The sequence below is a fragment of the Natronorubrum texcoconense genome, from assembly GCF_900100335.1.
In the GTDB taxonomy this organism is placed as follows: Archaea; Halobacteriota; Halobacteria; order Halobacteriales; family Natrialbaceae; genus Natronorubrum; species Natronorubrum texcoconense.
The window spans coordinates 279,772-335,246 of the sequence record NZ_FNFE01000002.1; the positions used below are offsets into that span (position 1 = coordinate 279,772).

Genomic DNA, 55,475 nt, shown 5'->3' on the forward strand with positions numbered 1-55,475 from the left:
CCGCGATGGGGGCTGACGTCGACTACTTCGTCCACGAGAGCGCGATCGGCGTGGGCAGTTCGAAGACGGGAATGGCGCTCCCCGCGAGACTTCTGCTTCGGGGCTCGCTCCGTGCCAAGCGAGACGCCGAGGCGGCGCTGCGTCGGTCGGGGCTGGGACACACGATTATTCGCCCCGGCAAACTCACCAACGCGCCGCCCACTGACGACCCCGTCGTCGGCGAGGGTGGCGACTCGGTGTCGGGATCGATCCCGCGGGCCGACGTCGCCCGCCTGATGGCCGCGGCACCGTTTACGCCCGACGCACGGAATCGCACGCTCGAGGTCGTCTGTCGCCGCGGCCTGAACGAACCGCCCCGGAACCTCGTCGACATCGACTGGGCGTTCGACCAACTCGAGGAGGAACGGGAGCGAACGGAACGGGATCGCCCACAACGCTGACGGGCACAAAAGGCCATTTTCGCGTCGCCGACGGCTATCGTCCCCTCGTCGAGCCGAACGGTGTACACCTCGAGCACGAACGAGATTTCGATATCGATCGATTCCTCGCTGGACCGTGGCTCACAGTTCTTCGGCCGTTTACAGCACCAGCGTGGTGAGCAGGCCGACGATCCCCGCGAGCGTAAACCCAACGCCCGGGACGGCGATCAGCCCGCCGAAGATGAGATACAGCGACCCGGACCGACGGTTATCCGAGAGCACCGTCTGCTGTCCGCCGGCCGAGATTTCGAACCAGTCGCCGCCGGTAACGGTCACCGAACGGTCTGACGCCCGCTCGGTACGACTCGAGTCGACGACGGTCCCGCCGAAGACGTGGACGTCGTCCCCCGCCTCGAGGCGCAGTTCGCGGTACTGGCGGCGAGCGGAACCGCGCTCGTCGGTCTCGTCGTCGACACCGGACAAGCCGACGGCGCGCAGACGATCTAGCGCGTCGCGCTCGAGCCCCGAACCGTCTGTCCACGCGGTCTCGGTCGCCCAGTCCTCCAGCGAGAGGACGGCGTTCGTGGGGTCGACCGCGATACGATCGGTGCCGTCTTCGACCGCGAAGGGAACGCTGGCCGACGCACCGCCGTCGAACGACCAGCGATCGTCATCGGTGTCGGTGCCGGCGGTTTCGGCCGTTTCGACCGCCCCGGCGTCGACGTCGGGAGTCGTGCCAGCCCCGGTGTTCGTGTCGGTAGCCGCGCCAGTCCCGCCGCCCACCGCGTCGCTATCGCTCCGGCCAGTCTCGTCCGCCCGAGACCGAGCCTGTACCGTGTACGCCAGACACGGCGTGCCGGTGACGGGGGCCTCGAGGGTCCCGTCGTCGTCCTCGCGTACGGTCCCTTCGAACGCGACGAGTCCGGGTTCCCCGGCAACATCGCACAGCGCCGTCGGACCGGTCTCGCGGAGCGCTCGAGCGGTCCGGATCCGGCCCGCACCGATCGAAGCGATGTAGAGTCCGACGCCGAGGATCGCGAGTCCGACCAGCGCGACGGCCCCGACGACGAACACGTCCGTCGACAACATACCGGTCGATTGCGGTCCGGGAAGGATAACTCCCGCGACACCGACCGGAGACGCCGCGGTTGCCACGCTCGCATCGCTCGGCGAACGGTTCGGGAACGGGCGCCGTCTCGCGGCGCTCACACCGCGTTCTCGTCGAACCGCGAGATCACCTGGACGACCACCAGCAGCGTCACCAGAAAGACGCCGATCGTCACGCCGCCGTAGAGTCCGAACGTCACCGGCGAGACGGGAACGGTCATTTCGAGGACGGTGAACTCCTCGAGCCCGGTCCACGCGGGGAGCACGAAGCCCAGTAGGGCGCCGAAGGCGGCGGTGACGGCGGTCAGCGCGGCGACGAGACCGACGACGACGCGCCGGCCGCCGAGTTCTCGATCGTCAGTCACGCGTGACCGTTCATCGGGCGGGACCGAGGCTGTTGCGTTTTCGTCGCGAGTCCGAACGCGGACACTCGAGCGGCCGCGCGGTCGTGTTTCCCAGCTGAAATACCAAATTCGTTTGGAGCCACTGGTATTTCCGGTGTCCGTATACGTAGGGACACGGCAGTTCGCGGGCACGGACCGTGTCCCACCCCTGCCGTCGCACTCCCACTCCACCCCCACCCCCATCCGCCGGGTACTGCCCGGTTCGTGTCTGTGGGAGTGTCGACCGACGGCGCTCGGGCCCGATATCTGTGGCGTTCGAGTGACCGTCACACCGTTTTTTGATCGTCGCCCCCGTAGCTTCGCGGAGAGCATTCGTGGATTCCGATCCAACCGACTCAGACGACTCGAGGAGCCGACGAGGACTCGCCGAGAAGGAGCTGTTCCTCTTGCTCCTCGTCGGAATCGCCCTCCTGATGGGACTGACCGGCTTCGTCCTCATCGTCAACTGACGCGGAATCGAGTGCATCGCGGTCGCGGATCGCGTTCGGTTCGCACGCCGATTCGCCATCTGCTATCGACGCGACTGCGCTGCCGTCACTCGCGCCTCGTCTGTTCGTCGCCCTCGATCGCGCGCGCTGCGATGAGGGTGACGAGCGCGAGCAGTCCCGCCGTGAGCAGCAGGATAGCGAACTGGAGCGTCGACTGCAACAGCGAGAACCCCCACGGGTTGAACGCCGCGAAGAGGACGACGAAAAAGAGGATGATCAGGAACGGGATCAGGTTCACTGCCAGGTCGAGGGCGACTTCCGCGTCGAATGCGCGTCGGCTCATGAGTGGGAGTGGGCTGTGTCGATCAGTGGATTCGGCTTCGAGAGCGGAGGATCGCGCTTCCGACGACGATCACGACGCCGGCGACGGCGATGGCGAGACCGCGACTCGCGAGTCCGACGAGTCCGTCGGCCACGGGGACGGCGACCGCGCCGGTTCCCAGCGCGTAGAGCGCCGATCCTGCGGCGACGAACAGCACGCCGAACCCGATCACGAGCGGCCACGGGCTCGAGACGTGGCTCGATTCGGCCAGTATGCCGGCGACGCTCGCGGCGAACAGCACGAGCCCGCCGACGGCGATCGGGAAGAGATCGACGACGATGCCGACCTCCGAGAGGACGAGTCCGACCGCGATAAGGACGGGCCACGGGCTCGCCGTGGTCCGCTCTCGGTCGTTCGCACTCGAGTGATCGGCCGTCACTGGCGACGGCTACCACGTCCGACAAGTAGTAGCTAGGGCTCGGCGTCAGGTCCCGTGACTGTGATCGACCCGTGACGGTTCGTCGATGCAGCAGCGGTTCGTCGCCGCCGGAAGTGTCGTCGCTGCTGGACGGTTCGTCGCCACCGGACGATCCGTTGCTGGCCGCCGTCAGTCCTCGCGGTCGACGACGAACTCGGTGAACTCGCGGAGCTTTCGGGTCGTCTCCTCGTCGAACTCGAGACCGTCGATCCGCTCGCGGGCCTGCGCCGCGAGCCCGAGGGCGTGCTCGCGGGCGTACTCGAGGCTGCCGGCGTCCTCGATGATCGCGAGGGCTTCGGTGATCTCCTCGTCGGTGTTCTCGTCGGCGCTGAGAATGTCCTGGAGTCGTTGGGCCTGTTCGGGGTCGCTCTCCTGGATCGCGTGGATGACCAGCAGCGTCTGCTTGCCCTCGCGGATGTCGTTGCCGAACTCCTTGCCGAAGTCGCCGGCCCGGCCCAGCGAGTGTTCGACGTCCAAGATGTCGTCGCCGATCTGGAAGGCGACGGCGGTCAGTTCGGCGTACGCCGCGACGGCTTCTTCGACCTCGTCGGGCTGGTCGGTGACGATCGCCGCGAGTCGGGCGACGATCCGGGCGAGACAGCCGGTCTTGCACGCGCACATCTCGAGGTACTGCTCGGGCGTGATCCGAACGTCGCGTTCGTTGTGCCAGCAGATGTCCATCCCCTGGCCGAGGTGGGTCCGGTTGAGTTCGCACATCAGCATCTCGTAGGCCGCGAGGCGTTGCTCCGCCGAGAGGTCGGCGGGGTTCTCGGTCAACACCTTCAGCGGCAGGAAGTACAGCGCGTTACCGGCGTTGAGTGCGATATCCTGCCCGTAGAGGTGGTGCAACGCGCGTTCGCCCCGCCGGATCGTGGCTCCATCCTCGACGTCGTCGACGATGATCGTCCCGTTGTGGAGGATCTCCGGGATGCAGGCGTAGTGGACGTACTCCGCCGGATCCTCGCCGAAGCCCTCGACGAAGACGAGAAAGAGCACCGCGCGCCAGCGTTTCCCGCCCCGATCGAGCAGCTCCCACAGCGGCGTCGAGAGGGCCCGCTGAATGCCGGTCGGATCGTACTCGTAGGTGGGGGCGCCGAAGAACGACTCGAGGTAGTCGGCGTCGATTTCGCGTGGGACCAGGTCGGCGATCGCCTCGTCGATGGCCGGCCGCCAGTCGGCAAGCGTCTCCCGCATACTCGACTCGAGAGGGAGGGGACTCAAAAAGATTCCCAGTTCCACCTGTCAGTATCGAAAGCATGTCAACACGGAACGTTCTCCCGATAGAACAGTTCCGCGAACGGTACAGTTACCCACGCGTACGTTCACCGCTCGAGTATGAGCAACTGGATCGGCGACGTCTTCACGAGCGACGTCGGCTGGGACCACCTCGAGCGACTGGTCGATATCGGCAACCGAATGGCTGGCAGCGACGGCGAGCGCGAGGCCGCCGAACTGACGCGCGACGCGTTAGTCGAGGCCGGGGCGCGAAACGTCCGCCTCGAGTCGTTCGACGTTCAGGGGTGGACGCGTGGTGAGAGTTCGATCACCGCCCGCGAGACGACCCAGGAGTGTATCGCGCTGCCGCGCAGTCCGGCCGACCGCGTCACCGCACCGCTGGTCGACCTCGGCTACGGCCTGCCCGAGGATTTCGAGGACCGCGACCTCGAGGGGAGCGTCGTCATGGTCCGCAGCGACATTCCGGACCACTACGATCGGTACCTCCACCGCCGGGAGAAGTACTACCACGCCGTCGAGAACGGAGCCGTCGGCTTCGTCTACCGCAACCACGTCGCGGGCTGTCTGCCACCGACCGGGAGCGTCGGAACGGACGACGAACCGATCGGCGAGATTCCGGCCGTCGGCGTCTCGAGCGAGGTCGGCGCGCGACTGGCTCGGCGCTTCGACGGCGACGAGATCGAACTCACGGTCGAGGCGGAGATCCACCCGGCGGAGAGCCAGAACGTCCACGCCGAGCTCGGACCCGACACCGACGAGCGCGTGCTCGTGACGAGCCACGTCGACGCCCACGACATCGCGGAGGGCGCACTCGACAACGGCGCCGGCACCGCGATGGTCGTGGAACTCGCGAACGCGCTCGCAAACCGGGAGGCCGAGCTCGAGACGCGCGTCGAGTTCGTCGCCTACGGCGCGGAGGAGGTCGGCCTGGTCGGCTCCTCGTACCACGCCGAGACGACTGACCACGAGACGATCGCAGCGATCGTCAACAGCGACGGCGTGGTCCGCGATCGAACGCTCTCCGTGACGACCCACGGCTTCGACGAACTCGAGGCAGCGGCGACCGAGATCGCCGAGCGCTACGGTCACCCGATCGAGACGGTGCCGAAGATGGGGCCCCACAGCGACCACTGGCCGTTCGTCCGGTGGGGCGTCCCCGGCTACCACGTCAAGTCGACCTCCGACGACGTCGGCCGCGGCTGGGGCCACACCTTCGCCGACACGTTCGAGAAACTCGAGCAGCGGACGTTCCGGGAGCAAGCCATCCTGCTGACTGACCTCGTCGTCCACCTCGCGCGCGAGAACGTGACCGTCGAGCACCGGGCACCCGAGGAGATCGCGGCAGCCCTCGAGGACCAGGGGCTTGCAGAGGGGATCCGAATTACGGGCGACTGGCCCTACGACGAGTAGGGGGCGGTCGAGGAGGAGGGCAACACGGACGGCTAACCCCACGCTTTTCTCCGATCCGCGCCAACGCCACGGCATGGACGCCGCGTGGTCGGGAGCCGAGCAGCCGGTCGTCGGTATCGTCGACTCGAGGACAGCGACGCCGTCGGACGTCGAACCGGCCGCGAGCGACCGCGGCGCGACGACCGTCCGCGGCGACCTCGAGACCGTCCTCGCCGCCGAGCCGTCCCTGTTGGTGACCGCGGGCGAAACCGACCTCTCGGCCGTCGCTCGCGCCCACCCCGGCGTTCCCGTCTTACCGATCGGCGACGTGGACGGGATCGACACCGTCTCCGCGGTCCGGGCTCCGGCCGCGCTCGAGGCCGTCCTCGAGGGGGATGCTACCGTTCGTCGCCACTCGGTGCTGGGGATCGAGATCGAAGACGACGAGAGCGCAGACGACACCCGGAGCGCGGACGACGACGGGAGTAACTGCACCCGCGAGCGCGCGCTGTTCGACGTGACGCTCGTCACCGACGAACCGGCGCGGATCTCCGAGTACGGCGTCGAGAGTCGCGGCGAATCCGTCTCGACGTTTCGTGCCGACGGCGTCGTCGTCGCGACGCCGGCGGGCAGTTACGGCTACAGCAGCGCGCTCGAGGCCCCGCACCTCGCCTCGAGTATCGACGCGGTCGTCGTCTCGCCGATCGCCCCCTTTGCGACGCGGACGCGACGGTGGGTGCTCCCCGACGACGAGGTCGCGCTCACGGTCGAGCGCGACGAGGGGGACGTGACCTTGGTCGTCGACGATCGATCCGTCCGGACGGTCGGCGTCGGCTCGCGGGTTCGCCTCGGCGTCGACGGTGCGCTTTCGACGTTCGTTGTCTCGGATGACGGTGTGAGCACGAACGGGGAGTAGCGCTCGAGTGCGCACACGAGTTCCGAAAAGACCTATCCGGGTTCGCCCCGAAGCCGCGGCTATGTCACTCGAGGGACGGCTCGAAGCGGACGTCTCGGGACCGGACGGCGAATCTGAACTGGTAACGTTCGCGTTTACCGTTATCAACAGGGGGCCGGAGTCGGTCGATCTGCAGTTCTCGGACGCCTGCAAGGCGGAGTTCGTCGTGGAAGAGGACGGCCGCGAGGTCTGGCGGTTCAGCGAGGGCCGGATGTTCGCACAGATGCTCAGCACGGATCGACTCGAGGCGGGAGCGGCGGAGACCTACGAGGCCGAGTGGACGGCTCCGCAGCCGGGCGGCTACATCGTTCGCGCCGAATTACAGGCCCGGGAGCAGGTGTGTGCGGCGCGAACCGACTTCGCCGTGTCAGCGTAGGCACGCGAAACGACGAGTCCCAGAGCACGCGAGGAGACGATCCGAGGAGGCGGCGACGAGGGCCGACAGCGAAGTTGCTAAACCGTCCCCATCCTAACGGGCGACCATGCAAGCGCTGGTTATCGCGGCGCACGGCTCGCACCTGAATCCGGACGCCTCCAACCCTACCTACGCCCACGCGGATACCGTCCGCGAGACGGGCGCGTTCGACGAGGTTCGCGAGGCGTTCTGGAAGGAAGAACCGCACTTTCGCGAGGTGATTCGAACCCTCGAGTCCGACGAGGTGTTCGTCGTTCCACTGTTCATCAGCGAGGGCTACTTCACCGAGCAGGTGATCCCCCGCGAGCTCCGACTCGAGGAGTGGGATCCGGACCGCTGGGACTCCGACGGAACGGACGCCTCGCAGGCGACGCTCGAGGCCGACGACGTCGGGAAAACGATCCACTACTGCGGCCCGGCCGGCACGCACGACGCGATGACGGACGTCATCGTCCAGCGCGCCGAGTCCGTCACCGAGGATCCGAACGTCGGCGAGGGCGTCGGGCTGGCGGTCGTCGGCCACGGCACCGAGCGCAACGAGAACTCGGCGAAGGCCGTCGAGTACCACACCGACCGGATCCGCGAGATGGATCGGTTCGACGAGGTCGAGGCGCTGTTCATGGACGAAGAGCCCGAGGTTGACGACGTCACGGACTTTTTCGAAAGCGAGGATATCGTCGTCGTCCCGCTGTTCATCGCCGACGGCTACCACACCCAGGAGGACATCCCCGAGGATATGGGACTGACCGAGGATTACCGCCTCGGCTGGGACGTCCCCGCGGACGTCGACGGCCACCGCATCTGGTACGCCGGCGCGGTCGGCACCGAGGGGCTGATGGCCGACGTCCTCTTAGAGCGCGCGGCGGACGCCGGAGCCGACATCGGCGGCGCACTCGAGGCCGTTCGCGACGAGGTAACGCTCTCGAGCGAGACGGATCGCGACGCCGGATCGGAGCCGGGCGCAGAGGCGGGGGACTGACGCGTGTCGGTGACGGCAGCCGAATTTCAGTCGCTGCTCGACGCCGTCGACACCGAGTCGGGGATCGACTGCGACGGGCTTCGAATCAGCCGCGAGGACGGTGCCTACATCCTCGCGACGCCGGACGGCGTCCGAACGGGGCTCGACGAGGACGACCTCGAGCAGGCGATCGAGCCGATCGCGGAGTACGTCACGAACTGGCACTACTGGCAGCAGTCGGTCGGCGGCGAGGGCACCGCTCGACGCGCGTTCCTCCGGTGGTGTGAACGCGCGCCGCTCGAGGACGGTGGGACCGATGCCGACGACCACGTGGGCGGCGAGGACACGGACGCGAGAGTCACGTCAGCCGACGACGAGTCGCTCGCCGTTCCGCTGCGGTACGACGCCCTGCGCGATGGGGTCGACCGCGAGTGGGGACAGCTCTGCATCACGGCCCGGCTGGTCGACGACGTCGACGAGCCCGCGGGCGACCGAGTCTACGACTGCTGGCACGTCGACGACGCCGACACCGATCTCACCGACCTCGAGGTCTACGACGACCCCCTCGACGCCCGCGAGATCGCGACCTACGACGAGGACGGTCGCTACCGGCCGCTGAAGACCGCACCCACGCTCGTCTCGGGCTGGGCCTTTACCGGGCTCTCTGGTTCGGAACTCGTCGAGACTGTCGAGTTCTTCTACCCCGCAACGGTCGCCAACTGGCACCGGGAGCAGCGGGGTGCACTGGACATCGACCACTGGCTCGAGACCGCCGAGCGTCAGACCGGCATCTACGACGTGATCGACGAACTCCCCCGCGAGGCCGTCGACTGGATGGCCGAAGCGTGTTGCGTCGACTCGCAGTGTCTTCGCCGTCGCGAGTGGCAGTACGAGGAGGGCGACGACCTCGACGTCGACGGCGGCGACGGGACCTTCCCCTGCCGGGAGCCCTGCTCGCTCGTCGTCGCCGCCGCCCGCAAGTGGACCATCCTCGAGTCCGAACAGGAGCACAGCTACGAACTCGAGTTGACCACCAGCGAGTTCAACCAGCTCGCGGAGCTGATCGACGCCGTCGCGGAAGGCCGAACCGACGAGATCCGCGAAGCGGACGTCAACGACGGTGCGAACCGCTTTCGCGCGCGATACCTCCGAGCGAAGCGATTCGACGAAGAAGGGAGCCTCGAGGCTCGAGAACGACGGGACGACTAACCGACTCGAGCCGCGTTACAGAACCAGCAAGGCGACCGCGACGCAGAACCCGATCGCGACGATTCCGACGCCGACCATGGCGAGCGGCCCGCCGATCGCGGCTGCCGTCGTCGTCGCGATTGCGACGGCGACGATGCCGAGCGCGACGACGACGAGCGTCGCCGGCTCGAGACCGGTCGCGGTGACCGCGCGCTCGAGGGCGCTCGGCTCCGGCTCCCGCTGGGCGGGCTCGGCGAGCGAGTCGTCGACGTCGACTTCGCCCGGCGCCGGTTTCGCGACGACGGGGATCGACAGCGACTCCGAGCCGTAGCCGGTCAGCACTTCGAGGGTGCCTTCGACCGGGCGATCGATCGCCTCGGACGCGACGTGGACGGGAACGTACGTTTCACCCTCCGATTCGACGTAGTAGTTCGATGTCTCGAGCGACGCGATCCGCTCGAGGTCGCCGCCGAGCCGACAGTGGACGTGTGCGGGCGGGCCGTGGCTCTCGAGAAGCAGACCGAACGACTCTCGCGTCTCGAGGGTACCGACGGCTGTCTCGAGCGAATCTGCGGACCCGCGATTGACGTGGACGGTGACCTCTCGAGACATCGTGAATCGGGCCGCTCAGGCCGGGGTCTCCTCGCGCATATCCGGCGGCAGCAGGTTCGGGATCCCGTCCTCGATCGGGTACCGTTCGCCACACTCGCTACAGACGAGGACGCCGGCGACGATTTCGTCGGTCTCGTCGCCGTCGTCGTCGGTCGCGTATTCGGCGTCCTCGAGTTCCAGATCGTGTTTGTCGAGCGGACAGCAGAGGATCTCCAGCAGCGACTCCTTCATAGTACGTAGGCTGGCCGCATGCAGCAAAAGGTTTCGGGAACGCGTCGGAGTGCGAGTGGCGGTCCCGACTCCGGGGCGTTAGGCCGATTCGTACGGATTCTCGACGATGACGGTCTCCTCGCGGCCGGGACCGACGCCGATCGCGTAGATCGGCGTGTCGAGTTCGTCGCTGACGTACTCGAGGTAGGTTCGAGCGTTCTCGGGGACGGCGTCGTACCCCTCCGCGGCGACTTCGGCCCAGTCGACCTCCGGCCAGCCGTCGAACGTTCGGAACGTCGCCTCACAGCGGCCCCACTGCTCGGTTGTCGGGGGCATCGTGAAGATCTCCTCTCCGTCGAACTCGTAGGAGTGGCCGACTTTCACCTCGTCCAGTCCGGCCAGCACGTCGATGTGATTGATTGCGAGCCCCGTAAAGCCGTTCGCGCGGGCCGCGTGACGGAGCATCGGCATGTCGAGCCACCCGACGCGGCGCGGTCGGCCGGTGACGGTGCCGTACTCGCCGCCCTCGTCGCGAATGTACGTCGCGAGTTCCTCTTCTGCGTCGTCCGCTCCCTCCGCACCGTCGTAGTTCGGCGTCTGATCCTCGACGCCGCCGAGTTCGGTCGGGAGCGGGCCGGTGCCCACCCGCGAGAGGTAGGCCTTGACGATGCCGACGACTTCTCCCTTTCCGACGACGGTCGGTCCGAGGCCGGTGCCGACGGTCGCACCGCCCGACGTCGGGTTCGAGGAGGTGACGTAGGGGTAGACCCCGTGGTCGATGTCGAGCGACGTTCCCTGCGCACCCTCGAGCATGACGTTGTCGCCGTCGTCGATGTGCTCCTGGAGGAAGGTCCCGCAGTCCACGGTCATGTTCTCCTCGGCGAGTCGTTCGCCGTACTCGCGGTAGGTCTCGTAGAGGTGGTCGATGTCGAACTCCTCGCCGGTCTCCTTGCCGAAGACGTCCTCGGCGAGGGCCTTCTTCTGGGGCACGACGTACTCGAGGCGCTCGCGCAGGACCTCGGGGTCGAGCAGGTCGCCGATCCGGACGCCGCGGCGGCCGGCCTTGTCCTCGTAGGTCGGACCGATACCGCGTTTGGTCGTTCCGGCCGCGAGATCTTCCTTCTTTTCTTCCTCGATGCCGTCGAGGGCCCGGTGGTAGGGGAGGATGACGTGTGCGCGTTCGGCCACGCGCACATCGGGTTCGAGTCCCCGGTCGCGGAGCGTGTCGATCTCGTCGAACAGCGTCTCGGGGTTGACGACGCAGCCGTTCCCGAGGACGCCGACCTTCCCCCGGACGGCGCCCGACGGCACGAGCGATAGTTTGTACTTCTCACCGTCGTCCACGACGGTATGTCCAGCGTTGTCGCCGCCCTGATAGCGGGCGACGACGTCGGCGGCGTCGCCGTAGAGGTCGACGACTCCACCCTTGCCTTCGTCGCCGAGTTGCGACCCGACGATTGTGACGGTCATAACAGCGACGGGTTCTTGCCCGGCCGATAAACAGATTACGGTATGGCCGGGTCTAACGCGTCGAGATATACACGGTCGTGGATACGTTCGCCCCTCGAGACCGACGATACCCTCGTCTCGATGTCGACCGATTCGGTGACCACTTTCCCCGAACGACCCGAAACGATCGGCGGAAATGCGGCCGCGCTCGAGCGAACTCCGAGCCTCCCCATCCCTCAAGCAATTCGTCGCCGAACATCATCGGTCCCGACGACGGGTGGCGATTCGACCGCGAATCGTGCGGCCAGTCTCTCCGTGAACGGAAGCGTTAACTACTGACAGGAACGAACATCGAGTTGACAGTGGGCCGCCGAATCGGCAGGAGTAACTTTTAAAAGGCCCAACGACAAGTTAACAAATGCCATGATAGACCGACTTGAGAAAGAAGTCGATATGTTGGAACGACATCTGCAGGTCCTGAAGATGGTTATCGAAAACGAACCGATCGGGATCGTCAAGATGTCGAACGAGACTGGCTACCCCCACCACAAGGTCCGCTACTCGCTGCGCGTCCTCGAGGAGGAGAACCTCATCGAGCCCTCCAGCCAGGGTGCGATCAAGACCGAGCGAACGGCGGAGTTCGTCGACGAGCTCGACGGCAAGCTCGACGACATTATGGACAAACTCGACGGCATGAAGATCGAAGACGTCGCCGAGATCGAAGGCTAACCTCCCCCACTCGTCTGACTCGAGACCGACAGCGGCTCTCGAGCCGTCCTGGGGTACGGGGGACCAGTCCCCGCCGAATCGAATCGCAGACTATCGCCGCTGCCGCCCGTCCTCGTTCGACCGACGTCGGTCGACAGCCGGCGGATAACTGCTGTTCTGGCGCTTTTGTATCGTCCTCGAGACGCATCTCGGACCGACCGGCTTCACAGACGAGGTCCCCCTAGACACGCCTGAGACGACGAACGACGGGGACGCGCACGGCGTACCGAACAAAAGCGAGGCGCCGAACTTAGAGTTCGGGAACGTTCATGTGGAACCCTTCGGAGCGCGACTCGACCAGACAGAGGTGATACCCCTCCTTTCGCGAGAGGTTGACGTAACTCAGCTTCGAGCCGCGACTGAGGAATCCGCCGCTCGTCGCCTGGTCCGCCACTTCGAGCGCGCCGGGTTCGAAGTAACTCGAGGTGACGACGACCGACGCCGCGAGGTCCGGGTAGTTGGCCTTGACCGCCGAGGCGGCTTCCTCCATCTCCTCGAGCATCCCCTGCGTCGCGGGATCGCGCGAGTCGTTCAGATTCGCGACGACGAGCGGGTTCCCCATCTTGTCGAACGCGACGACGTCGAACGTTACCTCGTCGGGGACGTCTTCGGTCTCGTCGTCCGCGAGCGAGATCGACGCGCCCAGTTCCGCGCGGTCGATACGCGGAATCGCGTCGTAGAGGTCGCCCAGCGCGTCGCCGTTGCCCGTATCCCGGATCTCGTAGAGGACCGTCTCGGTCAGCCAGTCGACGAACCGGTACTCCATGGTGGCCGACAGGAACTCCTCGTAGGGATCGCCGTCGACGGCCACGTCGGCCGCGTCGAAGCTGGTGTGGTGCTCGAGTTGCAGGTTCGAGGCCACCTCTGCTTTGTCGGCATCGCCGTCGTGAGCCGTCTCCAGGGTCGGCTGGCTCTTCGAGCCGTACCTGACGAAGAGGTTCGTCTCGGCTAACGCCCGTTGGGGTGGGAGCTGCGTGCTCGCTGCCGGCGTGTCCGATCCCGTGCCGGTGGTAGCCGCCGACTCGCGAGCGCGTTGCAGTTCGGCTTCGAGCTCCTTGATCCGGCTCTGGAGTCGGTCGACCGTCGAGGTCAGCTCCTGGTTCTCCGACCGGAGTTGATCGCGTTCGGTCTCGAGCTCCTCGGCTTTCGTCACGAGCGCGTCGCGTTGCTCCTGCAGCGTCTCGAGTTGTTGGGTGAGCGTGGCGATTCGCTGTTGCTGTTCGGTGCCGGTAGCGCTCGTGATTCCGCGGTTCGAGCCGGACTCGGTACTCGTTTCCCCTGACTGTCGCTGCTGAGCGCCGTGCTGTTGGCTCGATCCGTTCGACGTCGAGCGCGAGGATGAGCTCGCACTCGAGTCGTCGGTCGACGCGGACGTCTCGCGAGCACTGCTCTCCGATTCGCCGGTCGACGAGTCGGACCGGCCGCGACCGCTTGCACTCGTTCGCGCGCTCGCTCCACGGCCCGCGGTCGACTCCCGTTTCGCGTCGGTCGACTGGCTGTTGTCGGGGTCGATCGACGGAATGCTGCGCGTTTCGCGCCACTGCGCTTCCTCCTCGAAGCGTTCGTCCTCCGGATCCGCCTGCTGTTTCGATTCAGCATTCGGTCCGTCCGCCGACTCGGTCGGCTCAGCCGGTTCCGATTCCTCGGACGCGTCGTCGGCCGAGTCGACGTCGTCCTCGGTCCAGGAGATATCGTTCTGATCCAGCTGTTCCGCGGCCGCCTCCACCTCCGCGAGGTCGGGGCTGGTGCGTTCGCTAGTGTCCGACTCGGCCGACGACGGCTGTTCGTCGGCGTCCGTCCCTTCGTCGATCGACTCCGACGCTGCATCCGGTACGACGGTCCGGTCCGCCGCCGCCTCTCCCGCCCGCGCTGACGATACCGACTCCGTCGGCGAGTCGACGGGTTCCGAGTCGGTCTCCGGCGACTCCGTCGCGGCTTCGTCGAACGAGGTCGACACCGACTCGTCGGGTGCGGTTCCGCTCGAGTCGAACCCGGTGCTCGGTTCGGTCTCCACACTCGAGTCGGTTCCCGCGTCGAGGGAGTCTTCGCTCGACGCGTCGGGTTCGGACTCCGGCGCGGTGATGCCGCTCGAGGATGCGTCCAGCGCCGACTCATCGGCCGTGGTGATCCCCGACGGCTCGCCGGTCTCCTCGGGAGCCGACGACTCGCCAGTCACGTCGTCGAACGCGACGTCGTCGATCAGCGAGTTGGTGGTCGTCTCGTCGGCCGTCGTGGTCGGCTCCGACCCCGAGATGTCGATCGATTCGATAGCGGACTCCGTCGGGTCCGCCGACGGTTCGGCGTGGGTGTCGGGGCCCGTACCGGGTTCGGTACCCGTTAGCGCCTCCGAAGCGGAGTCGGCATCCGATGCTGTTTCCGGTGCGGGATCGGCGCCCGAGACGTCCGTCGATGCGGAGTCGGCGTCGGTGGGAGACGCGGTAGTAGTCGTCCCGGCACTCTCGTCGGCGTCGGCACCAGCCGTCCCCGGCACGTCCGTCACGTCGATATCGACGTCGCGGACCTCGTAGATTCCGACCTCGTCGTCGGCTCGGTCGAACGCCTCGTCGCCGGTGAGCAGCCGTTCGGCGTTGCCGATGTAGGCAGCTGCCATTCGACGGCCGCCGTAGTAGACCGCGTAGTAGTCGCCGCTGAGCACGTTCTCGCTCAGTTCGACGTAGCCGGTGAACGAACCCTCCTGGAGCGTCCCGTCGACCTCCCGGAGCGGCGTCTCGTTGGTGTAGTACTTCGCTCTCGTCTCGCCGCCCTGTGTTTCCATCGCACAGAGCAGGGGGAGAGAGGGGTGTGGGGCCTCGTAGACGGTCCCGGAGGCGGTCTCGAAGTCCTCGATCGTGCCGTCGACGACGCCGACGATGCGGCCGTTGAGCATGAACAGCCACGTTCCGGCGGCAGCGACGGCTCCCGAGAACTCAGAAGCAGCGAGATCAGTAAGACCGTCGTAACCGCCACTGAACGGGCGAGAGTCCCATTGTTCGGCGCGCTCTTGCGTGCGCGAGTCCATACGTCAACAAGCGAGAACCGCACTAAATACGTTTCGCCTAGATACTGTCTATATTTTTGACTCGGCGTCCTCGGCGAGCTCCTTCATCCGCTTACCGATCCGGCCCGCGCTCGAGAACTCGTCCTCGCTCATCCCCTTCGCGAGGGCGTTGCCGAGCACGAAGACCGCGTGTTTGTGTTCGCTCTTCGATTTGTGGACGTGCGAGGGGTCGACGTCGAGCTGGTGGTACGGCTCGAAGAGCGCCTCGTCGACGTCCTCCCGCTGGGAGAAGTACTCCATAATGACGACGAGTTCTTCGTGGAGCTCGAGGAGTTCGTCTTTATGCATGGACGCCCGTACGAACGGTTTCGGCATAAACGTTGTGTGCAACCCGGAAACAAGACCGTTCGAGCGAACTCAGGTTGCCGGTTCCGTGCGGGACCGAGCGTCTTGCCGGTACTGACCGAACGCGAGAACGAGAATCCAGCAGCCGAAGGCGAGGGCGGCGACCATCTCGGGGACGGCGAACCACGCCATCGGGTCGCTCGCGCCGTTCCGGGAGAGTAGCCACCCGAGCCACGCGAGTGGGTGGACGATTCCGAGCCAGATCGAAACGAGCCCCAGCCGTCGCTCGTCGGCGAGGATCTGCCCCGTACCGTAGACCCACTGGGCGAACGGCGCGAGCCCGAAGTACACCAGCGCGGCCGGCGCGTGCAGATCGGTGCCGAGGTAGAACTCGGTGTGGCCGATGAAGAAGACGCCAACGCCGACCAGCCCGACGGTCGCGATCCAGAGGACGACGCCGAGGCGCTCGAGTCCGCTTCGACTCGCGACCCAAAGCCGCCAGGCGAAGGGGATCCCGAGCAGCCCGCCGAGGATCAGTCCGCCGTTGAACAGACGGAACGTCCGGGCCTCGTAGCGACCCATATCCGAGAGCGCTCGGCCGCGCCAGGTGAACGTCTCCGGCGCGGCGAGCAGCGTCGCGAGGAGGATTGCACCGAGCGCGACGACCGGAGCAGCGAGCCCACACGCCGTCGCGACCTGTCGCCAGTTCCTGCCGGTCATTATCTGAAAGTGGATACTCTCGGTCATCAACCCGTTCATCGAGCGCTATCGCTCGCACGTCGCCCTCGAGGCGCTGGCTCGAGGAGACTGGGGCAGAACACGGACGTAGGGGGAGCGACTTGCCCGACGGCAATCAGTCGGCGGCGACCTGCGTGGTCCCGTCGCGCTGGCCGGCCGGGAACCACGCGAGTTCGTGGTCGGCGGTGACGCGGACGGCGACGCGCTCGTCGAGGTCGATCCGGTCGGAGTGGTTGTGCATGCACTCGATGGTCTCGCCGGAATCGAGTTCGACGCGGTAGAGAACGGTGGGACCGAGATAGCGGCGATAGACCACGGAGCCGTTGGCCTCCTTGCCGTTCGCCGGGAAGGCCGTTACGTCGTCGGGGCGGACGAGCAGGTCGATGTTGGTCCCGTCGTACTGGTGGGCGAGGCCGTTGACGTCGTCGCGGAGGACGCGGCCGAGCGCGGTGTCGACGCTATCGCCGTGAACCTCCGCCGAGAGGAAGCTGGCGTGACCGAGAAAGCCCGCGACGAAGCGAGATTCGGGCTGCTGAAAGACCTGCTGGGGCGTGTCGATCTGCTCGATGTCGCCTTCGTTCATCACGGCGACGCGATCGGAGATCGACAGCGCCTCCTCCTGATCGTGGGTGACGGAGACCGCGGTGACGCCCGCTTCCTTGATGATTCGGCGGACTTCCTCGCGCATCTCGACGCGCAGATCGACGTCTAAGTTCGAGAAGGGTTCGTCGAGCAACAGCATCTCCGGCTCGGGGGCGAGCGAACGGGCGAGCGCGATCCGCTGTTGTTGCCCGCCGGAGAGCTCTTCTGGATAGCTATCGCCCTGATCCTCGAGCCCGACGAGTTCGAGCAGTTCGTCGACCCGATGGTCGCGTTCCTCGTCGGCCCACTCCTGTAAGCCGAAGGCGACGTTCTCGCGGGCGGTCAGGTGTGGAAAGAGGGCGAACTCTTGAAAGACGACGCCGACGCCCCGTTCCTCCGGCGGAACGAATCGGCCGTCGCCCGCGACGGCGTCGTCTCGGAGTCTGATCTGGCCGCCGTTCGGTTTCTCGAGTCCGGCGATCAGGCGCAGCGTCGTCGTCTTGCCACAGCCAGAGGGGCCGAGTAACGTGAGAATCTCGCCGTCACAGACCGACAGCGAGAGGTCTGGGATGACCTCTTCGGTGCCGTACCGTTTGGCGACGCTCTCGAGTTCGAGTACCACGTTCTCCGCGTTTGGCTCCGATGGTTGTTCCTCGGCCGCCGTCGTGAGTAGTTGTCCGTTCCCCATCGATCGACCCTCCGGCGTCTGCCGGCGTTCGTTTGGTTTAGGCGTCCCTAAAACACTTATAGCTACCGGTCGGTTCCAGCGGAGTGGGAAGACCGATCGCCGGGTGGACGGTCGATGCCCAAGCGGTGGTCGAACGCGGCCTACAGTTCGACGCCGCTGGGGATCAGACTGTGCTGGCGAAGCAGGTTCCCCTCGTCGTCGTAGACCAGAAACGTCCGTTTGTCGTAGGTAACGTGGTGCTCGCCGTCGAGGGTGATTTCGACTTCATAGCGGCCCTCGTCCTCGGTGGCGTCCTCGCCGTAGCCACGGGCGGCCCGAATAAAGGTGAGGACGTCGTCGGCCGCCTCGTTGAGTTCGAGAATGAACTCGCCGGTGACCCGGTTCGTGACGCTAACGACACCCGCGGCGTCGCTGCCTAGCGGTTCCTGGAGTCGAAGCGCAACGTCCGTTTCGCTCGCTTCGAGAACGTCTCCGTCGGAGCCGGTAAGGCGCTCGCGGAGCATCGTCGCCGGGCCGGTAAAGTTAATCGATACCGAGGGTTTGCTCGGTTCGCCGTCGGTCTCGACCCAGTCGACATTGCAGACATCTAGTGTGAAATGCTCGCGCCTCATTCCGTACTCGAGGGTTCGCACTCATACCGTATCAACGTGACGCACCCCGCGGCGGTATTCGTCCAGTTTGCATACCAGTTCGTGACTGATCGTTCGGCCATCTCACTTATCAGGGTTCGCGCCCGACTTGCCAGCGACCCGCCACTCTGCGAGTCGACCGTTCACGTAACCGCCGAACGCTGCATCGCTCGCGGGGCAACACCACAGATGGAAGATCAGACCGACCCAGCCGCGACCGACCGCGCAGATTCCGACGGCGACGACGGCCGTCCCGAGTCGACCCTCGAGACGGCCCGCCGGACGGTCCGTCGCGTCCTCGAGACGCTCCGAGGGTCGGAGATCGACGTTTCCAACTACGACCCGACAGTTCACGGCCCGTTGCTCGAGTTCGACGGGATCGACGGTCTCGAGGAGGTCGACCGATACTGGGTGAACGCGCCCTTCTCGTTCGTCACGATCGGCCACGATCCGGAGACGAACCAGTACCGGTACCACACCGTCGAGCCGACGCTTCGCGAGGACGAGCGGGTGTTACTCGAGACGCTGTTCGAGGATATTCGCGATCCCCTCCTGTACCGCGAGGACGAGGCTACCGACGTCGAGTCGCTCCTGCGGGAGACGGTCCACGAGTACCTCGAGCGCTACGGCGCGGACGTCGAGATGACGACGTTCTATCGACTCTTCTACTACGTCCACCGGAACTTCCGGGGCTACGGCCGCCTCGATCCGATCGTGCACGACCCCCACGTCGAGGACATCTCCTGTGACGGCTACGAGCTGCCGATCTTCGTCTACCACGACGAGTACACCGACATCGAGACGAACGTCTCCTTCGCGAAGGACGACCTCGACGGCTTCGTCGTCCGACTCGCTCAGCACTCGGGCCGGCACATCTCCATCGGGGACCCGATGGTCGAGACGACCCTGCCCGATGGCTCTCGCGCGGAACTCGCCCTCGGCGAGGAGGTCACTCCGCGCGGCTCGGCCTTTACCGTCCGCAAGTACGCCGACGAGCCGTTCACACCGGTCGACCTGCTCGAGTACGGCACGTTCAGCGTCGAGCAGATGGCCTACCTCTGGCTGGCGATCGAGCACAACAAGAGCCTGGTCTTCGCGGGCGGCACCGCGTCGGGGAAGACGACCAGCATGAACGCCATCTCGATGTTCATCCCGCCGCGCGCGAAGGTGTTAACCATCGAGGACACCCGCGAGCTGCAGCTGTACCACGACAACTGGCTCTCCTCGGTCACCCGCGAGCGCATCCACGAGGGGACGGACGTCACGATGTACGACCTGCTGCGCTCCGCGTTGCGCCACCGTCCCGAGTACATCGTCGTCGGCGAGGTCCGCGGGGAGGAAGCCATGACGCTCTTTCAGGCGATGAACACCGGCCACACGACCTACTCGACGATGCACGCCGACTCGGTTCAGACGGCGATCAACCGCTTAGAGAACGAGCCGATCAACGTCCCCCGGCCGATGGTCCAGAGCCTCGATATTCTCTCGGTTCAGACACTCACCCGCCTCGAGGACGGCCGCGTCCGGCGGAACAAGGTGCTCGCCGAAATCGAGGGAATCGACCAGCGCACGGGTGAACTCGACTACTCGACCGCGTTCACCTGGGACGGCAACACCGACAGCTTCCGCTCCAGCGGGAGCCAGGTGCTCGAGGCCGTTCGCGACGACCGCGGCTGGAGCCAGGCGGAACTGCTGGCCGAACTCGAGAACCGCGAGCGCGTTCTCGAGTACCTGCAGGCGAATGGGATCTCCGACTACCGGCGCTTTACCGCGCTGGTCAACGAGTACTACGCGGATTCGGCGGGCATTCTCGAGACGATCGCGGACGCCAGCGACGATGACGCTACCGACTCGGACGGCGGTGGTGACGTGGGCGTCTCGTTTGCCGAGAGCGGCGCGGACGGCACCGGGAACGATGCGAACCGCACCAAGGACGGTGCGGGGGGCGGGGACGAGCGTCGAAACGGTCGCGAGCACACGCACGTTGACGGGAGCGATCACGGCTAACGCACGTCATGTCAGTTTCAAACTTCCTCCCGTTGCTCATCGCCCTCTGCTGTTTTTCGCTCGTAGCGGCCGCCAGGTACTCGAGTCGAGTCGACCGCGCGCTCACCCGCACATCGATTCGGCTTTTCGGCGACTACGTCGACGAGTTCCGCAGCGAACATCCCCGGAGGCAGTCGGCGCTCCGGGCCGCGCAGTTCCCGGTAACGTACCGCGAGTACGGTGCGACGACCCTGCTGTACACCGGGCTGTTCGCGATCCTCGGCTCGGTGCTCGGCATCTACGTCATCTGGGGCGTGTTGCTCGTGCTCTCGATCGATCCCGCGACGTTGCGCGAGGCGCTTCCGGGGGCCCTCGAGTTCCTCGCGAACCTCGGCGGCGTTCCGGCGCTGGCGCCCCTCGAACTGTTCGGCCTGCTGTTCGCCTCCTGTCTCACCCTCGGTGCGATCACGGGCGGCGTCGCGTACTGGCTGCGCTGGTGGTATCCCGGCTACGTCGCCGACAACCGCGCTCGCCGAATCGAGGCGGCGCTCCCCTCGACGGTCGCGTTCGTCTACGCGCTCTCGCGGAGCGGGATGGCGTTCCCGAAGGTGATTCGGATCGTCGCCGCACAGGAGGACACCTACGGCGAGGCCGCCGCGGAGTTCGAGGTCGCGGTGCGCAACATGGACACCTTCGGAATGGACGTCGTCACGGCGCTGCAGACGATGGGGCGTCGGTCCCCGAGTCCGCAGTTCGCCGAGTTCTCGCAGAACCTCGTCAGCGTCCTCCAGAGCGGCCACAGCCTCTCGGCGTTTCTCGAGCGCCAGTATCACGACTACCAGGAGGAAGCCGAATCCCAGCAGGAGCGTACCCTCGACCTGTTAGCGACGCTCGCCGAGGCCTACGTGACGGTGCTCGTCGCCGGGCCCCTCTTTCTCATCACGATTCTCGTCGTTATCGGCATCGCCGTCGGCGACACGCTCGATCCGCTGCAGGCGCTCGTCTACCTGATCCTCCCCTTCGGCAACCTCGCGTTCGTGATCTATCTGAGCGTGGTCACCGACAAGATCACGCCCGGAACGGCGGCCGACGGCCCGGTGGGCGCTGCTGAGAGCATCTCCGGCGCGGATGCGGCTACTCGCGCCCCCCTCGCTGACGGTGGGAAGCCAGCCGCGACGGGAGCGACCGTCATCTCGAGCACGCACCCGAACGTCGAGCGCGTTCGCTACTACCGACGGATCGAGGGGCTCCGCGAACGATTCGGCAACCCGACGCGGGCGCTCCTCGAGCGCCCGTCTCTGTCGCTGGCGATCACCGTGCCGATCGCCCTCGCGGGAATCGGCTGGCAGCTTCCGGGAGCGCTCGACGGGGGGTTCGACGTCGCGGCGATCGACGACGCCGTCGCACTCGGGCTGTTACTCGTCGTCTCGGTGTTCGCGATCTGTTACGAGGGCCATCGGCGCCGGATCGACGCCATCGAGGCGGCGATCCCCGACCTGCTCGATCGACTCGCGAGCGTCAACGAGGCGGGGATGCCGCTGGTCTCCGCGTTCGACCACGTCCGCGGCTCGGATCTCGGCCCGCTCGGGGTCGAACTCGACCGCGTCTGGGCGGACGTCCAGTGGGGGGCCGACTTACAGACCGCCCTCGGCCGGTTCGAGACGCGAGTGCGCACGCGGTCGACCTCCCGGGTCGTCACCCTGCTCACCGAGGCGATGAACGCCAGCGGAACCCTCTCGACCGTCCTCCGGATCGCGGCGCGACAGGCCGCGGCCGACCGACGCCTCGAGCGCGAGCGCCGGGAGCGGATGGTCGAGTACCTGATCGTCGTCTACGTCTCGTTTCTCGTCTTCCTGTTCATCATCACCGTCCTCGCGGCGTACCTCCTGCCGAATCTGCCGACGGGAGGCGCCGATATCGCGACCGATACCGCCGGGAGTGCCGCCGTCGACGGACTCGGTGGCTTCTCGGAGGGCGAGGGTCTGGCTTACGGTACGCTGTTCTATCACGCGACGCTCATTCAGGGGCTGCTCTCCGGACTGATCGCCGGGCAGTTGAGCACGGGCGACGTTCGCGGCGGCGCGAAACACGCGGCCGTCATGATCGGGCTGACGATCCTCCTCTTCGCGATCATCGTCTGAGCCGGTTGCGAACGCTTTTTGCACGTTCCCCGAGGAGAGCCGACGATGGCCGACCAGCAGGACCGACCCGACGCGCGCGACGTGGACCGCCGGGTCGCCGTCCGCGACACCTACGACCGGATCGCCACGCACTTCGCCTCGACCAGGGAGTACGCCTGGCCCGAAGTGGAGTCGTTCGTCGAGACGCACGCGGGCGCGGCGGGGACGGACTCGAACGAGGACGCCGTCGGTTTGGACCTCGGCTGTGGCAACTGTCGCCACGCCGAACTGTTGGCTCCACACTGCGAGCGCGTCGTCGGTCTCGACGTCAGCCGCGGACTGCTCGAGACGGGCCGCGAGCGCGCGGCCGAGCGCGGATTCGACGTCGCGCTCTGTCAGGGCGACGCCGCACGGCTGCCGCTTTCGTCCGATTCCATTGATATCGCCGTCTACGTCGCGACGTTGCACCACCTTCCGACCCGACGAGCGCGTCGGGATAGCCTCGACGAACTCGCGCGCGTGCTCGACCCCGACGGTCGCGCGGTCCTCAGCGCGTGGTCGACCGCCCACGAGACGTTCGACGAAACCGAGGGCTTCGATACGACCGTCGATTGGACGCTGCCGGGCGGAGAGACCGTCGATCGGTTCTACCACATCTACGCTCCCGACGAGTTCGAGGCCGAACTCGCGGCGAGCGCGCTCGAGGTGGTCGACTGGGAGGTCTCGAGCGGGAACTGCTACGCGACGGTGGCTGGCTCTGGGGCGGAATCCGAGTTCTGACCAGGGAGTTCGCACCGCTCGCGATCGGGCGCGTATAAGTGGCCGACTCGAGCGGGTTGACCGAAAACGGAAGGGCCTTAAACACCGAGCCAGAATCGAAGAATGCGCGCGGGTGGTCTAGTGGCAGGACCTGAGCCTTCCAAGCTCATGGCCCGGGTTCAAGTCCCGGTCCGCGCACTTTTCGAGGAACGGACGTGACGAGAAAATGCGCGAGAGGGATTTGAAGCACGCGAGTCGCAGCGTCCGAACGAAGTGAGGACGACCGTCTCGCAGTCGGGTTCAAGTCCCGGTCCGCGCATTTCTGTCGCGAGCAAACTCGCGAGCGACAGCAATCGTACGAGGGGCTTGAAGTAGAGAAGTCGCAGCGCGTGAGCGAAGCGAACGCGACCGTCTTCGCGTGGTTCAAGTCCCGGTCCGCGCACACGCAACTCCGTTATCGCGGATATTCCGACCGAGAACCGGCACATGAGCTGGTACACGATCCGCCACTCTGTCGGGACCTACATGACTCGAGAAGAGGACCTGGCCGCTGCACAGGCACAGCTTCGCCACAAGAGCCCTGAGACGACCATGCGGTACGATCAGGCTCCGGTCGAAAATCGCCGAGGCCGCTCAACAATGTGACTATTGAGCGTCCACGTACTTGGTTCGTGCATACAGAGTATAGTCTATTACTTGGCCAAGAGGCATACCACTACTTGGTATAATGAGTGTTACAGAGTAACCACGAATTACTCTCTTACCAGCAGGTTTGGAAATCGTCGTGTGAGTGAACCATACCCTTTTTGACCTACTACTGTCTCGGGACAATCCATGACCGACGCTGCCGAGTTCGTTGATATTCTCTACGGGATCTCGGAACGGATCAACGAGGAGATGAGCGAGAAAGACGTCGAAAACGCCTATCTCAACGAAGGATTTTACAACGATCTCGGCTACCGGGGAGCTGGCTACGATCTCCGTAGCGAGTGGTCTCTTCCTGATAACCGACGCCCGGACTACGTCACGCTCGACGAGAACGAGTCAGTTACAGCTGTCTACGAGTTCAAGACATCGGGCGAGGATCTTGACTCACACACTGATCAGCTGTTCCACTACGTCGATGTGCTGAAAGCGGATTACGGTGTATTAACAAACGGAGAGGAATTCCACTTGTATCGACGGGACGGGAGCGGGCCACTTCTCGAACTAACCCTTGCCGACGCGACCGAGGCCCACGCTCGAGATTTAATCGCTGCGCTCGAGAAACCGGACTGGGATATTACGAACCCCGAGAGCGTCAACGACTATCTGACTGGTCTCGATCCGGTTGGACTCGACAGCGAACTGGGTCAAGAGCACTTCTTCGATACCTTCCGGTTGGAAGAGGGGAGTCCCTTCGCCGACCTCGTCGTCGCTTCGATGGATCTGCTCGAGGAGCTACGCGACGGGCAGGAAGCCAAGTTCGTGAAAGGCGCGTACGACTTCTGGGATGCCAGCTACGCCAGCGAACCGGACGAAGTCCCCGATTCGTGGGACACGTTCGTCGATGGTAACGGCGATCTCAAGGACTTCATGTTCTGCCTCGAGAGCGGGCACGCCCTTCTAGCCCGGTTACTGCTCGCCAAGGCGACGGAGGATCACGACTTCTTCCCGGATGATCGCGGTCTCCGACGCTACTTTGACGAGTTGCAGGGCTTCAGTGACGAGATCAACCTCGACGCCTATCCCGTCGCAGCGAACGGGCTGATGGAAGATATGCACCAGCAGCTCGTGGAGAGCCTCTTCGAGGACGACATCTTCATCTGGTGGACGGACGGCTACCAGGAGGAGACGTCTCGGCTCCACGCCAACCCGTACAATCGTTTCCGCGACGTTGCCCAGGAAGGCAGTAACATCACTCGAGTCAGTCCTGCGACCAAGGAGCGGTTCAGCCGTGCAATTGCTCACGTCTTCTTCTCGGTGTTGAAGTTCGATTTCGCCGCTATCGAAGGCGACCCGCTGGGCGATCTGTACCAGCGCTATTTCGACCCAGAGACGCGCAAGGCACTCGGGGAGTTCTACACCCCACAGCCGGTGATCGAGTACATCATGGACGGCGTGGGGTACGACGTCGGTGTCTCGAACGAGCGACTGATCGATCCCTCGTGTGGGTCGGGGACCTTCTTGGTGGAAGCCGTGAATCGGTATCTCGAGGACGTCCGTCGCTACGAGGACGATCCCGATTGGGAAGAGCATCTAACGGAGCTATGTACTCGACCCCGTATCGTCGGTCTCGACATTCACCCCTTCGCAGTCCTGATGGCACAGATTCGGTTCATGGTCGCGATCCTGCCTGAATATCGTAATGCCAAACGTCAGAACTCTTCGTTTACGATCCGCCGGCTTCCGATCTTCCGTACGGACACGCTGCGGAACGAGCGTGAACTGACGGGCACCGATCTCGGTGACGACGGAAGCAAGCAGATGACGTTCGAGGCACTGACCGAGGACGAGCAGGACGTTTTGGTCCCTGTTCCGCTCCCCGTTGAGGTTGATAACGAGGACGTCCCCGAAACAGAGCGTGACGGAGACTTCTTGCTCCAACGAGTTCGGATGCCTAAGTTCGATACGATCCGTTTGGAAGCAGGAGTCCCCAATTTCGGAGAGTACTTCGCTGCGCTTCAGGGTGTCCTCGACGTGGTAAAGTACCACATGACCGAAAGCCTGTGGGAATACCACGGTGGTCTCGAGGAAGGGGTCAATCGTTACACCTCACAGGAGTACGAGGGTATTGAGGAGTTTTTTGAACCGTATGTAGACAACATCCTCGAGACAGTGCAGTATCTCCGGGAGGAGCATGGAGACGGGCGGCTGTTCAAAATGTTCGAGGACAGCGTTCTCGCACTCGTCGTGAAGAACTACATGGAGTACGAGTACGTCGTCGGAAACCCGCCATACGTTCGTATCCAATATCTCCCCGACGATCAGAAGGAGTACCTCGATACGCTCTACGATTCCGCGACCGGGAATTACGATCTCTACTGCCCCTTCTATGAACGTGGCTTAAACTGGTTGACAGAGGGAACTGGGAAGCTTGGGTATATTACGCCGAATCAGTTTATGGTCACCGATTACGGCGAGGGTCTTCGAGAAGTCATCTTAGAACGATCACAGATCAACGAAGTTTACGACTTCCGCGATTCGGGCGTTTTCGAGGACGCGACGAACTATCCTGCAATTCTCATTCTCGAAGACGAATCAGACGAGTCGGCTCGAGAAGAAAACGATGTTCGCTGTGTCCGAGTAAAAGCAAACGTAGACGACGACAGTGGCCGTGAATTAGATGAAGCAATCATCAAGTCTGTCCGCGATCATCGGAGAGACCCAGGCTACAGTGATGATTATATCGATGTATTCGATTTTCCCCAGAAAGAGCTTGACGATGGCTACTGGGCACTCATGCCACCGGAGGAGTTACAAGTATTCAACAAGTTAGAGGACAAATGCGACAAGAAAGTTGAAGATATTACTGATGCAGTGTTCCAAGGTATCCGAACCAGCTCAAACAAGGTGTATATTGTCGATGTACTTGATGCAGACAGGGTTGAATCGAGCGATGAAGGAGAAACGGTCACTGTTGCACCCATTGGTGGATCTGGCGAGTTTGAAATCGAGACCGATCTTTTGCGCCCGTTCCTACAGGGTGACGAAGTAACTCGTTGGCGAGGAGATTGGTCTGGGTTACACGTTGTCCACCCCTACTATGCTGAAGAGGTAAACGGAGAACTCAAATCGGGGTTGTATTCGCAAGAACACCTTCAAGAAAATCTTCCGAAAACATGGGACTTCTTCTTAGCCCACAAGGAAACGCTTGAGAGTCGTGAAGGTGGGCGTAAAGAAGGCGAGGAAGATTGGTACGGATACATCTATCCCAAGAACTTAGGTAAATTTGAGGTCCCTAAGATCATCCAAGCCCATATCTCTGAACACGCCGCGTTCATGATCGATGAGCAGGGCACATGGTATTTCACAACCGCCTATGGCACTCTTCTGACCTCTGAATATCGTGACTTAACAGAAGAGATCGCGTGTGAACTCAATTCGAAGGCTCTTGACTATTATTTCAAGCATATTACAACAGTCAAGGCAGGAGGATACTATGAATATCGTTCACAATATGTTGAAAAACTCCCATGCGTGACAAACGGAACGGAAGATCAATTTACTACATTACGAGAGACAGCCAGCGAGATCACTAATGTGATTGATTTGGAAAGCAAGACGGAAAGGTTCCCTGAGGCATATCTGGGAGACTTCGATGGGGAACTCGAGTATATCGACTATGAGTGGCAGACTCGACGGTATCCCGTGAACGCCAGCGTAGACGAAATTGATGACGACCGCTTCGCTGTGACCGCAGGAAGGTCTGACGAGATCACTGATCCTCGGATGGAAGCCTCTACGAAGGATGTGCGAGAGCAGCGAGCGAAGTATGTTCACGCCGCAGTAGATGGTCGTAAGGTGAAGAAAGGCGAAGAGACTTCGATACCGATCCCGCGTGACGATGACGACGTACTGGCGCTTCTTGACCGATGGGAGACGGACAAGCAGACCGTGGAGGAAACGAATATCGAAGAACTCGAGGCAGAGATAGACGGGACAGTGTATGATCTCTTCGATCTTACCGATGAGGAGCGCAAAGTGATCGAGGACTACTTGGAAGTGTTCTAATACGCAGTATCAGCGGAACACGACGAGTTATCGAAGCTCGTTCAGACACAATTCTTCGATCGATGTCTCGTATATTGGCACCACTCCGAGCCGGCTATAGAACTCATCAATGAGTTGGAGAACGGATTGGGCAGCCCACTCTGCATAGCCGTGACTGAAAAACTCGAAGAGAGGAGCGTTACTGTACGGGTTCTTTGCCGCTTTTCCCTGTAGAGCGCCCTGAAGGCTCTGATACTCACCGTAGGTAGGTGTATCTCCGATCTCTGCCTGAGTGGTTACGTACTCCGGCTTTGCGTGGATGGCCTGGTTCCGAAGCTTCGTGACGATACTGGCGTTCTGGTACGGGTTCTGGTGTCTGGTGAACACTGGCGAACCCGAGAACTCGAGGATCTTGTCGTACTTCTTGGGAACCTTTGCATAGATGAAGCTACAGTCCTTCTCGTCGTAGATCGATTTGTACTCACTTCGAATGTTACTCTGTACTTGTTCTACGTCGAACTCGTATCGCTTCATAGCCGGCGTTCCTTGCTCTATATCGAAGATGACGGTGTTTGCTACTGACTCGAGCAGAGCAGCTGAGGAGATGATACACCCTGCTGATTTAGCGGTGTATTCCATCTTCACTGGTTCGGACGGCTTCTCGCTCTGATCCGCTTCGATCTGTTCGACGTCACGGAGTAAGCTATCCATCAAGTACAGCGGCCACTTCCAAACAGTGGTCCGAACGTGTACATCGACGCTGTCATCAACGGCGACCATAGGTAGTGATTGATCCGTAACCTGTTAGTGGCTCGGTCTGGCTCAAGAAGGTAGCCTACATCACACTGCATCTATTCCTTGCCAGCAGTCATTCACTGAGTACAATTAAGACAGTAAGAGGGAAGACAGCCTTCTCGATCGGGTGATTGTAGAACATCATTGCTCAGTGATGAGAGTCACTGGTTGACCTACTCATGTCGCTCTACACAGCGTACAATAGACCACCGAATTTCATCTGACGAGCCTTCTCGGCCTAAATAGCACACTCGGTATAGTTGAAGCGTGAAATCAACTGACCTCACGTAAGCCAGCGGCTCACGTCGTGGGTCTTTATAATTGTAGATCAATAGTACTGAGCTGGGAACCACGAAAACACGCCAAATTGCGCCGTGAAGGCATCTAGGGCACGAAATCGGCGTCACAGCGGCCTGCTGCCTTCCAAGCTCATGGCCCGGTTCAAGTCCCGGTCCGCACATTGTTTCCGAATCCAGCGGATTCGGAAGCCAGCAAATCATCGATTTGCGTTGCTGTCGCGAGCAAACTCGCGAGCGACAGCAATCGCACGACGGATTCGAAGTCCGAAAGACCTACGCTCAGGAGTGAAGCCTCACTCGGCACTCTCGAGAACGGCCCGCTCGAGCGCCGCAACCTGTCGCGTGTCGTCGACCCAAAAGCCGTCGAACACGCCGGGATCGGTTTCGGTCGCCAAGAGGGCGCTGTTCCAGAGTTCGTCGCCGTCGCCGTCGAAGACGAGAAACCAGCACGACCCGATCTCGTCGCCCGAGTCGGGGTGGATCGTGACGCCCGGGATCGACGGCTGGTCCCACTCGTCGTCGATGTAGACGTGGATCTCGAGGGCCGACTCGGCGGCGAGGCGATTGTATACCGGGACCATCTTCTCGAGCGCGTCGGCGCGCTGAAAGCCGACTCGGAGGGTGCCGCTGCCGACCCGCCACGCGCGGTTTTCGATCTCGCGACTGACCGCGAGCAGCCGTCGGCGGTCGAGATCGTGCCACACCGTCGACTCGAAGATATCGATCACGCGGCGGTAGGTCGTCTCGTCTACGCGCTCGTCCCACGGGTCGTAGACCGGCGGCTCGAGGAACTCCCGGACGGCGTCGAGACCGACCGCCGCGACGAACTCCGCGTCCTCGCGAACGACGAGGAAGGCCTGGCTAGCCGCCGTCACGCTCGGAAGGGTCCGGTGTTCGACGTCCTCGACGCCGATTTCCGCCTCGAGTCGGTCGACGACCGCCGGTCGCGGTGGCGGCGCGTAGACGACGATCGACCGATTCGGTCGGGTGTATCGGTCGACGTAGGCGGAGAGTGACATCTGAGAGTTCGTGTGTCGGTAACCGTCGAGTGGGTTCCAGTCTCACATACCGGTTTCGGCCTCGCAGGCTCGAGCGACCATGCCGAGAACCGGTTCGGGACAGGGATCCAGTGAGAGGGTTTCCGCCTCCGCATCGTGTCGTACCACGCCGGTTTCGACGAGTCGCGGCACGTGGGTGTGGACGAGGTTCGAATACTGGTTGGTCCGACACTGTGGTTCGACGATTCCGCCGTCGGTCGCGTGGATCCAACCGGTGACGACGTCGCCGACTTCCGACAGCGAGGCCGTCTCGTGCTCGAGCAGGAAGTAACAGACGTAGCGACGCGTCCGGTTTCGAAGCGCCAGAAACGCGTCGTCGAGCACGTCCGGGCTCGTTTCCGGCCCGGTCGACGGCAGCCGTGGTGGATCCATCCTCGTCGCTAGTAGTACCGATAGCGACGGGAATCTTTCGCCTTCAATCGCCGGTCACGATCGATCCCTGGGTTACGATAGCCGATCGCCGGCGTATCAGTCCTCGAGCGGCCGGTCGGAGGACCGACCGTGCAAATCGACGGTCGCGGCGAAGACCGCGCCGAGGACGGTTCCGAACAGGAGGTGCCCGACGAGGCTCTCGATCGCGGCCGTCGGAAAGTCGCCGACTGCGCCGCCACCGCCCGCGGCGTCGGCCCAGACGGGGAGGACGAGGAGCGGGAGTATCGCCCAGACTGCGAGTCCGAAGACGAACCCCGCGCCGACGATCCGGGCCATCGCGCCGACCCCGGAGACGGCGTCCGTTTCGACGTCCGTCAACAGAATGCCGAGGATCGGATCACGAGTGACGAGGAGGCCGAACACCAGCCCGAGACCGATCCCGTGAACGACGTGGACTCCCCAACCGACGAGTCCGACGGGCTCGAGCCCGTAAATCGAGGGGATCGCGACCTCGACGATCGCGGGGTCGAGAACCCACATAAGGACCCCGAACGCGGCGGCACCGATCGCGCCGCCGAGTGCGCCACCGACTAACCAGCCGCTGGCCCCGCTAATACCAAACGCCGTCGCGTTATCGGACTCGGTACTCATACCCCCGGGTACCACGAGCGTCTGCAAAAGGGTTCGACTGGCAACTACAACCTCCGCGGCACCACCTCGATCACGGCCGGGGAATTCGGGTGGGTCGAGCCGTCGGCCGCCGCGTTTCACTCGCGGTCGTCGCCTCGAGTACCGAGACGACGGTCGCTCGAGCGCGGGTCGATACCCTCGATCTTAGTGTGTTGCGCGCGAACGGTCACAGTGTGGAGTACGAACTACTCGGCTGGCCGCCCGACGGTCCCAAACTCCGACTCGACTACGAGCGCTTCAGCTACGCCGGGAAGTTCGTCATGACGAACACCGGGAAAGCCGTGGCTCGGGATTCGAGTGCCGCTCTCGACGAGACCGCCACGGCTGCCGAAATCGACGACTCCGTCGTCGAGACGCCGATCGTCGCGGCCGTCGCGTTCAACGAGGATCGTACCGACGACGGGACTCTCTGGCTGCGCTACGTGACCGTCGAGCGCGACCGGCGCGGCGAGGGAATCGGTCCGGAACTCCTCGCGCTCGTCCGCGACCGCGCCAGAGAGCGCGGCTACGAGCGACTCCGGATCGCGGTCAACAACCCATTCGCCTACGAGGCGCTCTACCGAACCGGCTTCGCGTATACGGGCGAGACCACGGGCATCGCCGAACTGGTGCTCGAGTACCCAGTCGCGATCGACGGCTCGAGCGAGTTCGAACGGTATCAGGCCGGTCTCGAGGAGTTCCGAAACCGCGATCTCAGCGACGAAGAAGAGCAGTTTCTCGGCTCCCAGCGTGACAGTGAGCCACCCGGCCTCGAGTTCCGCGGCTAAGCGCAGTTCGACCGACCGTTGGCGCGCATCGGCGCGGTGAGCGAGACGCGAGGCGCGCCGAAACTCGCGAGGGACAAGCGAACGGCCCGTGGCCGTGAGCGTTAGCGCGGAACCTTCGGTTCCGCGAACCATCCAAACGGGCAGTGCGCGGCGTCCTCAGAAGTGCGTAGCACTTCTGGTGGGCTGCGAGAATCGCTTTGCGATTCTCGAACGCAACGCGCCGCGACTGTCGGGACGGACGCGGACCCACAGGGTCCGCGAGCAGTCGAACGGGTGCGACGCACCCGTGAGACGACGGCGGAGCCGTCCCGCAGCGCCCGTAAGGAGAAGTCGGTTGGGGAGGACGTGGCACCCACCGTTGCCACGATCGCTTTCTCCGGGCGGCAACCTCCCGCCAGGTCGGTCTCGAGGAGCGACGACTGGAAGCCAATGATACAAATCCCAGTCCTCCCAAGACACCCCTAATGGGTAACGCTGCACTTCGTGATATCGCCGTCATCGAGGAGATTCCCTTCGACGATATCGAGGGTGTCGTCGCCGTCGACGCGCACAACTGGCTCTACCGGTACCTGACGACGACGGTCAAGTGGACGAACAGCGGGAAGTACACCACGAGCGACGGGACGGAGGTCGCGAACCTCATCGGCATCGTCCAGGGCTTGCCCAAGTTCTTCGAGAACGATATCGTCCCGGTGATGGTGTTCGACGGCGGCCCCTCGGAGCTCAAAGACGACGAGATCGAGTCGCGTCGCGAACAGCGCCGAACGTACGAGGAGCAACTCGAGACCGCCCGCGAGGAGGGCGACCAGGTCGCGATCGCCCAACTCGAGTCCCGCACCCAGCGGCTGACGCCGACGATCCAGGAGACCAGTCGCGAACTCCTCCGACTGCTCGACGTGCCGATCGTCGAAGCCCCTGCGGAGGGCGAGGCCCAGGCGGCCCACATGGTCAAACGGGGCGACGCCGACTACGTCGGCTCGGAGGACTACGACGCCCTGCTCTTCGGCTCGCCGCTCACGCTGCGTCAACTCACGAGCAAGGGGGATCCGGAGCTGATGGATCTCGAGGCCACGCTCGCCCACCACGAGCTGACCCTCGAGCAGCTCATCGACGCGGCGATCCTCATCGGGACGGACTTCAACGAGGGCGTCTCGGGGATCGGTCCCAAGACGGCGATCAAGGCGATCACCGAGCACGGGGATCTCTGGAGCGTCCTCGAGGCCCGCGGGGCGCACGTCGAATATGGCGACCGCGTCCGACAGCTGTTTCGCGACCCGAACGTGACCGACGACTACGAGTTCGACACGTCGCTCGATCCGGACCTCGAGGCCGCAAAGGAGTACGTCTGTGAGGAATGGGCGGTCGACGCCGACGAAGTCGCCCGCGGCTTCGAGCGGATCGAGGAGGGTGTCACGCAGACCGGGCTCGATCGCTGGACCTAATTCCGGATCGGCCGAGTTCCACCCCGAACCACCGTTTTCCCTCCCCGATATTGTGATATGGATTGCGTAGTGGATCCAGTCGACCGATCGAAACGATCACCGGAGAAGATTGTAACGAGCGCAAATAGGGTAGGAAGCGGATAATAAATGCCGTCAACCGGATACGAGGCGACGGGTGAAGTTCCATGTCACAGCAACCAGATGGCGGCCGATCCCGTGGCGCTGATCGAGCGGCACAACCGGACGGTCGGAACCCGGTCAACCCCGGGATGTGGGTCGTATCGACCGTGATGCAGACCCTCGTTGCGATCGTCGGGCTCGTCGTCGTCCTGTTCGCGCTGGGGCAGGCTATCGGTACCGACTTGCTCGGCATGACCGCCCAGGCGCTCTCGACGCAGACCGGACAGTGGCTCGTGATTGCCGTCGTTGCGTTCATCGGAATGGGTGCAGCGATGCGAGCGATGCGCTTCACGCGAGCGTAGTGACTCGGTTCGGTCACTCGTGTGGACTCACCCATTTCTGACGCCACTACTCGAGGTGTGAGTGACGACCGACCCAATAGCGGCGTTCGGTCGAACCGGCCGGAGCGAGCCGACGCGCTGACCGCGCCCCTAGAACAGGTGCTTCTCTTCGTCGAGCAGCTTCGCGGGGCCGCCGACGTTCCAGACGGTGGTCGAGACGCCGCAGTCAGCAATCTCCTCCTCGACGCGTTCGGCGTGCTCGTCGGTGGTGTTGACGTAGACGCTCGCGCCGGTGTCCGTCGAGAAGTAGACCGGGATGTCCTCCTCCTCGCGGAGTTGGCGGACGCGGTTGAAGATCTCGAGGGTCGCGGGCTGCCAGTACACCCAGCCCGAGGGGCCGGTCATCGTGGTCGCGGCGAGCGAGAGCGAGTCGTGTTCGGCCATCTCGAAGGCGTTCTCGAAGTCGTTGTTCCGGAGGTAATCGCGCATCCTGGCGATCTGGCCGTGAATGTGGGCGTTTCGAGCCTGGAACATGTGGCTGTCGGCGGCCTCGTTGTGGGCGTCTTCGGTCTCCTTGTGGTACGGAACGAGTCCGACGATGATCTTGAGATTCTCGTGGAGATCAGTCGGAATCCGTCGGGAGCGACAGTCCTCGTCGTTCATCCCCGTGTGAAGCTGGGAGAAGGCGCCGGTGACGGCGCGCGCGGCCGAGGCCGACCCGACGCGGGCGATGGTCGAAATCTCCTGGCGCGAGGCGTCGAGTTCGGCCGCTTCGGCGAGTGCCATCGCGGCGGCCGCGAAACCGGACGAAGAGGAGCCGAGACCGACGTTCGAGGGAAAACTGTTCTCGCTCTCGAGACGGACGGGATAGACGGTGTGGGCAGCGTCGGACTTCGAGCGGGCCTTCTCGACGACGGCCGCTACTCGTTCGGCGGCCCGGCCGTGGAGTTCCTCGCCGTCGACGACGAACGTGTCCTCGTCGTAGTCCATCGAGAATTCGACCGTCGTGCGCGTGTGGCTCGGGGCCGTACAGAGGCTGATGCTGTCGTGGTACGGAAGCCGCTCGATATCGTCGCGCATTCCGTGATACTTGACCAACCCCTGAATCGGGTGGGCCATGGCGGTGGCTTTCATACCCAGATACGCGGATGACGCCCGCTTAAAGTTCACGGCATCCGATCGATCGTCGACAGATCGGGGCGGCTGCGTTATCGGGTGCGCTCCGCGACGGACCGACGCCACGCTTCGAGACGCTCGAGATCCGTTTCGAGCGCCTCGAGTCGGGCATCGACGTCGTCCGGCACCGATTCGTCGAGCGCCTCGAGATCCTCGCTCACGTCGCCGATCTGTGTCGACAGTTCGGACCGGAGCAACACCACTTCGCGCTCGAGTCGCGCTTTGAGGTCGTCGATTCGCTGCGATTGCTCGTCCGTTCGCGCGTCGAAAGCCGCTTCGTGGGCCTCGAGACGCGTCTCGAGTTCGTCTTTCGTCGCCTCCAGTTCTGTCCGGAGGCCGCTCACTTCGGAGCGACGATCGGTCTGCTGGGAATCGAGATCCGCGAGCCGACGGGAAACCTCGTCGAGCCGGGGCTCGAGCGTCGACTCGAGGCGACCGCGGAGGGCGTCGTCGGTCGCTCGCAGGTCCTCGATATCCGACCGTACCACGTCGAGGTCGTCCCGCGTGGCCTCGAGTTCGGCGTGCAGCTCCGCGAGTGTGGTGTCGGCGGCTTCGTCGTGTACGCTCCCGTCGGTACCGAGGTCGTCAGTCTCGGTCCCGTCGCCAGCGGGCGCGGAATCGTCGACCTCGAGCGCGCGACGCAGCGCCGATCGGTCGGCATCGGTTGCCTCGCTTCGGAGTTCGGACAGCAGCGACTCGAGTACGTCACCACCGTTTGGATTCGGTGGTTCGTCCGGCGGCATGGGATCGTTCTCTGATGGCATCGTCGTTGGGTCAGTCGCGCACGGATCGCTGCACGGCCCGGTGACGGACCGGTATCGAGTCGATCAGTGTCAATGCAATTGAACAGATTGTTATTTGAAATAATTTCTGTACAGTAATAATAGTGCCTGTCTCCCGGAGCACGCATCCATCGAGTCGAGTGGCGAGGAGGGCACCCCCTGGACCTCCGGGGAAGCCATCAAGAGAATTGGAACCGATGCGTTCGTATGGACGTTGGGCTCACCGTGGGAGACTCGCTCGAGCGACTGGAGACGACGATCGACGGATTCGATTTCGCCGAGCTATCGGTCGGCGAAGGAACCGATACCGACGAGATCGAGACGGACCGACTCGAGGATGCACTGACAGTCGCCGACGCCGATCTCTGCGTCCACCTCCCCTACCAGCAAGTGGTCGTGACGCCGGTTCCCGAAATCAACGACGCAATAGTCGACTATCTGACCCGACTCCTCTTGTGGGCCGGGTCGGTCGGTGCCGAAAAGGCGGTCCTTCACGGAACCGCTCGAAACCCACACGATACCGATCTTCGACCGGTTTTCGCCGAGCAGTTGCGCGCGATCGGGACGGCTGCAACCGACGCCGGCGTCGAACTCGTCCTCGAGAACGTCGGCCACCAGAAGCGCGGGTTACCGCTGACGGTCCTCGGCGATCTCGCGCGCGAGACGGCGACGGCCGTCTGTTTCGACGTCGGACACGCGTACATGGAAGACGGCGACGACGGCGTCGATCGATTCCTCTCGGGGTACGGTGATCTCGTCTCGCACCTGCACGTCCACGACGCACGCAGCCGCGGCGACACACACTTGCCGATCGGCGCCGGTGAGATCGATTACGACATCGTCGAGACGCAACTCGAGGGGTTCAACGGAACCGTGGCGGTCGAGGTCTTCACCGACGACGTCCCGTTACTGTGCGACAGCGCACGGCGCGTAACGGACGTGTTGGAGACCGATTCGTGACCGCGGCCGGTCGAGCCCGTCAGTCCTCATCTCGATGCAATACCGACGTGAACTATTGGTTCTCCGATCGTCTGCTCCGATATGACGACACACGTTCTGGTCCCACTCGACGGGTCGGATCTCGCGTGGCAGGCGCTGGAATACACGCTCGAGTGGTACGATAGCGAGCACGTGTCCGTGCTGTACGTCGTCGATCCAGCCGACGGTATCTACACGGGGCCCGAAGGCTGCTCACTACGAGGGAGGGTCGTTCGATCGGGCGCTCGAGCGTGGTGAAACCGTCTGTGACCGGGCCCGGAACCGCTTCGAGGATCACGACGAGACCACTGAAACCGATCTCGAGACGGCAGTCGAGACCGGACGGCCGGCGCGAACGATCGTCCGGTACGCAGAGGAACACGACGCCGATCAGATCGTCATGGGAAGCCACGGCCGAGGCGGTATGTCGCGACTCCTGCTCGGGAGCGTCGCGGAGACGGTCACTCGCCGAGCGTCGGTTCCGGTCACGATCGTCCGATAACGGCGGTGGTTACCCGTGTCTGCAGGAACGCACTGTTCGGTTCGCGATCGAACTCGTGACGAGTGCGTGGACGCCGCGTGGAGAACACACCGCTGGCCGAGACAACGGTAAGAGGGGTGAAGACCGATCGCCGAGAGCGAGAAGCGAGAGTCGTATTCGAACGGTGCGTTTCGCTGAACGGTCGCCGGCGTTGCCTGATAGTCTTTTGAGACGCCGCGGGGAAGGAACGATCGATGTCTCGTCAACTACTCGTTCCAGTCGACGGATCACCGATGTCCAGACGCGCACTCGAATACGCGTTCGAGGAGTATCCCGACGCACCGATCGTCGCGATTCACGTGCTCGATCCGATGGATCCGGGCTACAGTTCGGCAACCGAAGTCGACGTTCGGAACGAACCGCCACGCGGTTCCGAGGAGTGGTACGAGCGAGCGCGCGAGGAAGAGGAGCGAATCTTCGACGAGGTTCGCGAGGTAGCCGCCGAGTACGACGCGGCGGTGTCGACCGAGACCACGAACGGCGAACCCGCACGCGAGATCGTAGACTACGCCGACGAGAACGAGATCGGCGGCATCGTCATCGGTAGCCACGGCAGGACGGGCCCGACCCGGCTGTTGCTCGGGAGCGTCGCCGAAACGGTCGTCCGTCGATCACCGGTCACCGTCACCGTCGTGCGCGACGAGTCCGCTCGATAGTCGTCGAATCAGGGACAGGGTCACCGAACGACGGTGACCGGAACGTCCGCGCGCCTGACGACGAGTTCCGCGGTACTTCCGAGCCGTATGGGGACGCCGCTCCGTCCGCGGTTCCCCATGACGATCCCGTCGAAATCCCCGTCCGCGGCGTAGGCGACGATCGTCTGCGCCGGCGAACCGAACGCGGTGTCGGTTTCGACCGCTGTACTCCCTTCGTCGATCCCGGCGCGTGCGTCGTCGAACAGTTCGGTCGCTTCGGACCGCTGTTCGTCGAGCCAGGCTTCGGACAACGGCGGCAGTTGGTCCTCCGCGTTGGGTTTCAGTTCGAACGGATCGATCGCGTGAAAGAGGACGATCCGCGCGTCCGGGAAGGTCTCGAGTGCGTACTGGAACGCCGTCTGTGCGTGCGCCGAACCGTCGTGGGGGACGAGAATCGATCGGGACATCTTGGTCGCTCGTAGTTGGTCGAAGAGCGTTGTAAACCCACGCGACGGAATCACGGCTCCCGACCGTCTCGGCTCAGCGCTCGAGCGACTCGTCTCCGTCGTCGGTGTCGCCGGCCGGAACGACGACGACGGGAATCGACGCTTCTCGGAGCAGTCGATCGGTCGTACTCCCGAGGAGCATATCCGCGACTCGGCTCCGTCCCGTTCGGCCGACGACGAGCGTGTCAATCGCGTTCTCGTCGGCGTACGCGAGGATCGCGTTAGCGGGGCGGCCGCGACGGATCGCACCGTGAATCTCGACGTTGCGATCCCCGACGGTCGCGACGAGATCGTCGACGAGTCGCTTCTTCGTCCGCTGGAGTTCGTCGACGTCGTCGACACCGAAGTGCATCGGATTCATCGTCGTATCGACGACAGCAAGCACGTGAACCGATGCACCGGTTTGTTCGGCGAGTCCCAATGCGCGCTCGAGCGCTTCGTCGGCGGCGGCGCTTCCGTCGGTCGCGACGAGGATCGATCGAATCGGCCCAGCCTGGTCGGCTCCGGACATCAGTAGTCGTAGCTCAGACGTGAAGTCGATAGTACGTAACGGTTCGGGTCCGCTTATCGAACGACGACGACGGGAACCGTCGCCCGACGAACGACGTTTTCCGCGACGCTTCCGAGCAGGAGTCGCGAGACGCCCGCTCGACCGTGACTCCCCATCACGATCGTATCGTACCCCTCGTCCGCTGCATGTTCGACGATGACGTGGTCCGGTTTTCCGGTGTCGAGTTCCGTCTGCAGTTCGTGGCCGCTCTCGGCCGCGAGTTCCGCTGCGTCCTCCAAAATCGTTTGCCCGCTCTCTTCGTCGACGGGAACCCTCTCTTCGGTCTCTACGAACATCTCCCGATAGCCGTCCGGAACCGGGACGACGTAGAGGGCGGTGACGTCGGAGTCGGTGAATTTCTCGAACGCGTACTCGAGTGCCTTCTTCGCCGGGGGTGAGCCGTCGTACGGCACGAGGATTCGATCGCTCATAGCCGTTTCTACGCCTTCCTCGGGTATAATACTCTCATCTCGACGAATCACGTACCGTCACCAGGACTGACGTGAACTCGAACTTTCGGACTGGAGAACGATACTGGCAGAGACGCGGATATACGGCGGGCGCCAGACGTCCCCCAAAAGCCGCACGCGCCGCGAACTCCCTTCCCGTCCTCGCGAACCGCGACCGTTCGTCGAACCGGTTCGACGGCATTTTATCACTCGGTCAGAGCGCGAGACGGTCTGCCAACTTTCTCGGCCCGCCGATCCGTCGCCGGATACGCTGTCAGCCGTACTCGAGACACGCGAGCGGATCGTCAGAACGCCGTCCAGCCGCCATCGACCGGGATGTTCGCTCCGGTGATGTAGGACGCGCCGTCTGAAGCGAGGAACGCCGCCACGGGGGCGATCTCCTCCGGTTGGCCGTGTCGATCCATGGGGGTTTTCTGCTCGATGAAGCTGTAGAACCGCTCGGATTCGAGTAGCTCTTTCGTCATCGGCGTCTCGACGAACCCCGGACAGATGCTGTTGACGCGGACGCCCTGATCGGCGTAATCGATCGCGACCTGCTGGGTGAAGTTCACGACGCCACCCTTGGCCGCGGAGTAGGAGGCCGCGCCTTTCCCACCGACGAGTCCGTAGATCGAACCCAGATTGATGATACAGCCGTCCGACTCCTTGAGGTGTGGCAACGCTGCCTTGGTGCCGTGCATGACGCCGTCGAGGTTGGTCTCGACCACCGCCTTCCACTCCTCGAGATCCATCTCCTCGACCGACGACACGCTCGCGATACCGGCGTTGTTGACGATAACGTCGAGACCGCCGAATTCGTCGGCGGTTCCCTCGACGAGCGCCTGGACCTGCTCGTAGTCGCGGACGTCACAACCGACGAACCGACAGCCGATGTCCTCGGCCACCGACGAACCCTCGTCTTCGTCGATATCGGCGATGACGACGGTTGCGCCGTCCTCGACGAACCGCTCGGCGATCGCCTTGCCGATACCGACCGCGCCGCCGGTCACGATGGCTATCTTGTTGTCGAGCATGCACCCCCCTACACCTAACGTCTACAAACCCGTTTGTGTCATTCGGCGAACTGATACGTCAGGATCGGCCTCATTCGCGCCGAAATACCAGTTGATGGGGGGATTAAGAGACGAATCGTGGTAGGTGCCGGCGCATGACCGCCTACGTCGCCGGCGTCGCCAGCACACCGTTCGGAAAACATCCCAACTCGTCGACCCGCGAACTGTTCACCGACGCCGCACTCGAGGCGCTCGAAGACGCTTCGTTGTCGGCGTCGAACAACGCGGCGACGACGGGTGGCTGATCACGTTCTCCCCGACCGGCTGACGACACTCGCAGTCGACAGTTCGGTCGGCTGAGCCCGACGGCATCGGCGAGCCACGAGGGACTACCACAATTCCCGCAGCTTGGGGATTGCACCGATATACGACGCTATTGGCAGCAACTACACACACGTGTCACGGTCAGAACAACACGAGCGGATCGAACCCGCGGCGAGCACCGACGACGATTGGCATTCGCGACCACTCGAGGACGTCTTCGCAGAACTCGAGACGTCAGAACGGGGATTGAAGCCGGCTGACGCGCGCGCCCGCCTCGAGCGCGAGGGGGCGAACGAAATCGAGGCCACGGGTGGAATCTCGCCGCTACAGATTTTCATCGACCAGTACAAGCCGGCACTGATCTGGGTGTTGATCGTCGCTGCAGCCGTGATGGCGTTCGTCGGGCACACGATCGACGCCGCGGTCATCGCCGGGGTGATCGTCTTCATCACGGTCTTCGGCTTCTTCCAGGACTACCGCGCCGAACAGAGCATTCAGGCGTTACGGGAGATGTCGACGACGTACGCGCTCGTCCGTCGTGACGGCGAGAAGACCGAGATCGACGCCACGAAACTCGTCCCCGGAGACGTGATCTTCGTCGAGTCGGGTGACATCGTCCCCGCGGACGCCCGGATCGTCGAAGAGTCCAACCTGAGCGTCGACGAGGCGGCTTTGACGGGGGAGAGCGTCGGCGTCTCCAAGGAGATCGGTGAGGTCGCCGAGGACACCTCGCTGGCCGAGCGCGAGAACATGCTGTACAAGGATACCGTCGTCGAGCGCGGGTCCGGGACGGCGGTCGTCGTCGAGACCGGTCCCGAGTCCGAAATCGGCCAGATCGCGACCGCGCTCGAGGAGGCCGAAGAGCGCGACACCCCGTTTCAGACGGAAATGAACCGTCTGGGGAAGCTCATCGCACTCGGGGTCGTCGGGATCGTCTCGATCATCGCGATCACCGAACTGATAATTGGGGACACGCCGCCGCTGCAGGTCTTCCTGACGGCGGTCGGTATCGCGGTCTCCGCAGTTCCCGAGGGGCTTCCCGCGGTGGTCACCCTCTCGCTCGCGCTCGGGGCGCGACGGATGGCCGAACAGAACGCGCTCGTCCGCCGGTTACCGATCGTCGAAGCGCTCGGTTCGGTCGACGTTATCTGTACGGACAAGACGGGGACGCTCACCGAGGAGGAGATGACGGTCCAGCGGATCGTCGCCAACCGGGAAACCTACGAGGTGACCGGCACCGGCTACGATACCGACGGCGAATTTCTCCGGGAGGGTGAGGCCGTCGACGACGAATGCGTGGCTGAGGTGCTCCGTTGTGGGATGCTGTGTAACAACGTCGATATCGGGACGCGCGAACGGGATACGGACGCCGAACCGACGGCTGCGTCGGAGACCGATGAAAACCGAACGTACCTCGGCGATCCGACCGAGGTCGCGCTGTTCGTCGCCGCACAGAAGGCCGGCTTCGATCACGACGAACTCGACGAGGTCCACCCCCGGATCGGCGAGGTCGACTTCACTTCGGCGCGAAAGCGGATGACGACCGTCCACCGAACACCCGACGGCGACACGGTTGCATACATGAAGGGGGCACCGGAAACCGTCGTCGAGCGCTGTGACCGCGAACTCGTCGACGGCGAACTCGTCGAACTCACCGACGAGCGCCGGCGAGAACTCGAGGGTCGATACGAGTCGTTCGCGGAAGACGCGTTGCGCGTGATGGGCTTCGCCTTCCGACCCGACGTCCCCGACTCCCAGACCGAGGACCCGGATGAAGATCTCGAGCAGGGGATGGTCTTTCTCGGCCTCCAAGGAATGCTCGATCCGCCCCGTCCCGAGGTCCCTGGTGCGATCGCGGGCTGTCTCGAGGCCGGGATCGACGTCGTGATGATAACCGGCGACAACGCGGTCACGGCTCGTGCGGTCGGCGAGGAGGTCGGACTCCGCTCGACGCGCGTGATCTCGGGCCCGGAACTCGAGCGAACGAGCGACGAGGAACTACGCGAGATCGTCGAGGACGTCGACATCTTCGCGCGCACGTCGCCCGAGCACAAGACGCGCATCCTCCAAACGTTACAGGCGAACGGACATACGGTAGCGATGACCGGCGACGGAGTCAACGACGCGCCCGCCGTCAAAAACGCGGACGTCGGCATCGCGATGGGGGTCCGCGGGACGGACGTCACCGAACAGGCGTCGGACATCGTTCTGCTCGACGACAATTTCGCCACGATCCGGGACGCGGTCCGGGGCGGGCGTCGCATCTTCGACAACGTCCGCAAGTTCGTCAACTACCTGCTATCGGGCAACGGAGGCGAGGTGACGATGATCTTCACGGGGACGCTGGCCGGCCTCGGACTCGTGATCACGCCGATTCAGGTCCTCTGGATCAACGTCGTCACCGACGGCGTTCCGGCCCTGACGATGGGGGTCGATCCCGCCGCCGAGGACATCATGGAACGCGAACCGCGACCGCCGGAGGAGGGTGTGATCACCAGACGGATCGTGACCTCGATCGTCGGCATCGCGGCTTTCATGACGGTCTGTTTGCTTCCGCTGTTCACGCTCAACTTCTACGGGGAACTGATCCCCGGCTACGACGTGACCGGGGCACTGCTCGGCTGGACCCCCGGCTACGAACCGGGACGGGAACTCGCCCAGACGATGGTGTTCACCGGATTCGTCGTCTTCGAGATCGTCCGTATTCAGGCGATTCGGTTCCGGTACGGTCTCGGAATCTTCTCGAACCGGTGGCTCGTGTTCGCGGTCGGTGTCGCGATCGCGCTGCAGTTGCTCGTACTCTACACCCCGACCGGCCAGTTGCTGTTCGACGTCGAGCCGCTCGGTCTCGTCCACTGGGCCCAACTCGCGGTCGCCGCCGCCGTCTTCGCCGTACTGATGGCGGTCTTCGTCAAGGTTCAGGATCGGTACTTCGATCGATACTGATAGCAACCGCGAATGGCTCCTGGCACCCGTCGCGCACTCGGAGGCGCCTGAAACCTATTTGTTCCGGGTGGTGGTGAGACAGCACGTCCATGTACGATACGATTCTCGTCGCGACGGACGGCAGTCAGTCAGCGAACCGGGCGGTCGACCACGCCCTCGATCTCGCGTCGACGTTCGACGCCACTCTCCACGCGATCTACGTCGTCGATACCCGCCGCTACGGAGAATCGATGTTGAGCGGTTCGGACGGGGTCGTTACGGAAGTCGAAGACCGCGGTCGAGAACTCCTCGAGGAGATCGAGATGCGGGCCGACGTCGACGTGACCCTCACGGACCGCGAGGGACGACCCTACGAGCAGATCGGCGAGTACGCCGAGGAGATCGATGCGGACCTGCTCGTGCTGGGGAACCGCGGTCTCGGATCCAGCGGCGAGATCGGCAGCAACGCGGAGCGGGTCGTCAGATACGTCGACCGACCGGTGATTACGGCCTGAGACGCGACTCGCCGACGGCGGCGGAGTATAGCCCGTCACACAGGTCGTCGACGACGATCGAACTGACATATCAACAAATTCGGTGTGAGCTATTTAGCCGATTTCGACGTTGATAACTCTTGTCCAATGTACGACACGATTCTCGTCCCGACGGACGGAAGCGACCCCGCGAACCGAGCGGTAGAACACGCGCTGGAACTCGCGGACAGATACGATTCTCGAGTGCACGCGATGTACTGCGTCGAGACACACCGATACGGCGAACCCGCCCTCAGCAGCGCCGAAATCGTCCTCACGAACCTCGAAGAACAGGGGGAGTCGATGCTCGAAGACCTCGGTGATCGAGCGGACAACGCGAGCATCGAGTGCACCTGGAACGTGTGTCACGGACGGCCCTGGGAGGAGGTACAGAAGAAAGCCGATGAGTTGGACGCCGACCTGATCGTGATCGGGTTTCAGGGACAGAATCACGTGCGAACGAACAGAATTGGAAGCGTGGCCGAGCGCGTGGTCCGGACCGCAAATCGGCCGGTGTTGACCGCCTGATCGTCACGTATCGCCCGTCTTCCGACTCGAGCGATCCGAACCGTCCCACGCCGAGTCCCCCTCGAAGTTATTTGCCGGGGGGTGGAGCGACACGTATGACGTTCGTCGTTCCATTCGACGGGTCGGCACTCGCGGAAGCCGCGCTCGTCAGAGCATCGGAGTACGGAGCCGCGCTGGACGAAGACGTCACGGCCGTGACCGTCGTCCCCGAGCGAAAACGATACGCGCGGGAGAAGGGGTGGATCGACGCCGACGAATCGTTCGACGTCGATGCGACCGTCGACCGACTTCGGGAGCGAGTCGAGGAACTCGTGCCGGACGCGTCGTTCGAATACGAGCGAATTCGCGAGTTTCCGCCCGAACGACGGATCGCAGACCACATCGAACGGCTGGCGCTGGCACAGGATCCGAGCGTCGTCTTCCTCGGAAGCGACAACGTCGGCCGCGTCGTCACCCCGCTGACGAGCGTCGGCGTCCACATCGCCGCAGAGGAATCCTACGACGTGTTCGTCGTTCGCCACCGGACGCCCCCGAAACTCGAGACCGTCGATCCGCACGACGAGTTCTATCGGGAGGCCGGATCGGACGAGTGACCGGTGCCGTGCCATCCTGCCGAAACCCGCTACTCGATCGCCTCCGTCGATAGGTCCGGGTCCGACGCCCCCGTGATTTAACACGACATTCCGAAAAGTGACACCCGATGTACGACCGAATCCTCCTCCCGACCGACATGAGCCCCGGCGTCGATCGGGCCATCGACCACGCCATCGATGCCGCGACTCGATACGATGCCGAACTGCACGTGCTGTACGTCGTCGACACCGACGCGTACAGCTCCTATCCCGGTGACGAGTACGTCCACGAGTTCGAAGGACTCGAACGGGCACTCGAACAGGCCGGTCGCGACGCGGTCGACGAAATCGCCGATCGAACCGGCGAGGCGGCCGTTCCGACCGAGACCGAGATCCGCCACGGCGTCCCCCACGAAGAGATACTCGCGTACGCCGACGAGGCGGACGTCGGACTCACGGTTCTGGGATCGAAACACCGATCCGGCGAGTACCGTCGATTGCTCGGGAGCGTCGCCGAGCGCGTCGCTCACATGACCGAGCGTCCGGTAACGATCGTCAAAACGCCCGTCGCCGAGGAGTGACCTTCGGTTCGGAAGGGGCGAACGGATCCACGAACCGCGGAGTCGACGGTCACACCAGCCGCGTTCGACAGCCTCAGTTGGACTCGCCTCCGGCTTCGAAACCGGGCGGCAGCCCCTGGTGTTTGACGCCCGTTTGCTCGCGAATCCGGAACTCGTAGAGTTTGACGTCCCCCGACAGCGACGCCGTTTCGAAGAGATTCGGCCGCCACACGTCGCTCATCGTCTCCTCGAGGTCGTCCCACTCCGTGTCGGGAACGTCGGTGATCGTTCCCGTCAGGAGGACGCTCTGCCAGTTGTACATCGTATCGACCTTATAGACGAGGAAGCTCGCGGTGTCCGTCTCCTCGCTCATCGTCCCTTTTCGGCTACTGGACCCGATCAGGTACGTGAAATAGAGGCGTTCCTCACCATCGTACCCGAACGAGAGCGGGAGCAAGTACGGCTCGTTGGCGTCCGGAAGGCCGAGGACACCGACCTTCTGGCTCGAGAGAAACTGCCGGATTTCCCCATCGTCCATCTCGCTCAGCCCGTATTCCTGTAGTTCGTCGATCGACATCTGCGGATACTGTCCCCGAGTACACAGAAAAACCCCTCACCCCGCTCGGCCGGCGAGCGTGGCGCGACCGCGTACGTTCGCTGGCCGGGTCTCCATCCTACCGGACGACGACGACGGGCATCGGTGCTCGGCGAACGACCGACTCGGCGACCGTACCGAGTAGCAGCCGCGAGACACCGTCCCGACCGTGGCTTCCGACGACGATCGTGTCGTAGCCCTCGTCGACCGCGTGCTCGACGAGCCGGTGGTCGGGTTTTCCCGTCGCGATTTCCGTCTCGAGATCGCGACCTCGTTCGGCCGCACGCTCTATCGCGCCCTCGAGGACGTCCGTCGCGTGTTCGCGCCCTCGCTCGCTCAGCGGGAGTCGAAGCTCGGGCCCCTCGAGCGCCGCGACGGTACCTGCCGGAATCTGTACGACGTACAGCGCCGTTATCGTCGCTTCGGGAAAAGTTTCGAGGGCGTATTCGAGTGCCGCCGCCGACGGGTCGGAGCCGTCGTACCCGACGAGGATTCGGTCGGCCATAGTCGTCCTACTCGGTCTCGAGGTATAGTTCTCCCTCCGAAAGTGGAACTCGTCCGTGGCTGTGACAACCCGTGAGGCGAGCCACCCGTTACGGGAGCAGCCGCCGCAGGCGAGAGGGGACGGGATCGTACCGCTTCACCAGGATAACCGTGCCGGCCGCGTGTCTGCCGACCGCTTCGGAGACGGTTCCCAAGAGCGCACGCTGGAGGAGGCCGCCCCTCGAGACGCCGAGAACGGTCACGTCGTGTCGGGTCGTCCAGTCGGTGATCGTCCCCGCGACGGTTTCGCTCTCGACGAGTGCGCGCTCGACCTCGAGGTCGTCGAATTCGGCCGCTGCTTCGGCGAGCAGCGCCTGCGCGTCCTCGCGCGACCGGTCGGGGTCGTCCGACTCGCGAAGGTGTAACAGCGTGACCGACGCGTCGTGTCGCCGGGCGATCGAGGCGGCGGTCTCCGCGGCGAAGCCGCTGTGCGGACCGCCGGCGACCGGGACGAGGACCGAGTCGACGTCGTCCGGTCGCGGCGTCTTGATCCGCTGGACGAGGACGTCACAGTCGGCGTTTCGCAACACTTTGTCGACGTGGCTTCCCAAAATGACGTCCCGTCGAGGCGGTCGGCCGCGCCACCCCATCAGCACCGCGTCGACGTCGTACTTCTCGACGGCGCCGACGATTCCCCTCGCGACGCCGCGTGCCAAGCGGATCCGGCTCTCGGCCGGGACCCCGCGGGATTCGATGCGCGCGGTCGCCTCCGCGAGCAACTTCTCGACGTCGTCCTCGAGCAGATATCGGCGGCCGTCCTGCAGGGATAGCTGTGGCGGGACTTCGAGGACGTAGACGAGAAAAATGCGGTACGACCGATCCGTCGCGATGTCGATCGCCGTCTCCAGCTGGCGGTCGACAGTTTCCGCGTTCGCGATCGGGACTAACAACGTGCCGTCGGTATCCGATGTCTCGTCGAGCATACGCTTTAGCGTGTCAATCGTATTCCATCGTTATAGTATTCGGTCACGCACGGAAGTGGGAGATCGCGGTCGATACGGGCTCGACCGCGATCGAGGGTCACGAACCACCGACTTCAGGTGTCAGGTATCCGAGTCTGTCGCCAGTTCCTGGTGGCCCTCGATTACTCGCTCAGCCACCAGCCGTACACGTTCGCCGCATCCTCGGGATCGGCCGGCTTCTTGCTTCGGCCGTGGGTCTTCCCCTCGAGTATCTGGCGTTCGATCGCGTTCAGCGCGAGCGAGAACGCGTGTTTGTCGCCGTAGCCTTCGTCCGAGGCGATGAACAGCCCCTTGTCCGTGTAGAGTCGGACTCGAGCCGACACGAGCGGAATGCCGCGAAGCCGCTCCTTGTGCGCTTTAAAGTGCACCTTCGCCTCGAGCACGCGCAGCTGTCGGTACTTGCGGGTCACGGATTCGATCCGCTCGGCGAGTCCCTCCCGAGTCGTGTCCGTCATCAGCTCGCTGCCGAACACCTGGACCGAGAGCTGTCGGTCTTCGGTCCAGGTCAACGACTCGAGCAGATCCGTCTTCGTGACGATGCCCACCAGCGAGCCGCTGTCGTCGGTGACGATCGACGAGGAGGCGCCGAACTCGAGCATCGTCTCGAGCACGTCGTCGAGCGTCTCGTCGAGCCTCGTCGTTCCGAGCGTGTCGACCATCACGTTCCGCACCGGTAGCTCGAGAAGGTCGGCGCTCTCGCCCTCGCGAGCGCCGAAACCGCCGTGGTGGCCGCCCGTGCTCGCGTCCATGTGTCCGTCGGGGTCGCCACCCTGCGAGCGCTGCAGTTCCCTCGTGACGAACTCGAGGACGTCGTAGAGACTCACGATTCCGACGACCTCGTCGGTGGTTCCTTCGGCGACGACGGGCAGGTGCTCGATACGTTCGGTTCTGAACGTCGCGAGCGCCTTGCCCAGCGAGGTCGTCGCCTCGACCGTCACGATCTCCGTCGTCGCGACGTCCGCCGTCTCGAGGACGGAGAGAAACGGCTGGACCGTCCGGAGGAGGTCGTCGGTCCGAACGACGCCAACGAGTGCTTCATCCTCGAAGACCGGCAACAGACTGGTGTCGCCCGCGATCATGAGCCGCGCGGCCTCACGGACGTCGTCGTCGAGGGTAACCGAGGGGACGGCCCGGACGAGCGAACGAGCCTTCCGCGACGTCTTCTCGTGTGAAGAGAGGACATCCCGGCGCGTGACTACGCCCTCGAACTCGCCGTCACGGGTGATGAGCAGCGCCTTCCGGTCTGCATCTTCGAACGAGCCGCGAAGCTTCGAGACCGGCGTCGTTTCGTCGTGCGTGTCGAACTTCCGGTCGACGATATCCGCTAAGTCCATGCTCGAGAGACGGGGCGAAGGGAGATACCTGTTGTCGACAATTCCCGCGTCCGTGTTGTATACGTAACACTCAACAGTCGACGCTCACCGGCCCACACGCGACGACCGCTGACCGATACGCTCAAATGGTCGCTCTCGCAACGAACCGCTCATGGGAACCCCGCTCGAGAGCCACACGGAGCAAGCCGAGGAAGTCGTCGACCGTCTCGAGGAGGCGTATCCGGATTCGACCATCTCGCTTCGGTACTCGAACCGACTGGAGCTGTTGATCGCCGTGATCCTCTCCGCGCAGTGTACCGACGAGCGCGTGAACAAGGAGACCAAGAAGCTCTTCGAAAAGTACGATGGTGCCGAAGACTACGCCAACGCGCCCCAGGACGAACTCGCCGAGGACCTGAACTCGATCACCTACTACAACAGCAAGGCCGAGTACATCCGGACCTCCTGTGAGATCATCCTCGAGGAACACGATGGAGAAGTTCCGGATACGATGGACGAGCTGACGGAGCTGTCGGGCGTCGGCCGGAAGACGGCCAACGTCGTCCTCCAGCACGGCCACGACGTCGTCGAAGGGATCGTCGTCGACACGCACGTCCAACGGCTCTCGCGTCGGCTCGGGCTGACCGAGGAGAAGCGCCCGGAGGCGATCGAGCAGGAACTGATGGAGATCGTCCCCGAGGGCTACTGGCAGCAGTTCACCCACCTCTGTATCGACCACGGGCGCGCGATCTGCGACGCACGAAACCCCGATTGTGCCGACTGCGTGCTGGCCGACATCTGTCCCTCCGAGAAGGGCGACGGCGAGATCGATCTCGCCTCGGGCGAGCCCTGGTAGTCGGCCGAACGCGGCGTTGGGGGGCGTCTAACCGCCCATACCACGCCGCCGACCTGTGCAAGCCCAACGCCTTTTCACGGATCGACGGTAGTTTCGTCCGGGATCAGTATGTCTGACAGCACCGACGAGACCGGCAAAGAGGAGCACGGGCGGGACGTCGAACTGGCACACGAGGACACCGACGCCGAGGACGAAGAGGAGCTCACAGAAGAGGAGATGGAGGCCCGCGAGCGCCAAGACGAAGAACAGCGTCGCCAGGACATCGAGCACAAGTCCGACGATCGGGTCGACGACGCACTCGAGCAGGAGAATCCGGACAACCACCGCGACGAAGAGCCGTTCAACGGCTAACCGCGGCTCGACGTCCGCCACCGCGACGCTCGCGAGCCGACGACCCGCCGATGCCGGCGCTCGGTTTTTTGCTGCCAGCGGCCTCGAGTGAGGTCCGTCCGCACACGCTGGAAGAATCCTGATAGCCGTGCGTTGGATCTCAGATCGCCAATTCCGAGAAGGCGAACGGTATATGCCGAATCACCCCCTACCCCGACCCGTGCAACTGGTCGGCTACGAACCGAGTGGACGCGGCGCCGCGCTCTTGTGCAGTGACGGCGACACCCTCGAGCGGCGCCGCCTCGAGCCCGGCGGCACGCTCTCCTATTCGCTCGAGGGTCGCCACTGCGCCGGAACCATCGACTGGAGCGCGGACGAGCCCGAACACGTCGCCTGCGACCGGCCGTCGACCCCCTACTGCGAGTACCACACCAGCACCTGGATCTGTGCGCGCTGTACGGGCACCTGTCTGAAAGACGAGATGGACTGTTACGAGGAACACGCCGTCTACGTCGCCGCCTTCGCCCCCGACACGTTCAAAGTCGGCGTCACCAAATCTCGGCGGCTCGAAACCCGCCTCCGGGAGCAGGGGGCCGACCGCGGGGCCCACATCCACACCGTCTCGAACGGTCGGATCGCCCGCGAGATCGAAGCCGAGATCGCCGAGTGGCTGGTCGATCGCGTCCGGACGCCGACGAAACTCGGCTCGCTCGCCTCGAGCGTGGATTGCGAGGCCTGGGAGGAGGTTCTCGCCGAGTTCGACGTTCAGCAGCGATTCGCGTTCGACTACGACCTCGGGCTCGAGAGCCAACCGGTTCCCGAGACGATCGCGTCGGGAACCGTCGTCGGCGTGAAAGGGCGACTGCTCGTTCTCGAGAACGGCGGGACGACCTACGCCGTCGATATGCGCGACCTCGTCGGCTACGACGTCACCGAGGGGACGACGAGCCGCGATCTCCAGTCGTCGCTCGGCTCGTTCGGTTGAGCGACGGCACCGATAGACCGCTGTCGAAATCACAGCAGAGGACGAGATACCGCGACTGTACGTCTTTCTATCAGGTCACCGTAACACCGAGAACAGCTATACGGCTGGTGTGCATACATGTAGCATGGCTTTGAGTGACAAGAAAACCGGCACGATGGGGTCGCCGATCGACGACATCGCGTACCTCGCGCGGTCCGAACACCGCGTTCGGACGCTTGTCGCTCTGCGCGACCGGTCGCGAACTCGATCCGACCTCTGGGAGCTGACCGGCGTTTCGTCGTCGACGATGCGGCGGACGGTCCGGGCGTTCGAGGAGCGCAACTGGATCCGCAGGAATGGACACGTGTACGAGACGACGCAACTCGGCGCGTTCATCGCCTCCGCGATGGAGGAGCTGATCGGCCGGATCGAAACCGAGCGATCTCTCCGCGACGTCTGGCACTGGCTGCCGGGCGACGAAAGTGGGTTCACACTCGAGGTCTGTGCCGACGCCGTCGTGACGGTCGCCGAACCCGACGCGCCCTACGGACCCGTCAATCGGTTCACGGCGCTGCTCGACGAGACGGAGACGTTTCGGTTCGTCGGGTCCGATATCGCCGTGCTCGAGCCGTGCAAAGACGTCCTCCGACGCCGGATCGTTGACGGCATGCAGACGGAGATCATCGACCCGCCGGCGGTCGCGCGCCGGATCCTCTCGACGTATCCGGACCACTGCTCGGAACCCCTCGAGAGCGGTAATTTCGCGGTTCTGTTGCACGACGAGCTACCGCCGTACGGCGTGGGGCTCTTCGACGATCGAATTGCCGTCAGCTGTTACGATCAGGCCACCGGATCGGTCCGGGTGTTGATCGACACCGACGTCCCGGCGGCCTGGGAGTGGGCCGAGTCAGTCTACGCTTCGTACCGATCTGAGGCCCGCCCGCTCGCGGCAGAATCGCTCCTCGAGTAAGCGCCTGCTGTTCGGGCGAGGAACTGGGTACGACGATCGGAGTCGGCAGGTAGCAAACGCCGTCACGCCGTTGGTCGGTACCGTCGGCAGGAACACCGTTACAGCACCGGTCGACTCCGGGTCAACCGGAGCAAGAGCGTTACACCGGATCCCGATCCGCTACGGTCACCGACTGCACGCCAGGCAGTGACTGCCCACTGGGCAACAGATGCCTATCTACCCTCCATCGTTGTAGCCTGTTCCAGCGGAGAGACATCATGGTATCAACACAAACTCAACAGGAGATCGAACAGACGCTCGGACAGGTACCGAGCTGGATGAATCAGCTTGCGGAGCCCGCGAGCGACCACAGCTGGGGGATCTTTCGGGACCTCACGCTCGGAGAGACCGAACTGACCCCGCGGGAGAAGGCCCTCATCGGCGTCGGCGTCGCGGCGGCGGTCGGCTGTCCCTACTGCTCTCACTTCCACCGGGAGGAGGCCCGTCTCGCAGAGGTTTCGGACGACGAACTCGAGGAGACGGTCACTATCGCGGGGACGACCCGGTACTTCTCGACGGTGCTTCACGGCAGCGAAATCGACCTCGACGACTTCGTCGACGAGACGGACGAAATCGTCGACTATCTCAAAGAACAGGAGGCCGCAGCCGCCGGTGCCGACGACTGATCCGGCCACCCTCGGTCGGTCTCGAATCCGCGTTCGTCCGACGATCTTGCGAGGAGCGTCTGCCCCGTTCAGTACTCGAGTTTCGCGTCGCCCGTCTCGCCCCACGCCTCGCGTCGCCCGTCGCTAACTCCGTAGTCGATGCTGTAGGGCGTCCGCTGGTTCCATCCGTCCCCGCTCAGGTGGGCCGCGACCTCCTCGGCCGCGTCGTCGTAGTGATCGCCCCGGTGGAAGTGTTCGGAGGTGAGATCGATCACGTCCAAGTGGGCGTGGATCGCGGCCCGGTCCTCGTCGACCGCCCAGACGTGGACGTGGTTCCACCCGTCGCCCAGTCGAGGTCGCCGAAAGGAGTGATCCGGCGGAACGAGTGTCTCTTCCTCGCCGTCCCACGCTTTGGCCGTCGCGTCCGGAAAGACGCGGGTCCACTCGAGGTTCGAGAGTCCGGAAAAGCCGTCTTCGATCGCGTCGACCGCCGATACGTCGCCCGTCGCCCGCGCGTTGACGTTGATCGGCATCACGGGGTTCCACTCGCCGTCGTCGTCCGGCTTGTAGAGACAACGTGGGTAGTCGGCGTCGCCGTTCCGATCGATGTCGACGACCGCGTCTTCGGGCCGCTCGCTTGCGCCGACGACGCCTGCGCTCGCGCCGATCGCCAGCGTACTCCCGAATCCCGCGATCGCCTGCCGTCTAGTGAGTGTCCGAGCCACGCGGGATCACTCGCGGCCCGAGTCGACAGTATCGACGCCGTCCATCACGCTGCTTGCCGTCGGTTTTGGTGTCATGGTCTCGGCTTAGTCGACGCTCGGTACAAGGGTTCGGCCTGAGTGCTCGTGGTCGCCTCGCGGCCGACGGGGACCCGGTGACCGCACGGCCGCCGTCAGGGACCGATCCCCTCTACGGGGACTTCGGTCTCGCAGTTCGGACAGGCCGCGTGCTCCTCGGACCCCGTATAGGTCCACGTCTTCCCGCACTCGTGGCAGTTCAGTTCGACCGAATCGGGGGTCTCCGGTTCGGTGCCTCCGGAATCGTGACGTGCGTTTCGAAAGCGCGAGACGACGGTCTCGAGGTCGTCTAGCTCCCTCTCGGGGAGCGGGAGACCGCCCTCGTGGCCCTCGACGACGAGTCGGTACTCGGCGTCCGCGTCGTCGTCGGCGACGACCGCGTACCGTCCCTCGCTCACGATCGGCTCTCGATCGGGATGTTCGTTGACCATGCGAGTGAGTACCTCGCCGAGTCAATTCGTTCTTGTGCCGGCAACAGCCTCGTGCCGACGACGGCCCCCTCGGCAACTGGACGGCCCGCAGGACTGTCGCGCCGTCCGAGACATGGCAATCCTTTTCCGCGGCGGTACAGAACCCGAGGGTATGTCCGACGAAAACGAAGCCGACAACGGTAGCGACGACGGCGAGGAGAAGTCCTTCCGCGAGCGAGTCGAAGAGATTCGCGAAAAGCGCGCCGAAGAGGGTGAAGGCGAGGGTGAACCGCCGGAGAGTCCGTTCGGCGGCGGTGGCGGCGGACCCGGCGGCCCTGGCGGCATGGGCGGCGGCGGCAACCCGTTCGCGCAGATGATGGGCGGGATGATGGGCGGCGGTGGCGGCCCCGGCGGCATGGGTGGCGGCCCGGGCGGTCCCGGCGGCCGCGGCGAAGAGGTCGGTAACGAAGAACTCGTCCAGGAAGTTCGACAGCTCCGCGACGAGATGCGCGACCAGACGCGCGCGCTCAAGCGGATCGCCGACGCGCTCGAGGACAACTGACGCCGCTACTCCTGCGATTTTCGTTTCGATGGGCCGAGAGCCGCTGCGCTCGCTTTATCGCACACTCACAGCGCTCGCCTGGTAGCACAGCCACAGCCACGATTCACCGACCGCTCACCGACGCGTAGGCGTCCCGAAGCCGGTCGACCGATCGCTCGAGACCGATCGACTCCCGACGCTCGAGACACTGGGACGCGAGTTCGGAGCGCTCGTCCAGCGCTCGCTCGAGCACACGCCGAAAGCCGGTCAAGTCCCCGGCCCGATAGTGATAGCCGGTCTCGCCACCCGAAACCGTCTCGGCGAGCGCGCCCGCGTCGACGCCGACGACCGGCGTGCCACAGGCGATCGCCTCGAGCGCGACCAGCCCCTGCGTCTCGACGGGGCTGGGGAACGCGAAGACGTCGAGCATCGAGTAGAACGCCGGCAGTTCGCTCCGGTCGAGAAAGCCGAGGAATCGGACGTCGAAATCGAGCGCCGCGGCCCGCCGCTCGAGCGACGGTCGGGCGGGACCGTCGCCGGCCAGTACGAGGGTGGCGGACTCGAGGGGAGTGTCAGTGCGATCGGCTGCTCCAGCGACGGCGTCGAGCAGATCCTCGAGCCGTTTCTCGTGCCCGTGACGGCCCGTGTAGCCGATCAGCGGTGTGTCTCGATCGAGTCCGTGACGGTCCCGAAACGCGGAGGTGTCGACCGGGCGG

59 protein-coding genes, 1 tRNA gene and 2 pseudogenes (2 of these 62 only partly in view) are annotated in these 55,475 nt (G+C 64.1%); 32 read left to right on the forward strand and 30 right to left on the reverse strand.

The genetic code is table 11. From position 1 onward, the window contains the following. Positions 1–440: the 3' portion of an NAD(P)H-binding protein gene (locus tag BLT08_RS07610; protein ID WP_090304583.1), read on the forward strand. The gene continues 328 nt to the left of window position 1, outside the view; the window shows 440 of its 768 coding nt (coding positions 329–768); its start codon lies off the left edge, out of view; it ends in the stop codon at positions 438–440. Positions 441–578: 138 nt separating this feature from the next. On the opposite strand, the gene BLT08_RS07615 is transcribed toward BLT08_RS07610, so the two are convergent. Further along, on the reverse strand, positions 579–1,508 hold the full coding sequence (locus tag BLT08_RS07615; protein ID WP_090304585.1) for a hypothetical protein: 930 nt from the start codon (positions 1,506–1,508) through the stop codon (positions 579–581). Positions 1,509–1,624: 116 nt separating this feature from the next. Further along, entirely contained in the window at positions 1,625–1,891 is a 267-nt protein-coding gene (locus tag BLT08_RS07620) for a DUF7520 family protein (RefSeq protein ID WP_245724177.1), read from the reverse strand. A gap of 353 nt (positions 1,892–2,244) precedes the next feature. On the opposite strand from BLT08_RS07620, the gene BLT08_RS23580 reads away from it, so the two are divergent. Then, on the forward strand, positions 2,245–2,379 hold the full coding sequence (locus tag BLT08_RS23580) for a hypothetical protein (protein WP_281245258.1): 135 nt from the start codon (positions 2,245–2,247) through the stop codon (positions 2,377–2,379). A gap of 85 nt (positions 2,380–2,464) precedes the next feature. Here BLT08_RS23580 and BLT08_RS07625 read toward each other — a convergent pair whose 3' ends face one another. From BLT08_RS07625 to BLT08_RS07635, 3 genes are all read right to left on the reverse strand, one after another. Next, entirely contained in the window at positions 2,465–2,701 is a 237-nt protein-coding gene (locus BLT08_RS07625) for a DUF6684 family protein (protein ID WP_090304587.1), read from the reverse strand. A 22-nt stretch (positions 2,702–2,723) separates the two neighbouring features. Then, a complete protein-coding gene (locus BLT08_RS07630; protein WP_090304589.1) occupies positions 2,724–3,119 on the reverse strand; it encodes a DUF7541 family protein in 396 nt (131 codons plus the stop codon). Positions 3,120–3,287: 168 nt separating this feature from the next. Continuing rightward, positions 3,288–4,352, reverse strand: a complete 1,065-nt coding sequence (locus BLT08_RS07635; RefSeq protein WP_090304591.1) for a polyprenyl synthetase family protein — start codon at positions 4,350–4,352, stop codon at positions 3,288–3,290. Positions 4,353–4,493: 141 nt separating this feature from the next. Between BLT08_RS07635 and BLT08_RS07640 the strand changes: the two genes are divergently transcribed. From BLT08_RS07640 to BLT08_RS07660, 5 genes are all read left to right on the forward strand, one after another. Next, complete coding sequence (locus BLT08_RS07640) at positions 4,494–5,804, forward strand: M28 family peptidase (protein WP_090304593.1); 1,311 nt, start codon at positions 4,494–4,496, stop codon at positions 5,802–5,804. Between the two features lie 73 nt (positions 5,805–5,877). Then, complete coding sequence (locus BLT08_RS07645; protein ID WP_090304595.1) at positions 5,878–6,699, forward strand: NAD(+)/NADH kinase; 822 nt, start codon at positions 5,878–5,880, stop codon at positions 6,697–6,699. Between the two features lie 61 nt (positions 6,700–6,760). After that, positions 6,761–7,114: a BsuPI-related putative proteinase inhibitor gene (locus BLT08_RS07650; protein ID WP_090304597.1), complete on the forward strand. Its 354-nt coding sequence runs from the start codon at positions 6,761–6,763 to the stop codon at positions 7,112–7,114. Between the two features lie 106 nt (positions 7,115–7,220). Next, positions 7,221–8,132 carry a CbiX/SirB N-terminal domain-containing protein gene (locus BLT08_RS07655; protein WP_090304600.1) on the forward strand — a complete coding sequence of 304 codons (912 nt, stop codon included), beginning with the start codon at positions 7,221–7,223 and terminating at the stop codon, positions 8,130–8,132. A gap of 3 nt (positions 8,133–8,135) precedes the next feature. Then, a complete protein-coding gene (locus tag BLT08_RS07660) occupies positions 8,136–9,320 on the forward strand; it encodes a DR2241 family protein (protein ID WP_175529260.1) in 1,185 nt (394 codons plus the stop codon). A gap of 15 nt (positions 9,321–9,335) precedes the next feature. On the opposite strand, the gene BLT08_RS07665 is transcribed toward BLT08_RS07660, so the two are convergent. From BLT08_RS07665 to BLT08_RS07675, 3 genes are all read right to left on the reverse strand, one after another. Next, a complete protein-coding gene (locus BLT08_RS07665; RefSeq protein WP_090304603.1) occupies positions 9,336–9,911 on the reverse strand; it encodes a DUF7524 family protein in 576 nt (191 codons plus the stop codon). 15 nt (positions 9,912–9,926) lie between these two features. Then, on the reverse strand, positions 9,927–10,142 hold the full coding sequence (locus tag BLT08_RS07670; protein WP_090304605.1) for a methytransferase partner Trm112: 216 nt from the start codon (positions 10,140–10,142) through the stop codon (positions 9,927–9,929). A 78-nt stretch (positions 10,143–10,220) separates the two neighbouring features. Continuing rightward, entirely contained in the window at positions 10,221–11,591 is a 1,371-nt protein-coding gene (locus BLT08_RS07675; protein ID WP_090304608.1) for an adenylosuccinate synthase, read from the reverse strand. A 402-nt stretch (positions 11,592–11,993) separates the two neighbouring features. Between BLT08_RS07675 and BLT08_RS07685 the strand changes: the two genes are divergently transcribed. After that, complete coding sequence (locus tag BLT08_RS07685; RefSeq protein ID WP_008163294.1) at positions 11,994–12,299, forward strand: hypothetical protein; 306 nt, start codon at positions 11,994–11,996, stop codon at positions 12,297–12,299. A 289-nt stretch (positions 12,300–12,588) separates the two neighbouring features. Here BLT08_RS07685 and BLT08_RS07690 read toward each other — a convergent pair whose 3' ends face one another. The 5 genes from BLT08_RS07690 to BLT08_RS07710 form a co-directional block, all read right to left on the reverse strand. After that, a complete protein-coding gene (locus tag BLT08_RS07690; RefSeq protein WP_090304612.1) occupies positions 12,589–15,357 on the reverse strand; it encodes a DUF7527 domain-containing protein in 2,769 nt (922 codons plus the stop codon). A 48-nt stretch (positions 15,358–15,405) separates the two neighbouring features. Continuing rightward, the gene (locus BLT08_RS07695; protein WP_006089374.1) at positions 15,406–15,684 is read right to left on the reverse strand and encodes a UPF0058 family protein; all 279 of its coding nucleotides are present in this window, start codon (positions 15,682–15,684) and stop codon (positions 15,406–15,408) included. Between the two features lie 69 nt (positions 15,685–15,753). Beyond that, positions 15,754–16,401, reverse strand: coding sequence for a DUF998 domain-containing protein (locus BLT08_RS07700; protein WP_090306078.1), 648 nt, complete (start codon positions 16,399–16,401; stop codon positions 15,754–15,756). Positions 16,402–16,534: 133 nt separating this feature from the next. Next, positions 16,535–17,689, reverse strand: coding sequence for an ABC transporter ATP-binding protein (locus BLT08_RS07705; protein WP_090304615.1), 1,155 nt, complete (start codon positions 17,687–17,689; stop codon positions 16,535–16,537). Positions 17,690–17,829: 140 nt separating this feature from the next. After that, positions 17,830–18,300 carry a DUF5793 family protein gene (locus BLT08_RS07710; protein WP_090306080.1) on the reverse strand — a complete coding sequence of 157 codons (471 nt, stop codon included), beginning with the start codon at positions 18,298–18,300 and terminating at the stop codon, positions 17,830–17,832. 207 nt (positions 18,301–18,507) lie between these two features. Here BLT08_RS07710 and BLT08_RS07715 point away from each other — a divergent pair, with 207 nt between their 5' ends. The 6 genes and pseudogenes from BLT08_RS07715 (at position 18,508) to BLT08_RS07740 (ending at position 27,896) form a co-directional block, all read left to right on the forward strand. Further along, positions 18,508–20,325: a type II/IV secretion system ATPase subunit gene (locus BLT08_RS07715; protein WP_090304618.1), complete on the forward strand. Its 1,818-nt coding sequence runs from the start codon at positions 18,508–18,510 to the stop codon at positions 20,323–20,325. Between the two features lie 8 nt (positions 20,326–20,333). Next, the gene (locus BLT08_RS07720; RefSeq protein ID WP_090304620.1) at positions 20,334–22,445 is read left to right on the forward strand and encodes a type II secretion system F family protein; all 2,112 of its coding nucleotides are present in this window, start codon (positions 20,334–20,336) and stop codon (positions 22,443–22,445) included. A gap of 45 nt (positions 22,446–22,490) precedes the next feature. Then, a complete protein-coding gene (locus BLT08_RS07725) occupies positions 22,491–23,204 on the forward strand; it encodes a class I SAM-dependent methyltransferase (RefSeq protein ID WP_090304623.1) in 714 nt (237 codons plus the stop codon). Positions 23,205–23,310: 106 nt separating this feature from the next. Continuing rightward, positions 23,311–23,381: transfer RNA gene (locus tag BLT08_RS07730), tRNA-Gly, on the forward strand. Positions 23,382–23,639: 258 nt separating this feature from the next. Next, positions 23,640–23,828: pseudogene (locus tag BLT08_RS23735) on the forward strand (tyrosine-type recombinase/integrase); the annotation flags it as partial. A 189-nt stretch (positions 23,829–24,017) separates the two neighbouring features. Continuing rightward, on the forward strand, positions 24,018–27,896 hold the full coding sequence (locus tag BLT08_RS07740) for an Eco57I restriction-modification methylase domain-containing protein (RefSeq protein WP_090304626.1): 3,879 nt from the start codon (positions 24,018–24,020) through the stop codon (positions 27,894–27,896). Positions 27,897–27,923: 27 nt separating this feature from the next. On the opposite strand, the gene BLT08_RS07745 is transcribed toward BLT08_RS07740, so the two are convergent. The 4 genes from BLT08_RS07745 to BLT08_RS07760 form a co-directional block, all read right to left on the reverse strand. Then, positions 27,924–28,655, reverse strand: a complete 732-nt coding sequence (locus tag BLT08_RS07745) for a hypothetical protein (protein WP_090304628.1) — start codon at positions 28,653–28,655, stop codon at positions 27,924–27,926. Positions 28,656–29,262: 607 nt separating this feature from the next. Beyond that, positions 29,263–29,988: a DICT sensory domain-containing protein gene (locus BLT08_RS07750; RefSeq protein ID WP_090304631.1), complete on the reverse strand. Its 726-nt coding sequence runs from the start codon at positions 29,986–29,988 to the stop codon at positions 29,263–29,265. A 42-nt stretch (positions 29,989–30,030) separates the two neighbouring features. Beyond that, a complete protein-coding gene (locus tag BLT08_RS07755) occupies positions 30,031–30,399 on the reverse strand; it encodes a DUF7344 domain-containing protein (RefSeq protein WP_090304634.1) in 369 nt (122 codons plus the stop codon). A 96-nt stretch (positions 30,400–30,495) separates the two neighbouring features. Then, positions 30,496–31,050: a hypothetical protein gene (locus BLT08_RS07760; protein ID WP_090304637.1), complete on the reverse strand. Its 555-nt coding sequence runs from the start codon at positions 31,048–31,050 to the stop codon at positions 30,496–30,498. Positions 31,051–31,262: 212 nt separating this feature from the next. Here BLT08_RS07760 and BLT08_RS07765 point away from each other — a divergent pair, with 212 nt between their 5' ends. The 3 genes from BLT08_RS07765 to BLT08_RS07775 all read left to right on the forward strand — a co-directional run bounded on the left by BLT08_RS07765 (position 31,263) and on the right by BLT08_RS07775 (position 33,780). Next, positions 31,263–31,856 carry a GNAT family N-acetyltransferase gene (locus BLT08_RS07765; protein ID WP_175529277.1) on the forward strand — a complete coding sequence of 198 codons (594 nt, stop codon included), beginning with the start codon at positions 31,263–31,265 and terminating at the stop codon, positions 31,854–31,856. Positions 31,857–32,320: 464 nt separating this feature from the next. Next, a complete protein-coding gene (gene fen / locus BLT08_RS07770; RefSeq protein ID WP_090304643.1) occupies positions 32,321–33,298 on the forward strand; it encodes a flap endonuclease-1 in 978 nt (325 codons plus the stop codon). 185 nt (positions 33,299–33,483) lie between these two features. Beyond that, the gene (locus tag BLT08_RS07775) at positions 33,484–33,780 is read left to right on the forward strand and encodes a hypothetical protein (protein ID WP_090304645.1); all 297 of its coding nucleotides are present in this window, start codon (positions 33,484–33,486) and stop codon (positions 33,778–33,780) included. 129 nt (positions 33,781–33,909) lie between these two features. On the opposite strand, the gene mvaD is transcribed toward BLT08_RS07775, so the two are convergent. Next, on the reverse strand, positions 33,910–34,893 hold the full coding sequence (gene mvaD / locus BLT08_RS07780; RefSeq protein ID WP_090304648.1) for a phosphomevalonate decarboxylase MvaD: 984 nt from the start codon (positions 34,891–34,893) through the stop codon (positions 33,910–33,912). Between the two features lie 74 nt (positions 34,894–34,967). Beyond that, positions 34,968–35,699, reverse strand: coding sequence for a hypothetical protein (locus tag BLT08_RS07785; protein WP_090304650.1), 732 nt, complete (start codon positions 35,697–35,699; stop codon positions 34,968–34,970). Positions 35,700–35,924: 225 nt separating this feature from the next. On the opposite strand from BLT08_RS07785, the gene BLT08_RS07790 reads away from it, so the two are divergent. From BLT08_RS07790 to BLT08_RS07800, 3 genes and pseudogenes are all read left to right on the forward strand, one after another. Then, positions 35,925–36,677 carry a sugar phosphate isomerase/epimerase family protein gene (locus BLT08_RS07790; RefSeq protein WP_090304652.1) on the forward strand — a complete coding sequence of 251 codons (753 nt, stop codon included), beginning with the start codon at positions 35,925–35,927 and terminating at the stop codon, positions 36,675–36,677. An 81-nt stretch (positions 36,678–36,758) separates the two neighbouring features. Further along, positions 36,759–37,197 (forward strand): annotated as a pseudogene (locus tag BLT08_RS07795) (universal stress protein). Positions 37,198–37,430: 233 nt separating this feature from the next. After that, entirely contained in the window at positions 37,431–37,892 is a 462-nt protein-coding gene (locus BLT08_RS07800; protein ID WP_090304654.1) for a universal stress protein, read from the forward strand. 20 nt (positions 37,893–37,912) lie between these two features. Here BLT08_RS07800 and BLT08_RS07805 read toward each other — a convergent pair whose 3' ends face one another. The 4 genes from BLT08_RS07805 to BLT08_RS07820 all read right to left on the reverse strand — a co-directional run bounded on the left by BLT08_RS07805 (position 37,913) and on the right by BLT08_RS07820 (position 40,410). Then, complete coding sequence (locus BLT08_RS07805) at positions 37,913–38,338, reverse strand: universal stress protein (RefSeq protein WP_090304656.1); 426 nt, start codon at positions 38,336–38,338, stop codon at positions 37,913–37,915. A gap of 73 nt (positions 38,339–38,411) precedes the next feature. After that, positions 38,412–38,888 carry a universal stress protein gene (locus BLT08_RS07810; RefSeq protein WP_090304659.1) on the reverse strand — a complete coding sequence of 159 codons (477 nt, stop codon included), beginning with the start codon at positions 38,886–38,888 and terminating at the stop codon, positions 38,412–38,414. 53 nt (positions 38,889–38,941) lie between these two features. Next, on the reverse strand, positions 38,942–39,358 hold the full coding sequence (locus BLT08_RS07815) for a universal stress protein (RefSeq protein ID WP_090304662.1): 417 nt from the start codon (positions 39,356–39,358) through the stop codon (positions 38,942–38,944). A gap of 323 nt (positions 39,359–39,681) precedes the next feature. Then, positions 39,682–40,410, reverse strand: a complete 729-nt coding sequence (locus BLT08_RS07820; protein ID WP_090304664.1) for a meso-2,3-butanediol dehydrogenase — start codon at positions 40,408–40,410, stop codon at positions 39,682–39,684. Between the two features lie 134 nt (positions 40,411–40,544). Between BLT08_RS07820 and BLT08_RS22915 the strand changes: the two genes are divergently transcribed. The 6 genes from BLT08_RS22915 to BLT08_RS07845 all read left to right on the forward strand — a co-directional run bounded on the left by BLT08_RS22915 (position 40,545) and on the right by BLT08_RS07845 (position 45,852). Then, a complete protein-coding gene (locus tag BLT08_RS22915) occupies positions 40,545–40,694 on the forward strand; it encodes a hypothetical protein (RefSeq protein WP_175529245.1) in 150 nt (49 codons plus the stop codon). 151 nt (positions 40,695–40,845) lie between these two features. After that, the gene (locus tag BLT08_RS07825; RefSeq protein ID WP_090304666.1) at positions 40,846–43,659 is read left to right on the forward strand and encodes a cation-translocating P-type ATPase; all 2,814 of its coding nucleotides are present in this window, start codon (positions 40,846–40,848) and stop codon (positions 43,657–43,659) included. Positions 43,660–43,748: 89 nt separating this feature from the next. Beyond that, on the forward strand, positions 43,749–44,153 hold the full coding sequence (locus tag BLT08_RS07830; RefSeq protein ID WP_090304669.1) for a universal stress protein: 405 nt from the start codon (positions 43,749–43,751) through the stop codon (positions 44,151–44,153). Between the two features lie 126 nt (positions 44,154–44,279). Then, positions 44,280–44,699, forward strand: coding sequence for a universal stress protein (locus BLT08_RS07835; RefSeq protein ID WP_090304672.1), 420 nt, complete (start codon positions 44,280–44,282; stop codon positions 44,697–44,699). Between the two features lie 95 nt (positions 44,700–44,794). Then, positions 44,795–45,292 carry a universal stress protein gene (locus BLT08_RS07840; protein ID WP_090304673.1) on the forward strand — a complete coding sequence of 166 codons (498 nt, stop codon included), beginning with the start codon at positions 44,795–44,797 and terminating at the stop codon, positions 45,290–45,292. A gap of 107 nt (positions 45,293–45,399) precedes the next feature. Then, on the forward strand, positions 45,400–45,852 hold the full coding sequence (locus BLT08_RS07845) for a universal stress protein (protein WP_090304674.1): 453 nt from the start codon (positions 45,400–45,402) through the stop codon (positions 45,850–45,852). A gap of 73 nt (positions 45,853–45,925) precedes the next feature. Here the strand turns inward: BLT08_RS07845 and BLT08_RS07850 are convergent, their stop codons facing one another. The 4 genes from BLT08_RS07850 to BLT08_RS07865 form a co-directional block, all read right to left on the reverse strand. After that, positions 45,926–46,408: a pyridoxamine 5'-phosphate oxidase family protein gene (locus tag BLT08_RS07850; RefSeq protein WP_090304675.1), complete on the reverse strand. Its 483-nt coding sequence runs from the start codon at positions 46,406–46,408 to the stop codon at positions 45,926–45,928. Positions 46,409–46,505: 97 nt separating this feature from the next. Then, complete coding sequence (locus BLT08_RS07855; RefSeq protein ID WP_090304676.1) at positions 46,506–46,931, reverse strand: universal stress protein; 426 nt, start codon at positions 46,929–46,931, stop codon at positions 46,506–46,508. 88 nt (positions 46,932–47,019) lie between these two features. Continuing rightward, the gene (locus tag BLT08_RS07860; protein WP_090304677.1) at positions 47,020–47,892 is read right to left on the reverse strand and encodes a universal stress protein; all 873 of its coding nucleotides are present in this window, start codon (positions 47,890–47,892) and stop codon (positions 47,020–47,022) included. Between the two features lie 161 nt (positions 47,893–48,053). Then, positions 48,054–49,265, reverse strand: coding sequence for a CBS domain-containing protein (locus BLT08_RS07865; RefSeq protein ID WP_090304678.1), 1,212 nt, complete (start codon positions 49,263–49,265; stop codon positions 48,054–48,056). 151 nt (positions 49,266–49,416) lie between these two features. Between BLT08_RS07865 and nth the strand changes: the two genes are divergently transcribed. From nth to BLT08_RS07890, 5 genes are all read left to right on the forward strand, one after another. After that, the gene (gene nth / locus BLT08_RS07870; RefSeq protein ID WP_090304679.1) at positions 49,417–50,100 is read left to right on the forward strand and encodes an endonuclease III; all 684 of its coding nucleotides are present in this window, start codon (positions 49,417–49,419) and stop codon (positions 50,098–50,100) included. A 108-nt stretch (positions 50,101–50,208) separates the two neighbouring features. Further along, positions 50,209–50,451 (forward strand): hypothetical protein, encoded by a 243-nt coding sequence (locus BLT08_RS07875; protein ID WP_090304680.1) that lies wholly within the window; start codon positions 50,209–50,211, stop codon positions 50,449–50,451. Positions 50,452–50,650: 199 nt separating this feature from the next. Next, the gene (locus tag BLT08_RS07880; RefSeq protein ID WP_090304681.1) at positions 50,651–51,415 is read left to right on the forward strand and encodes a DUF2797 domain-containing protein; all 765 of its coding nucleotides are present in this window, start codon (positions 50,651–50,653) and stop codon (positions 51,413–51,415) included. A gap of 124 nt (positions 51,416–51,539) precedes the next feature. Next, complete coding sequence (locus BLT08_RS07885) at positions 51,540–52,364, forward strand: helix-turn-helix transcriptional regulator (RefSeq protein WP_090304682.1); 825 nt, start codon at positions 51,540–51,542, stop codon at positions 52,362–52,364. A gap of 257 nt (positions 52,365–52,621) precedes the next feature. After that, positions 52,622–53,029: a carboxymuconolactone decarboxylase family protein gene (locus BLT08_RS07890; protein ID WP_090304683.1), complete on the forward strand. Its 408-nt coding sequence runs from the start codon at positions 52,622–52,624 to the stop codon at positions 53,027–53,029. 68 nt (positions 53,030–53,097) lie between these two features. Here BLT08_RS07890 and BLT08_RS07895 read toward each other — a convergent pair whose 3' ends face one another. Both BLT08_RS07895 and BLT08_RS07900 read right to left on the reverse strand, forming a co-directional pair. Then, a complete protein-coding gene (locus tag BLT08_RS07895) occupies positions 53,098–53,733 on the reverse strand; it encodes a hypothetical protein (RefSeq protein WP_090304684.1) in 636 nt (211 codons plus the stop codon). Positions 53,734–53,903: 170 nt separating this feature from the next. Continuing rightward, the gene (locus BLT08_RS07900; RefSeq protein ID WP_090304685.1) at positions 53,904–54,239 is read right to left on the reverse strand and encodes a hypothetical protein; all 336 of its coding nucleotides are present in this window, start codon (positions 54,237–54,239) and stop codon (positions 53,904–53,906) included. A gap of 112 nt (positions 54,240–54,351) precedes the next feature. Between BLT08_RS07900 and BLT08_RS22920 the strand changes: the two genes are divergently transcribed. After that, positions 54,352–54,780 (forward strand): hypothetical protein, encoded by a 429-nt coding sequence (locus BLT08_RS22920; protein ID WP_175529261.1) that lies wholly within the window; start codon positions 54,352–54,354, stop codon positions 54,778–54,780. Between the two features lie 103 nt (positions 54,781–54,883). On the opposite strand, the gene BLT08_RS07910 is transcribed toward BLT08_RS22920, so the two are convergent. After that, positions 54,884–55,475, reverse strand: the 3' portion of a protein-coding gene (locus tag BLT08_RS07910) for a glycosyltransferase family 4 protein (protein ID WP_090304689.1). It continues 566 nt past the right edge of the window; 592 of the gene's 1,158 nt are visible here — the last part of the coding sequence; its start codon lies beyond the right edge, outside the window — the gene reads right to left on this strand; the stop codon is at positions 54,884–54,886.

Bases quoted from the DNA above. Each gene is read 5' to 3' on its own strand.
- BLT08_RS07615 (WP_090304585.1), bottom strand. From the start codon at position 1,508: ATGTTGTCGACGGACGTGTTCGTCGTCGGGGCCGTCGCGCTGGTCGGA.
- BLT08_RS07625 (WP_090304587.1), bottom strand. From the start codon at position 2,701: ATGAGCCGACGCGCATTCGACGCGGAAGTCGCCCTCGACCTGGCAGTG.
- BLT08_RS07635 (WP_090304591.1), bottom strand. From the start codon at position 4,352: ATGCGGGAGACGCTTGCCGACTGGCGGCCGGCCATCGACGAGGCGATC.
- BLT08_RS07640 (WP_090304593.1), top strand. From the start codon at position 4,494: ATGAGCAACTGGATCGGCGACGTCTTCACGAGCGACGTCGGCTGGGAC.
- BLT08_RS07645 (WP_090304595.1), top strand. From the start codon at position 5,878: ATGGACGCCGCGTGGTCGGGAGCCGAGCAGCCGGTCGTCGGTATCGTC.
- BLT08_RS07650 (WP_090304597.1), top strand. From the start codon at position 6,761: ATGTCACTCGAGGGACGGCTCGAAGCGGACGTCTCGGGACCGGACGGC.
- BLT08_RS07655 (WP_090304600.1), top strand. From the start codon at position 7,221: ATGCAAGCGCTGGTTATCGCGGCGCACGGCTCGCACCTGAATCCGGAC.
- BLT08_RS07665 (WP_090304603.1), bottom strand. From the start codon at position 9,911: ATGTCTCGAGAGGTCACCGTCCACGTCAATCGCGGGTCCGCAGATTCG.
- BLT08_RS07670 (WP_090304605.1), bottom strand. From the start codon at position 10,142: ATGAAGGAGTCGCTGCTGGAGATCCTCTGCTGTCCGCTCGACAAACAC.
- BLT08_RS07675 (WP_090304608.1), bottom strand. From the start codon at position 11,591: ATGACCGTCACAATCGTCGGGTCGCAACTCGGCGACGAAGGCAAGGGT.
- BLT08_RS07685 (WP_008163294.1), top strand. From the start codon at position 11,994: ATGATAGACCGACTTGAGAAAGAAGTCGATATGTTGGAACGACATCTG.
- BLT08_RS07690 (WP_090304612.1), bottom strand. From the start codon at position 15,357: ATGGACTCGCGCACGCAAGAGCGCGCCGAACAATGGGACTCTCGCCCG.
- BLT08_RS07695 (WP_006089374.1), bottom strand. From the start codon at position 15,684: ATGCATAAAGACGAACTCCTCGAGCTCCACGAAGAACTCGTCGTCATT.
- BLT08_RS07700 (WP_090306078.1), bottom strand. From the start codon at position 16,401: ATGACCGGCAGGAACTGGCGACAGGTCGCGACGGCGTGTGGGCTCGCT.
- BLT08_RS07705 (WP_090304615.1), bottom strand. From the start codon at position 17,689: ATGGGGAACGGACAACTACTCACGACGGCGGCCGAGGAACAACCATCG.
- BLT08_RS07710 (WP_090306080.1), bottom strand. From the start codon at position 18,300: ATGAGGCGCGAGCATTTCACACTAGATGTCTGCAATGTCGACTGGGTC.
- BLT08_RS07715 (WP_090304618.1), top strand. From the start codon at position 18,508: ATGGAAGATCAGACCGACCCAGCCGCGACCGACCGCGCAGATTCCGAC.
- BLT08_RS07720 (WP_090304620.1), top strand. From the start codon at position 20,334: ATGTCAGTTTCAAACTTCCTCCCGTTGCTCATCGCCCTCTGCTGTTTT.
- BLT08_RS07725 (WP_090304623.1), top strand. From the start codon at position 22,491: ATGGCCGACCAGCAGGACCGACCCGACGCGCGCGACGTGGACCGCCGG.
- BLT08_RS07740 (WP_090304626.1), top strand. From the start codon at position 24,018: ATGACCGACGCTGCCGAGTTCGTTGATATTCTCTACGGGATCTCGGAA.
- BLT08_RS07745 (WP_090304628.1), bottom strand. From the start codon at position 28,655: ATGGTCGCCGTTGATGACAGCGTCGATGTACACGTTCGGACCACTGTT.
- BLT08_RS07750 (WP_090304631.1), bottom strand. From the start codon at position 29,988: ATGTCACTCTCCGCCTACGTCGACCGATACACCCGACCGAATCGGTCG.
- BLT08_RS07755 (WP_090304634.1), bottom strand. From the start codon at position 30,399: ATGGATCCACCACGGCTGCCGTCGACCGGGCCGGAAACGAGCCCGGAC.
- BLT08_RS07760 (WP_090304637.1), bottom strand. From the start codon at position 31,050: ATGAGTACCGAGTCCGATAACGCGACGGCGTTTGGTATTAGCGGGGCC.
- fen (WP_090304643.1), top strand. From the start codon at position 32,321: ATGGGTAACGCTGCACTTCGTGATATCGCCGTCATCGAGGAGATTCCC.
- BLT08_RS07775 (WP_090304645.1), top strand. From the start codon at position 33,484: ATGTCACAGCAACCAGATGGCGGCCGATCCCGTGGCGCTGATCGAGCG.
- mvaD (WP_090304648.1), bottom strand. From the start codon at position 34,893: ATGAAAGCCACCGCCATGGCCCACCCGATTCAGGGGTTGGTCAAGTAT.
- BLT08_RS07785 (WP_090304650.1), bottom strand. From the start codon at position 35,699: ATGCCATCAGAGAACGATCCCATGCCGCCGGACGAACCACCGAATCCA.
- BLT08_RS07790 (WP_090304652.1), top strand. From the start codon at position 35,925: ATGGACGTTGGGCTCACCGTGGGAGACTCGCTCGAGCGACTGGAGACG.
- BLT08_RS07800 (WP_090304654.1), top strand. From the start codon at position 37,431: ATGTCTCGTCAACTACTCGTTCCAGTCGACGGATCACCGATGTCCAGA.
- BLT08_RS07805 (WP_090304656.1), bottom strand. From the start codon at position 38,338: ATGTCCCGATCGATTCTCGTCCCCCACGACGGTTCGGCGCACGCACAG.
- BLT08_RS07810 (WP_090304659.1), bottom strand. From the start codon at position 38,888: ATGTCCGGAGCCGACCAGGCTGGGCCGATTCGATCGATCCTCGTCGCG.
- BLT08_RS07815 (WP_090304662.1), bottom strand. From the start codon at position 39,358: ATGAGCGATCGAATCCTCGTGCCGTACGACGGCTCACCCCCGGCGAAG.
- BLT08_RS07820 (WP_090304664.1), bottom strand. From the start codon at position 40,410: ATGCTCGACAACAAGATAGCCATCGTGACCGGCGGCGCGGTCGGTATC.
- BLT08_RS22915 (WP_175529245.1), top strand. From the start codon at position 40,545: ATGACCGCCTACGTCGCCGGCGTCGCCAGCACACCGTTCGGAAAACAT.
- BLT08_RS07830 (WP_090304669.1), top strand. From the start codon at position 43,749: ATGTACGATACGATTCTCGTCGCGACGGACGGCAGTCAGTCAGCGAAC.
- BLT08_RS07835 (WP_090304672.1), top strand. From the start codon at position 44,280: ATGTACGACACGATTCTCGTCCCGACGGACGGAAGCGACCCCGCGAAC.
- BLT08_RS07840 (WP_090304673.1), top strand. From the start codon at position 44,795: ATGACGTTCGTCGTTCCATTCGACGGGTCGGCACTCGCGGAAGCCGCG.
- BLT08_RS07845 (WP_090304674.1), top strand. From the start codon at position 45,400: ATGTACGACCGAATCCTCCTCCCGACCGACATGAGCCCCGGCGTCGAT.
- BLT08_RS07850 (WP_090304675.1), bottom strand. From the start codon at position 46,408: ATGTCGATCGACGAACTACAGGAATACGGGCTGAGCGAGATGGACGAT.
- BLT08_RS07855 (WP_090304676.1), bottom strand. From the start codon at position 46,931: ATGGCCGACCGAATCCTCGTCGGGTACGACGGCTCCGACCCGTCGGCG.
- BLT08_RS07860 (WP_090304677.1), bottom strand. From the start codon at position 47,892: ATGCTCGACGAGACATCGGATACCGACGGCACGTTGTTAGTCCCGATC.
- BLT08_RS07865 (WP_090304678.1), bottom strand. From the start codon at position 49,265: ATGGACTTAGCGGATATCGTCGACCGGAAGTTCGACACGCACGACGAA.
- nth (WP_090304679.1), top strand. From the start codon at position 49,417: ATGGGAACCCCGCTCGAGAGCCACACGGAGCAAGCCGAGGAAGTCGTC.
- BLT08_RS07875 (WP_090304680.1), top strand. From the start codon at position 50,209: ATGTCTGACAGCACCGACGAGACCGGCAAAGAGGAGCACGGGCGGGAC.
- BLT08_RS07885 (WP_090304682.1), top strand. From the start codon at position 51,540: ATGGCTTTGAGTGACAAGAAAACCGGCACGATGGGGTCGCCGATCGAC.
- BLT08_RS07890 (WP_090304683.1), top strand. From the start codon at position 52,622: ATGGTATCAACACAAACTCAACAGGAGATCGAACAGACGCTCGGACAG.
- BLT08_RS07900 (WP_090304685.1), bottom strand. From the start codon at position 54,239: ATGGTCAACGAACATCCCGATCGAGAGCCGATCGTGAGCGAGGGACGG.
- BLT08_RS22920 (WP_175529261.1), top strand. From the start codon at position 54,352: ATGGCAATCCTTTTCCGCGGCGGTACAGAACCCGAGGGTATGTCCGAC.